This is a genomic window from Pseudoxanthomonas sp. (assembly GCF_002863005.1).
Taxonomy (GTDB): domain Bacteria; phylum Pseudomonadota; class Gammaproteobacteria; order Xanthomonadales; family Xanthomonadaceae; genus Pseudoxanthomonas_A.
On sequence record NZ_PKDG01000043.1, the window covers coordinates 56178 to 101317 of the forward strand.

The following is a 45140-nucleotide window of genomic DNA, read 5'->3' on the forward strand; positions in this document are numbered from 1 at the left end:
GCTGGGCATCCTGCTGATCGGCTTCGCGGTGATGGACGGCTTCGACCTGGGCATCGCGACGCTGCTGCCCGCCGTCGCGCGGACCGATGAGGAACGCCGCATCGTGCTGAACGTCGTCGGCCCGGTATGGGAAGGCAACCAGGTCTGGCTGATCCTCGGCGGCGGTGCGATCTTCGCCGCATTCCCGCCGCTGTATGCCGTGAGTTTCTCCGGGTTCTACATCGCGATGTTCCTGATCCTGTTCGCGCTGATCCTGCGGCCGGTCGGGTTCAAGTTCCGCAGCAAGGTGCCCGATCCGCGCTGGCGCGCCGCGTGGGACTGGGCGCTGTTCACCAGCGGGCTGGTGCCGGCGCTGGTGTTCGGCGTGGCGATGGGCAACGTGCTGCTGGGGGTGCCGTTCCATTTCGACGACACGCTGCGCATCTTCTACGAAGGCGGACTGTTCGGCCTGCTGACGCCGTTCGCGCTGCTGTGCGGCCTGGTCAGCGTGGCGATGCTGGTGATGCACGGCGCCGGCATGCTGGCGATGAAGACCTCCGGCGCCATCGCCGAGCGTGCGCGGCGCTACGGCAGCCTCGCGGCGCTGGCGACGGCGGCGCTGTTCGTGATCGGCGGCCTCTGGGTTGCGCGCATCGATGGGTACGCGCTGCAGGTCGCGGTGGATATCGCCGGCCCGTCGAACCCGCTCGCCAAGATCGCCTTGGCGCAGCCCGGTGCATGGATGGACAACTATGCGCGCTGGCCGGTCGCCTGGCTGTTGCCGCTGCTGGGTGTGGCGGGCGCGCTGTCGAGCGCCGTGTTGCTGCGCACCGGGCGCGCGGGGCTGGCGTTCCTCGCGTCGTCGATCAGCATCGTCGGCATCATCCTGACCGAAGGCGTGGCGACGTTCCCGTTCCTGCTGCCGTCGTCCACGCAGGCCAGCTCCAGCCTGACCCTGTGGGATGCGTCGTCCAGCCACATGACGCTGTTCATCATGCTGCTGGCGACGGCGGTCTTCCTTCCCCTCGTCCTGCTCTACACCGCCTGGGTCTTCCGCGTGCTGCGCGGCAAGGTCGACCAGGACGGCATGGGGCGCAACCCGAACGCGTACTGAGGAGGTTTCCGCATGTGGTACTTCAGCTGGATCCTGGGCGCCGGACTGGCGGCGAGCTTCGCCATCCTCAACGGCATGTGGTACGAGATGCGCGAACAGGACCGCGACGACCCCGCGGCTCGTCCGCCCGTGTAGTGTCCTGCCGCCCAAGCGGGCGCGACGCGCGCGGGAAGGATGCGCTCACGCGTCTTCCCGGATCGCCTCCTGTGCGCCCGTCGCTTCGCTTTCCTGGCGGTCCCAGTACGCCTTCACGTCCAGGATCGTTGGCAGGCAGGCCACGAAAGCGTCCACCATCGCCGGATCGAAATGCGTTCCCCGGCTTTCGATGATCTTGGCGACCACCACGTCCACCGGCCAGGCCTCCTTGTAGGGACGACGACTGGCGAGGGCATCGAACACATCGGCGATCGCCACGATGCGCGCCGACTCCGGGATGCGGTCGCCCGCCAGTCCGTGGGGATAGCCCGTCCCGTCCCAGCGTTCGTGGTGGCCCAGGGCGACCTCTGCCGCCAGTTCGAACAGCGGCGCCTTGCTGCGGCTGAGGATTTCAAAACCGATCAGCGTGTGGCGCTGCATGACGTCCCATTCGCGCGGATTGAGTTTCCCGGGCTTCTTCAGGATCGCGTCCGGAATGCCGATCTTGCCGGTGTCGTGCATGGGCGCGGCCTGTTCCAGCAGCCGGGCCCTGTCGGTCTCCCATCCCAGGGCTTCGGCGAGTACGCGCGCGTAGGCGGCCATGCGCCAGATGTGGGCGCCCGTATCCGAGTCGTTGTAGTGCCCGGCCACGCTCAGCATCTGGATGGCGTCCTCGTAGCTCTTGCTCAATGCGGAGGTCCGCACCAGCGAGAGATGCGTGTTGACGCGCGCGCGCAGGATGAACGGCGAAACGGGCTTGGTGATGTAGTCCACGCCGCCGCATGCGAAGCCGGTCCGCTCGTCCACCTCCCGGTCCAGCGCGGTGACGAAGATGATGGGGATGTGCTCGGTCGCCGGGCGCGCCTTCAGCGCCCACGCGACTTCGTAGCCGTCCATCCCCGGCATCTCCACGTCCAGCAACACCAGGCTGGGGGCGTGCTTTTCGGCTGCACGCATCGCCTGGTCGCCGTCGCGGGCGAATACCAGCCGGTAGTCGTTCCCGAGGATCTGGCGGAACAGCGCCAGGTTGTTCGGCTCGTCGTCCACGCAGAGGATCGGTCCGTTCGGCATGCCTTCAGTCCTCGCTCGGGATCGGGGGTGGATCGGAGGCATCCGCCATCCGTCGCGCCAGCAGCGCCTTCGCTTCCGTCTCCGCGGCGCGGTAGTCGAACTCCTCGACATGCACGGCGAGGCGGCGGCGGGCGTCTTCCGGAACCGTTTCGGGAACCGCGTCCAGCGCGCGCTCGATGGTGTCGGCGTCGTCGCTGTCCAGGGCCGCCAGCAGCGCTTCGAGCGCGATGACGGGATCGGTGGCCACGGCGATTGGCGCGGTGGCGGGCGAGGGGTGGCCGGCCTGCACGTAGTGGGCGACGTCATCCAGCGTTTCCCGAAGCATGAGCCGCAGATCGGGCAGCAGGTCGCCCACATCGGCGCCCTGGCGCAGCTGCTCCTCGATGTCGCTGCTGAGGGCGACCAGGCTGGGCATCGCCAGCGACGCGGCCGCGCCGCGCATCCGGTGTACGTCGGCACACGCCAGCATCGTGTCGTGCCGCGACAGGGTGGCTTCAAGCGTCTCGACGAAGGTGCCGTAGCGGCGCGCGAACTGGATCAGATAGCGCCGGTAGGGGCCCTCTTCGCGCCAATACACCAGGCCGCGCTGCACGTCGAGCAGTTGCGGATCGATGTTCTCGGGTACGGCGACGGGCCCCGCGGAGTCGGCCGGCGCATTTCCGGGTAAGGGCGAGGCGGTTTCGCGCGGTGCCGGCGTGGGTGCGCACTGCGTGATGGCGGCGATCAGGTCCGGGACTTCGAAGGGCTTGGCGACGAAGGCATTCATGCCGACGGCCAGCGCCGCGTCCTGCTGCGGTTTGAAAGCGCCTGCGGTGAGCGCGATCACCGGCAGGTCCGCCAGCAGGGGCAGCGCACGGATGCGTCGCGTGGCTTCGTACCCGTCCATCACCGGCATCTGCACGTCCATCAGCACCGCATCGAAGCGGTCGGGAGCGGCGCGCAGGAGATCCAGGGCGTCGCGGCCGTCACAGGCCTGGGTCACGCGTGCGCCTTCGCCTTCCAGGATGCGTTGCGCGACTTCGCGGTTGATCTCGCTGTCGTCCACCACCAGCAGGCAATAGCCCGCGAGCCGCCGGCCGGAGGGCGGTGCGGCACGATGACCACGCAGGCCGGGATCGCGCTGGGCCAGCACCTCGTTGATGGCGTTGTAGAGCATGGAGGCCGTCACCGGCTTGGTCAGCACGGCGTCGACCGTGTCGCGGTGCGGCTCATGATCGACCAGCCGGCGCTCGAACGCCGTCACCATGATGATGATGGGCTGCTGCGTGGTCTGCAGGCGGCCACGGATGTCCGCGGCAGCGCTCAGGCCGTCTCCGCCGGGCATCTGCCAGTCCATCAGCACGACGTCGCAGGGCGCCGCGTCGGGCGAGGTGACGCGCGTGATGGCCTGCGTGCCGGATTCCGCCTCCTCGGCCGTCCAGCCGAATCCGCGGATGACCCTGCTCAGGTGCTCGCGCGCCATGTCGTGATCGTCCACCACCAGCACGTGCCAGGGGCCGCGATACGGCATGGCGTCCCCGGGCGCATCCGCCAGCGGGAACGCCAGGTCGAAATGGAAGCGACTTCCCTCGCCGGGCGTGCTGTCCACGTGCAGGGTGCCGCCCATCAGTGCGACCAGCCGCTTGCAGATGCTCAGTCCGAGGCCGGTACCCCCGAAGCGGCGCGTGGTCGACGAATCGACCTGCGAGAAGGGGGAGAAGATCATCGCCTGCTTCTCGGGTGGAATCCCGATACCCGTGTCGCTCACCACGAATCGCAGGCGCACGGTCCCCGGATCGCTACCGGGAAGCGCATGCACCCCCAGCGACACCTCGCCGTGGTCGGTGAACTTGATGGCGTTGCTGACCAGGTTGACCAGCACCTGGCCCAGGCGCAGCGCGTCCCCGCGCAGGTGGCGCGCGCCCTCCGGTACGGGCGATACCAGCATCTCCACGGTCTGCGCATCGACGGCCGAGCCCATCAGCGTGGCCACGTTGTCCAGCACTTCCGCCAGGTCGAACGGCGCTTCCTCCACGTCGATGCGGCCGGCCTCGATCTTCGAGAAATCCAGCACGTCGTTGATGATGCTGAGCAGGGAGCGCGCGGCGAGGTTGATCTTCCGGATCATGTCCTGCGCGACGGTCGGCAGATCCACCCGGTCCAGCAGGTACAGCATGCCCAGGATGGCGTTCATCGGCGTGCGGATTTCATGGCTCATGTTGGCCAGGAAATCGCTCTTGGAACGGTTGGCCTGTTCGGCGGCACCGATGGCCTCGTGCAGCTCCGCGTCGCGCCGCTTCTGCTCGGTCAGATCCGAGGCCATCACCAGGAAGCCCGATGCCTGGCCTTGACCGTCGCGCAGGGCGCTGACATTCAGGGCCACCTGCAAGTGCGTGCCGTCGCGGCGCACGTAGGTCCACTCGGCGATGTCGCTGTCTTCGGCGGTGGAAAGGCCGGCAATCTGGGCGAACGTCGCGCCGACATGGACGCCGTGGCGAGCCGAGAGCGCCAGCGAGCGTGACCACAACTCGGCGTCATCGTGAAGGATATCGATGCTGGTGTCGCCGCCGGTCACGTCGGCGGCGATGTGTCCGAGCATCCGTTCGGCCGCCGGGTTGAACAGGGTGATGCGGCCCTGCGGATCGGTGGCGACGATGGCGTAGCCGGCATGTTCCAGGATCGCGCCGAGCCGCGAGGAGTAGGTGCGGATCTGCTCGGTGCGTTCGAGCACCTGCTGCTCGAGCGTGGCATTGAGGCGCATGATGCCTTCCTCGTGGCGCTTGCGCTCGGTGATGTCGATGATGAACGCGAGTGCGAACCGTCCCTCGGTAGTGTGGATGGGATTCAGGCCGATCTCGATCGGCACGCGCGTGCCGTCGCGCCGCAGGCCGTGCAGATCGCGGCCCGCTCCCATCGGACGCGCCTGCGGTTCACCGAAGTACTGCGCGATGTAACCTGCGTGGTGGCCGCGCACGTCCTCGGGCAGCAGGCGCTCCATCGGCTGGCCCAGCAGCTCCTCGCGGGCATAGCCGAACAGTTCCTCGGCCTTGGCGTTGGCAAACTGGACGCGACCTGCCTGGTCGACCATCAGGATCGCGCTGGGTGAGGCTTCCACGACGCGCCGGAACTGCTCCTCCGCGCGCACGTGGCGTGACATGTCGCGCAGGAAAAGCGAAGCGCCCTGCGCATTGCCGGCGGCATCCCTGAGGACAGACAGGCTTGCCAGCACATCGGTGATCGCACCGTCCCTGCGGCGCAACCGCAGTGCGGCGCCTTCCAGGGCGGTGGAAAGGCCATCGAACGCGGGCTTCCCGCTCTCGTCGATCAGGACGTCCGACATCGCGCGACCGAGCGCCTCGGCGGCGGTGTAACCGAGCGTCTGTGCGGCCGCGTCGTTCCACAGCGTGATGCGACCCGCACCGTCGCAGGCGATGATCGCCTCGGTGGAGCCGGACACCAGCGCGGCCCATTGGGCGTGGTCACGGTCGACCGCCTGGCGCCGCTCGCGCGCCGTGGCGACCAGGTACCACACCGTCACGCTCAACAGGCCCAGTCCCGCGATGGCCGCCGCGACGAGCCAGGGCGAGGGCAGGCCGAGTCCCCGCACGAAGGCGGGTTTCGCGGCGAAATGCACGATCCAGTCGCGCCCATGGATGTGCAGGCCACGCTCCGCGCGCAGGGTCGCGTCGTGCAGCGATGCGAAGTCGCTGCTGGCGTAGAAGGGGCGGCTACCGCCGTCCTCGCCGGCATCCGAGAGCGCCAGCGCGTACGCGCCCTCCGCCTGCTCGATCCGTTGCAGGACGGCGTCGATGGTCAGGGGCGCGAAGGCCCACCCCTGGGTCGCCGCCCAGCGCGTCTCGGGCGAGTCCAGGGGAAGTCCGGGGGTGTAGATGGGCAGCAACAACAGGAAGCCATGCCGGGCGCGTCCGACTTCCTGCACCAGCGTGATCGGACGCGACAGCGTGGCCCGGCCACTGCGCGCGGCGGCGAGCGCCGCGTCGCGACGCGCCGGATCGGAGGCGATGTCCAGGCCGATCGCTTCTTCGTTGTGCGCGGTCGGCTCCAGGTAGCGGATGACGAAGCGCTCGCCCGCGTTCGGTGCCAGCCCATGCACAGTGAAGTCGGGTACGCCGTCTTCCCGCGCCACCTGGATGAACCCCGCCTCGTCCTGCGCGGAGACCCGCTGGATATAGCCGTAACCGCGGATGCCGGGGAATTCCTTCGCATAGTCACGCGATGCGCTGTAGGCACGGAACCGGCCGAGATCCAGCTGTGGACCCGCCGCGATGATCGCGCCGCGCGCGCCGCGCAGGCCATGTTCGAACGCGGCGAGATGCCCCCGCAGGGCCGATGCCGCGACATCCGCAACCTGTCCGAACCGCTGGGCCTGGCGACGCTCGTTGGCACGGTGCTGCAGCACGCCCGCCATGATCGCAAGCGCCAGGACCGCCAGGCACAGGGCACACGCCACCCAACGGCGGGCATGCGACCGTCGTGGAACAGCTCCCTGTGTTCCTTGCTCCCCCATGCAGTCCTCCGCATGTCTCCCGGACATGGGCCCTCCTGCGGGAGGGCCGCGGCAAGCACGACCGCCCCACTCTAGGCTACTGTGAGTCGAGGCTCAAGGCGGCGTGTCCTCCCGGGAGCGCGCGCATGCAGCGGGGGCGGCGTGCGGCTCAGGCGCTCAGCGCTTCCTCCACGCGACGTCGGCTGCGTGTGCCACCGTTGCCTGCGGACGCATCGTCGGTGGTCTTGAATGTGGCGACGCTGAGGCCCAGGTCGCGCGCCTGTTGCTCCATCGCGCGCGCCGCTGCCGAGGCCTCCTCGACCAGCGCTGCATTCTGCTGCGTGGTCTCGTCGATCTGGATGATCGAGCCGTTGACCTGGTCGATGCCGGCCGCCTGCTCCTGCGAGGCCGCGGCGATCTCGGCCATGATCCCGCTGACGCGCTGGACCGCGGCCACCACGTTGACCATCGAGTCGCCCGCCTCACCGACCAGCGCGGAACCGTCCCGGATGCTGTCCACCGACGCTTCGATCAATTGCTTGATCTCCTTCGCGGCCATGGCGGAGCGCTGCGCGAGCGTCCGCACTTCGCTGGCGACCACGGCGAAGCCGCGACCCTGTTCGCCCGCCCGGGCCGCCTCGACCGCGGCGTTGAGCGCCAGGATGTTGGTCTGGAAGGCGATGCCGTCGATGACCGAAATGATTTCCGAGATGCGTCGCGAGGACTGTTCGATCTGCGCCATCGTTTCGACGGCCCGGCCGACGATCTGGCCCCCGTCGGCCGCGACGCCCGAGGCGGACAGGGCGTGCGCGTTCGCCTGCCTCGCCGAGTCGGCGTTCTGGCGCACGGTGGACGTCAGCTCCTCCATCGAGGCCGCCGTCTCTTCCAGGTTGGCCGCCTGCATCTCGGTGCGGCGTGCCAGGTCCGAGTTGCCCGCGGCAATCTCGCTCGCGGCGGTATTGATGGAGTGGGTGGCATCCTGGATGCCGGACACGATGCGCTTGAGCTGGTCCACGGTGGCATTCGCGTCGTCGCGCATCGTCGCGAAGACGCCGTGGAACTCGCCCCGCATGGTATGCGTCAGGTCGCCTTCGGCCACCGCCTTCAGGAGCGCGGACAACGCGGCAAGATTGCCCTCGGTGGTGTCCATCAGCCGGTTGAGGCTGGCCACCATGTCATGGAAGTCGTACTGGTATGCGTGGGCCGGGCCCCGTTGCGAGAAATCACCCGCGGCCGCGGCGGCCGCCAGGCGCTTGATGTCCGCGTTGATCGCCTGAAGGTTGCGCTTGGCTTCGTCCATCGCCGCGGTGAGCACGGCCTTCTCGCCGGGCAGTACGTCCATGTCGACCGACAGGTCGCCGATCGCGTAGCGCTGGATCACTTCCACGAGCCGCATCTTGACGTGGATGTGCGATGCCACCAGTTCGTTGGTGCCGCGCACCATCTCGCCGAAGCCGCCGGGAAACGCGCTGTCGTCGCATCGGAAGCTGATGGTGCCCTCTTCATGCTTCGCCGCCATCTCGCGCTGCGACGCGACCACGCGATGGACGGTCGACTGCATGTCGCGCATGCTCATGAGAAGCTGGCCCACCTCGTCGCGATAGCGCGATGGGATGGGCGTGTCGAGATCGCCCGACGAGATCCGGCTGGCCACCTTGGCGGCATGGCGGATGCCGCGGGTGATCGCGCGCACCGTGTACCAGGACGCGCCCACGACGAGCGCCAGGATCAGCGCCACCATGGCCGCCCCGACGTACGTCTTCGCGCGCGCCGCGCGCAGGTGCGCAGACGACTGGGACTCCAGTTCGGCGAGCGCGGCGTCTTCGATGGCGGCGAGTCTTGCTGCAAGCGCAGCGAGCGTCGCCGGATCCGCCTGGGCATCGTCGCCGGCGTAGGCGTCCTTGACCGCGCTGTGGGCGGAGCGCAGGGCAGGCGTCGCAGTGCCCGTCAACGACAGGGCCTTGTCCATCTCCCGCACGTAGCCGCCCAGTTCCTGATGGAAGATGTCGAGCAGGACTTCCCGATGCGCATCGGCCACGCCGGGACCACGGCGATGGATGTCGCCCAGTACGTCGGCCAGTGCGCTGGCGGCCCGCGGGAGCGACTGGCTCGTGCCCAGCATCAGGTGGTAACTCTCGGGGTGCGGTGTGTAGACCAACAGGCTCTCGTCACCGAGCGTCTCGACCGCCTGCAGGGCTTGTTCGACATGTTCGGCGATCGACGGGTCATCGTGGGCGAGGTCGCGCAGGGTGCGCCACTCCTGGGCCAGCTTCTCGATGCTGGCGTGACTGTCATTCAGATGGGGCTGGGCGGCGGCGGATGCGACCGCTTTTTCGTACAGGGCGGTGATGTCGGCCTGTACGTCGGTCGTCCGTGCATCGCCACCACGACGCAGGTTGAGTGCACTGACCACGCCCAGCAGTTCCTCCAGCGCGGGCATGCTCGCGAGCTCGGTGCGATTCACCGCCAGCTGCTCTCGCAGCTGCGCGAGGTACGACACCGAAGGCACGAGGATGCCGACGGTGGAAAGGCAGCAGATCAGGGTCAGCTTGAAAGCGGTCGTGCGGTTGTTCCATGCAGCAAGGAAGGCATTCATTCTCGTGTCCGTCTCTTCGGTCGTCTGGTCTTCTTCGCAGGCATTAGCGGCGTGCCGGTGAGAACCTGAGGCGGCCCTGCTCAGACTTTCGGAGGGGGTGGTGCAAGGACGAGGGGCGAAGGCGCGCGGCCGGAAACGCCATCGTCCGGCGCAATCCCTTGAAAAAGAAGGGAAAGCGCCGGTTTTCCGTGGCGTCCGGCGTCCGCGCAGGAGCCAAGTAATCGTGATTACCATGTTGAAGTCCTGCCCCGCCGCGGGGTTCAACCGCCTCGCGCTGCGCCGCTATTCCCATTGGCAGAGGAAGAAGGCGGGGAGCGGGCAGGGTGCTGAAGACGATCGAGACACAGTCGCTGAAAGCCGGCATGTACGTGGTGAAGCTGCATGGGCCGTGGCTGCAGCATCCGTTCTGGCGCACCCGCTTCGTGGTGGACCAGGATGACGTGGAGGCGTTGCTCGCCAGCACGATAGGCCAGGTGGACATCGACACCGATCGCGGTGGCGATGTCGAGGCGGCGAGCGACGGCGGCATGCGTCGCACGACTCCGTGCGCGGACGAAGCCGTGCTGGCGTTCGCCGCCGAGCCACCGCCGCAGGAAGGTGCTGCCCAGGCACGTGCCGGGATGGGCGAAGAACTGGCACGCGCGCGCCTGATCTGCGATGACGGACGCGCGCTGGTGGAGGCGATGTTCGGCGAACTGAGGATGGGGCGCGCGATCGAGTTGGACGGCGCGCGCGACCTTGCCGCACGCATCGACGCGTCGGTCTCCCGCAATCCGCTGGCCTTGGTCAGCCTGGCGCGGCTGAAGACGGCAGACAACTACACCTATCTGCACAGTGTCGCGGTAGCGGGCCTGATGTCGGCGGTCGCGCGCGACCTGGCCCTGCCCGACCACCAGCGCGAGCGTGCGGCCATTGCGGGGTTGCTCCATGACACGGGCAAGGCCCATGTACCGCTCGCCATCCTCAACAAGCCTGGCAAGCTGCTGGACGAGGAGATGACGCTCATGCGCGACCATCCCGCCACTGGCGAGCGGCTGCTGCGGGATGCGGGGCTGGAGGACGCCGACGTGCTGCACGTGGTGCGCCACCACCATGAACGCATGGACGGCAAGGGTTATCCGGACGGGCTTGCGACCGAAGAGCTGCCCGTGCTCACCCGCGTCAGCGCGGTGTGCGATGTCTATGACGCCATCACCTCGAACCGGCCCTACAAGGCCGGATGGGACCCTGCCGAGTCGCTGCGCCGGATGGCGTCGTGGCAGGGACACTTCGATCCCCTGGTGCTGAAGAGCCTGGTCCGCGTGCTGGGCATCTATCCGGTCGGGTCGCTCGTGCGGCTTGCGTCCGACCTGCTGGCGGTTGTCGTTGCACCGGGAGAGCACCCCCTGGCGCCTCCCCGTGTCCGGGTCTTCTTTTCCGCGCGATCGCGGTCGCATGTCTTCAGGCGCGACCTGGACCTGGGCACGTCGAACGACCGCATCATCGGTATCGAGTCGGCGCAGGCATGGGGATTCCGCGACCTGGAGAAACTGTGGATGCCCTGACGATGCGCCTGCGCGGATCATGAGCGGGCGCGTGTGCCATGCCGGCATGAAAGAAAAAGCCCCGGCGTCCGCCGGGGCTTTCGCTGTCGCGATCCGTCGCGTCCGGCCTCAGAAGTCCTGCGAGAACCGGACGCCGATCGTGCGCGGTTGCGAGACGACCGTGTAGACCTGTCCGTTCGGATACTCCGGCACCACGCCCGCTGCGCCGCACACCGATTCCGCGCACTGGGTGAAGCGGTTGAGTTCGCCGCGCTCGTCGAACAGGTTGTTCACGTACACGTCGACCTTCCAGTTGCTGCGGCGGAAGCCGGCCGACACATCCACCGTGGTGTAGGCGTCCAGGTCGCCGAGGATCTCGCGCTGGGCGATGCGCAGGTCGGAAGTGCGTTCGCCGACATGCACCACCGCACCCTGCAGGAACGCCTCGCCGCCGGCGACGTCGAACGTGTAGCGCGCGGTCAGGTTGCCCTTGAACTTCGGCGTGACCGGCAGCTGCGTGCCCGTCGGCGCTTCCGGGTCGGCGCAGTCGGTGACCGGATTGCCGTCGTCGTCGGTGAAGCCGCAGTAGTTCTCGGTCAGTTCGGCGTCGTAGAACGCCGCACCCGCCGTCAGTTGCAGGTTGTAGGTGGCCGCGAACGCCAGCGATGCTTCCGCACCGTTGATCTTCGCCTGGTTGGCGTTCTTGATCTCGGTCAGGCCGTTGGCGCCGAGGATCGAGAACTGGAAGTCCTCCCAGTCCTGGCGGAACACCGAGCCGTTGAACGAGAGCCTGTTGTCGGCCCACGTGGTCTTCCAGCCGAACTCGTAGTTGGTCAGGTAGTCCGACAGGTAGGGCGGCAGCGTGCCGCGCCGGTTGATGCCGCCGGGGCGGAAGCCTTCCGACCAGGTGCCGTAGATCATCTTTGTGTCGTCGATGCGCCAGGTCAGGTTGGCGCGGCCGATGTGGCCGTTCTCCTTCACCCGCTTGTCGAAGAAGCTGCATGGCGCCCCATTGAAGGTCGGCGCACCGTCCGGGCAGGCCACTTCGCCGTAGCTCGATACCCAGCCCCAGTCGGCGAAACCGAAGAAGCCCTTCAGGCTGTTGTCGACCTCGAACCAGCGCGCGCCCGCGGTGGCGGTCAGGTTGTCGGTGATGTCGAAGCTCACTTCGCCGAACACGGCCTTGTCCTTGTCCTGGCGCAGCTGCTTGGTCAGCCAGATCGTGTCCGGCCAGCCCGTGACCGACTGCACCGGCGACAGGCCATCGATCTTGTAGCGCTGCTCGATGTCGTGTTCCTGGTCCTGCATGAATACGCCGGCGACGAAGCGGAGGCGGTTCTCGGTCGGCGAGGCGATGCGCAGTTCGTGGCTGGTCTTCTTGTAGCCGTCCACGCCCTGGATGTACTGCGACGGGTTGACCAGCGAGCCGGGCGCGCAGGTGAACGTATCCGGGTCGAAGTCGGAACACGTATAGGCGCCGTACGCCGCCAGCGTGTCGTACCAGAACGCGTAGTCGTTGTAGTCCTGCTCCACGTCGACATCGCGGTTGAGGCGCGCGAAGGCATAGGTCAGGTCGAAGTTGCCCACCTTGCCTTCCACCGTCAGGGCCGCCTGCCACCAGCGATCGTCCGAGCTTTCCGGGTAGAAATGCGTCAGTGCGAGGTCGCCGACCTGCGGGTCGACGGCGAACGCGCCCTTGGCCTTTTGCTGCTGTCCCATGATGGTCGGCGTGATGGACCAACTGTCGTTGAGGTCCACCTTCAGCGCCAGGCGTGCGCCGGTGGTGTCGACTTCGTTGTAGTCCTTCTTCACCCGGTCCGCGTTGTCGATGGTGCCGTTGCCGCCGGAATCCGCATCCCACGACGGGAACGTGCGGGTGCCATACACGTTGTCGATGTAGCCGGCATCGTGCTTGTTCCACGCCACCAGGCGGATCGCCGCGCGCTCGCTCATCGGCAGGTTGACGAAGCCTTCGGCGATGTGGCCGATGCCGCCGTTGCTGACGCTGTTCACTTCCAGTCCATAGCCCGCGGCGAAACCGGTCGGGTCGGGCTTGTTGGTGATGATGCGCAGCGTGCCGGCCTGCGAGCTGGCGCCGTACAGCGTGCCCTGCGGGCCGGCCAGCGACTCGACGCGGTCGATGTCGTAAATGTGGATGTCCAGCGGGCCCTGGATGGTGGTGACCGGTTGTTCGTCCAGGTACACGCCCACGCTGGGCAGCGACCCGGAGTGGTTGCCGTCGCCGCCGCTGGCCACGCCGCGCATGTAGATCTGCGCGAAGCCCGGTCCCGCCGACTGGTACGACACGCTGGGCAGGTACTTCACGTAGTCATCGAAATCGGTGACGTTGAGGTTCTTCAGTTGTTCCGTTCCCAGCACCTGGATGCTGATCGGCACTTCCTGCAGGTTCTCCACGCGCTTCTGCGCGGTCACCGTGACGGTATCCAGCGTCGCCGCGGCGCGCTCACCCTCGGCGGGCGGCGTGGCGGGCGCGTCCTGGGCCATCGCCGTGGCGCCGAACGCGAGGTAGATCGCGGCGGTCAACGGGAACCTCGCCAGGGTCGACGGATCGCGCCGCCCGGGTTTTCTTCTGTTGCGCGTACTCATCCAGCTCACCTCTCTCCAGTGATGACGGTCAATCGGGGGTGTTGCAGGCCTCCGTGAAGTCCGGAACCGCCGGGTAGGCACCCAACACGGGCCCCAAGGCGTTCTTCAGCGGTTCCAGCCACGGTTCGTAGTGCCGCCAGTGATCCACGCCATCGCGGTAGATCGGCTGGCGGACCTGTTCGGAACTGGCGGTGCGTACCGGCCGCGCGTTCTCGAAGAAGCGCAGGCAGCCGTCTTCGAACGGCAACCCGCAGTAGTCCAGCAGGCGGCGCACCTCGGCCTCGGTGTCGTCCACCAGCTGTTCGTAGATCACCCGGTGCACGCGGCCGGGCAGGACGGTGTCGTAGTGCGCCATCAGGGCCACGTAGTCGCGGTAGTAGCGGCCGATGTCCTCCAGCGCATAGCTGAAGCCCTGGCCGCGCGCGAAATGCTGCTTGTAGCCGGAGAAGCAGCAGGCCAGCGGATGCCGGCGTGCGTCGATGATCTTCGCGTTCGGCAGCATCAGGTGGATCAGGCCGGTATGGGCGAAGTTGTTCGGCATCTTGTCGATGAAGAACGGACGGCTCGATTTCCGGTGGATGCGGGTCGCGTCGAGGTAGCGCTGGCCCAGCGCCCGCAATGCGTCGCCGTCGAGCGTCGCCAGCAGGTCGTGGTACGTGTCCGCACCGCCTGCCCGCGCCTGCTCGCGCAGGTCGCGGGTGATGGAGGTGATGTCGGGCAGTTCCATCGTGCCTTCCACGGCCGAATGGCTGGACAGGATCTGTTCGAGCAGCGTCGAGCCCGCACGCGGCATGCCGACGATGAAGATCGGGTCGGGCGCGGTGCAGCCCTGGCCTGCCCGCGCGGCGAAAAAGGCGGTCGTGTGCGACGCTTTCAGCCGCGCGACCCGTGCCTGCGTGTCGTCGGCGTCGTAGTCCAGCTGCGTGCGGCGAAGCGCGTTGCCGTCGCGGTAGTGGACGAACGATGCGGCATGCTCGCCGGCATCCTCCAGGGCCTTGCCCAATGCGAAGTCCAGGTGCAGCCGGTCGTCGTCGCCCAGGTCGGTGCGCGCGTGCTGCGCACGCATCGCGGCCAGGTCTTCGTCGCTGAAGCGGAAGGTCTTCAGGTTGGCCAGGCTCCACCACACCTCGCCGGCACCCGGTTCCAGCGCCAACGCCTGTCGATACGCCTCGATCGCGCGTGCCGTGTGGCCGGCCGTCTTCAGCGCGTGGCCGTAGCTCATCCAGATCCTGGCCTGGTCCGGGTAGGACGCCAGCACGCGCTCGTACAGCGCAAGCGCGGGTTCGTAGTCGCCCACGCGGCACAGGACCACCGCCTTGAGGTTGAGGTGCGCGGGGTTGTCGGGGTCGTGCGCCAGCAGCGCATCGATGGCCTGCAGCGCCTCCTGCGGACGGTTGGCACGATGCAGCACCAGCGCATGGTTCTGCCGCGCGGCATGGAAGTCGGGCGCGAGCTCCAGGCATCGCGCGAGCAAAGCTTCGGCATCGTCGATGCGCCCGACGCGCGCGGCGACTTCGGCCAGCATGCGGATCGCGGCGACGTCGGTGGGCGTGCGCTTCAGGCGTGCACGCAACAGCGCCTCGGCCTCGGGAATGCGGTTGTCGGCGAGCGCGGCGGCGGCCTGCATCAGGTCGGGGTCGCGCGTGGAGTGGCGCGTGTGCTGCAGGTAGGCCCCGGCCGCACCCTCGGTGTCGCCCATCGCGGCAAGGTGGTCGCCAAGCTCGCGCCAGGCCTGCGGCAAGTCGGGCTTCAACGCCAGCGCGCGTCGCAGTGCGGGAACGGCTTCGCCACCGCGTCCGGCACAGCCCAGCGCCAGGCCGTGTTCGAGATGCGCCAGCGGCCACTGCGGGTGTTCGCGGACCAGCGGTTCCAGCACGTCGAACGCGTGGCTCCACTGGCCTCGCACCCGGTGCGAGGCGGCGAGCACCAGCAACGCCATCGGGTGGCGCCCGACCACGCGGATGATCTCGTCGGCCTGCTGGGCGGCCATCGCGGGGTCGGTGGCCAGCAGGCGGCGCGCGTGGTCCAGCGCGGTCTGCAGCGTGCCGCTCGGGCTGGCGACCGCGTTCATGCACCGTCTCCGTGCAGCAGGACGGTGAAGCGTGCGCAGTCGGCCATCGGTCGAGCCAATCGGGTATCCCGGTGTGGTGGCGTATCCCTCGCCTCCAATCTATAGGCGAACCGGGGGCGCTGGATAGAGCGGGAAGCCGCCGTGATGCACGCTTTTTCGCTTCGCAAAAAGTAATCCGACTTTCACCCTTCCCGTCCGCACCGTGCGGGTGCGAGCGGCTCGGAGGGAGGTACATGATGGTGCGGCAAGGGGCTGTGCCGGACCCCCGTACACCGCTTAGGCTTGGCGCATGCCCGGCGGTTGCATGGTCGGGCGCCACCTCCCGACGGGAACGCCATGCCGGACACCGCCCCTCCCTTGTCGCTCGACCGTGCCCGGGCGCTGCCCGCCCGCTACTACGCCGGCGAGGCGATGCTGGCGATGGAGCAGGCCGCCGTCTTCCGGCGCAGCTGGCAACTGGTCGCCCACCAGGGGCAGCTCGCCGAGCCGGGCGACCACGTGGTGGAGCGGATCGGCGATGTACCGGTGCTGGTGGTGCGCGGCCAGGATGGCGTGCTGCGCGCTTTCCCCAATGTGTGCCGGCATCGCGCCGGCCCGCTGGCGCTGTGCAACGGCAAGGGCGCACGCGCGCTGCACTGCAAGTACCACGGCTGGACGTACACGCTGGAAGGCCAGCTGCGCAGCGCGCCCGAAATGCAGGGCGCCGCGGATTTCGACGTCAAGGACATCCGCCTGCCGCCGCTGCGCGTGCACGCCTGGCAGGGGCTGGTGTTCGTCGCCCTGCACGAGGATGTGCCGCCGTTCGAAGAGGTCTACGCCGGCATCGCCGGGCGCATCGCACCGATCGACCTGGCTGCGATGCAGTTCCATCGCCGCGACAGCTACGACATCGCGTGCAACTGGAAGGTCTACGTGGACAACTTTCTCGAGGGCTACCACCTGCCGCACGTGCATCCCGGGCTGTCGAAGGTGCTCGACTACCGCGCCTACGACACCGAACTGTTCCCCTGGCATTCGCTGCAGCATTCTCCGCTGCGCAACAGCGGCGACATCTACGGCGATGGCGACGCGTTCTACTACTTCGTCTACCCGAACGTGATGCTCAACATCATGCCGGGGCGACTGCAGACCAATCGCATCCTGCCACTCGGGCCGGACCGCTGCCGCGTGGAGTTCGATTACTACTACGCGCAGGACGATGCCGCGCTGGCGCGCATCGCCAACGACCAGGCCTTCAGCGACGAAGTGCAGGACGAGGACATCCGCATCTGCGAAGCGGTACAGCAGGGCCTGGCGTCGGGCTTCTACGAGGCGGGCCGGTTGTGCCCCAAGCGCGAGAGCGGCGTGTGGCATTTCCACAATCTGTTGAGGGCGGCGTATGGCGATGCGTGACCGGTTCCTGCCCGCACTCCTGCTCTCGCTTGCCTTCATCGCCTCGCCCGCTGGCGCGCAGGACCTGCTGATCCAGGCCGGCCGCGTGCTCGACGTTGAAACAGGCCGGATGCTCGAGGGGCGCGACATCCTGGTGCGCGACGGACGCATCGTGTCGATCGCGCCGCCCACGAAAGGCGTGGATCCCCGCGTTCGCGTCCTCGACTGGTCCGCGCTGACCGTCGTGCCCGGCCTGATGGACATGCACACGCACCTGGCCGACGAAGGGCCCTACGGCGATCCCGCGACACCGCTGAGGAGCAATGCCGCGCGCGATGCCTTCATCGGCGCGCGCAATGCGCGGGCGACCCTGCAGGCCGGCTTCACCACGGTGCGGGATGTCGGGGTCTATCGCGGTTTCGCCGACGTGCAGTTGCGCGATGCGATCAACGCCGGCCTCGTGCCCGGGCCGCGCATGTTCGTTGCCGGCACCTACGTCACGGTCACCGGGGGCGGCGGCGAGATCACCGGATTGCCTGCGGGGACGGAGCTGCCGGCGATCTTCCGCCGCGGCGTCGCGGACAGCGAAGCGGAGGTGCGCCAACGGGTGAACGAGATCCTCGACGCGGGCGCCGACTTCATCAAGTTGATCGCCACGGGCGCCGTGCTTGCCGACGGCACCGAGCCGGGGCAATCCGAGTACACCGAGGCCGAGATCCGTGCAGCGGTGGAAGAGGCCGGGCGTCGCGGCAGTTTCGTCGCGGCCCACGCGCACGGTGCGGAAGGCATCAAGCGCGCCGTACGTGCCGGCGTGCGTTCGATCGAGCATGGCTCGCTGATGGACGACGAGGCCATCGCACTGATGAAGCAGCACGGCACCTTCCTGGTCGCCGACATCTACAACGGCGACTACATCGATACGGTGGGCCGGCGCGATGGCTGGTCCGCGGAAATCCTACGCAAGAACCTGGACACGACCGAGGCGCAGCGCGAGGGCTTCCGCAAGGCTGTCGCCGCGGGCGTCAACATCGCCTACGGCACGGACAGCGGCGTGTATCCGCATGGCGACAATGCGCGCCAGTTCGCCTACATGGTCCGCTACGGCATGACCCCGCTGCAGGCCATCCGCGCGGCGACGCTGGAGTCGGCGCGGCTGCTGCGCAAGGAAAAGGAACTGGGCTCGATCACGCCGGGCAAGCTCGCCGATCTCGTCGCCCTGGCCTGCGATCCGCTGGCCGACATCGCCTGCCTGCAGCAGGTGCGCGGCGTGGTGAAGGGTGGCGTGCCAGTGGCGCGGGACTGACCGCCCATGCAGTCACACGACCGCAGGAAGATCGGCTTCTGGACTTGCACCGCGCTGGTGGTGGGCAACACCATCGGCATGGGCATCTTCGTGCTGCCCGCCTCGCTGGCACCGTTCGGCTACAACGCGCTGCTGGGCTGGGGCATCACGGTGCTGGGTTGCCTCGCGCTGGCGCGCGTGTTCGCAAGGCTGGCGCGCCTGCTGCCGGGCGCGGACGGTCCTTATGGTTACGTGCGGCACACGCTGGGCGACCTGCCGGCGTATGCGGTGCTGTGGTCGTACTGGGTATCGAACTGGATCACCCTCGCGGCCCTGGCCACGGGCGTGGCGGGCTATGCCGCCGCGATCTTCCCGCCGCTGGCGCGGGTGCAGCCGGCCGTGGTGTGCCTGGGCGTGCTGTGGCTGTTCGTGGGCATCAACCTGTTGGGCGTGCGCAGTGGCGGGCGCGTGCAGGTAGTGACCACGGTGATGAAGCTGGTGCCGATGCTGGCCGTCGCGGTGCTCGGCGCATGGACCTTGCTCGAATCCCCCGCGTCGTTCGGCGCGCATCCGCCAGCCAAACCGATCAGCCTCGGCGATGCGATGGCGGCGTCGACGCTGGCGTTGTTCGCGATGCTGGGCATCGAATCGGCGACGATCCCCGCCGCGAAGGTCGAGGACCCCGGGCGCACCATCCCGCGCGCGACGATGACCGGCACCGGCATCACCGCGGCGATCTATCTCGTGGTGTCCGCCGTGCCGTTGCTGCTGCTGCCGCATGCCGAACTCGCGCAGTCGAGCGCACCGTTCGCGCTGGTGATGGAGCGTTTCGCCGGGGAAGGGACCGGGCGGTGGATCGCGTTGTTCGTCGTCGTCAGCGGCCTGGGCGCCTTGAACGGCTGGACGCTGTTGAGTGGCGAAATGATGCGCACGATGGCCGACAACGGCACGATGCCGAAGGTGTTCGCGCGGACCAATCGCTTCGGCGCGCCGATCGGCGCCCTGGTGCTGACGGCCCTGCTCGCCAGCGCGATGGTGCTGATGAACTACAGCGAATCCGCGGTGGCGGGCTTCACCTTCCTCAGTACCGTGGTGACGGCGGCCAACCTGCCGCTGTACCTGGGGTGCTCGCTTGCATTGGGCGTGCTCTGGTGGCGTGGCCAGCGCGATGCGGGACGCGACCTGCTGGTCGCTGCCGTCATCGGCACGGCGTACACGGTGTTCGCCTTCATCGGCATGGGCGCACAGCCCTTCTGGCTGGCGCTGGCCCTGATGGTCGCCGGACTGCCGCTGTACTTCTTCCTGCGCCGTCGCCACGGCAACGCGGTGCCGCATGCGTGATCCGCGCTACGACATCCTGTTCGAGCCGGTGCGCATCGGCCCGGTGACGACCAGGAACCGTTTCTTCCAGGTGCCGCACTGCAACGGCATGGGCCATGCCATGCCGCTGGCGCACGCGGCCATGCGCGAAGTGAAGGCCGAGGGCGGCTGGGGCGTGATCTCGACGGAAGAGTGCGAGATCCATCCCAGCAGCGATCTCACGCCTTACGTCGAAGCACGCCTGTGGGACGACCGCGACATTCTCGCGCTCGCGCTGATGTGCGACAAGGTGCATGCGCACGGCGCGCTGGCCGCGCTGGAGCTGTCGCACAACGGACCGACCGCCTCCAACCTGTACTCGCGCGAAGTGCTGCTGGCGCCGTCGCACCAGCCCTCCAAGTACGGCTATCCCTCGCAGGCCCGCGCGATGGACCTGCACGACATCGCCGAGTACCGTCGCTGGCACCGCGAGGCGGCGGTGCGCGGCATGAAGGCGGGCATGGACATCATCTATGTCTACGCCGCGCACGACCTGTCGCTGCCGATGCATTTCCTGCAGCGTCGCCGCAACCAGCGCACCGATGCCTATGGCGGCTCGCTGGAGAACCGCATCCGCCTGCTGCGCGAAGTTTTGCAGGACACGCGCGAGGCGGTCGGACATCGCTGCGCCGTCGCGCTGCGCTTCGCTACCGAGGAGCTGCTGGGGCCGGGCGGTGTGGAACTGGCCGAGGCGCAGGACATCGTCGGAATGCTGGCCGAGCTTCCCGACCTGTGGGACGTCAACGTGGCGGCCTGGTACAACGATTCGGTGCCCTCGCGCTTCGCCCGCGAAGGCGCGCAGGAACCCTTCATCGATTTCGTCCGCAAGGCAACGACCAAGCCGGTGGTCGGCGTGGGCCGTTTCACGTCGCCCGACACGATGGTCTCGCAGATACGGCGGGGCGTGATCGACCTGATCGGCGCCGCGCGGCCCTCGATCGCCGACCCGTACCTGCCGCGCAAGATCGAAGAAGGCCGCGTCGAAGACATCCGCGAATGCATCGGCTGCAACATCTGCGTCTCCGGCGACATGACGATCTCGCCGATCCGCTGTACGCAGAACCCCAGCATGGGCGAGGAATGGCGCAAGGGCTGGCATCCGGAGCGGATCGCGCCGAAGGCGAGCGATGCGCGCGTGCTGGTGGTCGGCGGCGGGCCGGCCGGCCTGGAAGCCGCGCGCGCGCTGGGCCAGCGCGGCTACGAGGTGCACCTGGCCGACGCGCGACGCGAACTGGGCGGGCGGGTCACGCGCGAGGCGCGCCTTCCGGGGCTTGCCGAATGGGCGCGTGTGCGCGACTGGCGGCTCGGGCAGATCGGCAAGATGGCGAACGTCAGCACCTACCTCGACTCCACGCTGACGGACCAGGATGTACTCGACTTCGGTGCGGACCACGTCGTCATCGCCACGGGGTGCCACTGGCGGCGGGACGGATTCGGGCGCAGCCACGGGCTGGGCATCGCCGACTTCGCCGACAACGCGCGAGTCTTTACCCCGGACGACCTGATGGACGGGCGCTGGCCCGAAGGCCGGGTGGTGGTGTACGACGACGACTACTTCTACACCGCCAGTGTCGTCGCCGAGGCGCTGCGCCTGCGCGGTTGCGAGGTCACCTACCTCACCCCGGACGACACCATCGCCTCGTGGAGCGCGAACACGCTGGACTACCGCCATATCCAGTGGCGCATGGCCGAACTGGGCATCGTGCAGTGCGTATCGCACCTGGTCACCGGCTATGCGGGAACCACGCTCGCGCTGGAGCACGCATGGAGCGGCGCGGCCTCTTCGCTCGACTGCGACGCGGTCGTGGTGGTCACGGCCCGCCTGCCGGACGATGCGCTCTACCAAGCGTTGAAGGGACGCGAGCCGGAATGGGCGGATGCTGGCATCCGCAGCGTGGCCTGCATCGGCGATGCGCTGGCGCCGGGGCTGATCGCGCACGCGGTGTACGCCGGCCATCGATATGCGCAGGAACTGGACGCGCCGCGCGACGGCGAGGTGCCGTTCAAGCGGCACTTCCATCACGACACGCCAATGGCGTGATGCTCAGGCGAGCGCGCGGTAGCGGAAGTCGCTGAACTCCACCGCGCCCGGGCCGGCGCTGTACAACGCGACGCGCAGGCTGAGGAAGCCGCCGAACACGTTGTGGTGCAGGCCGGACACTTCCATCCGCGTGTCCAGCCGTGTCCAGGTGCGACCGTCGTCGTGCGAGTGGTGCCAGGTCACCACGTGGTGGTCGTAGGTCAGGCGGAGGCGCACGCGCCGCGTCGGCATCGCTTGCCGCGCCCACGTCTGCTCCTCCGCATACTGGAACACGCGCAGCCCGTCCGCCGCGAAGCCCAGGCCGACGAAGGCCTTCTGGTTGTAGAACAGCAGGAGGCCGCCTTCGCCGCCATCGACCAGGGTCAGCGTGACCTCGGCCTGGTAGGCACGGTCGCCGACGATGCAGGCGAGGGGGCTGCCATCCGCAGGCGACCGGCCTGCGCCGGCGAGGCGGAGGGATTTCCTGCCGTACCGCACGCGTCGCATCTCATCCGGTCGCGGCGCATGGAAGGCCCACTGCGTGCCGAGGCGATCGCTCGAGAAATCGTCCGACAGCGCGACGCCGGCGATCCCCGCCTTGCCGCCGCGCGGCACCGGCAACGGGGCCGACAGATCACCGCCGTGCGCACGGAACCAGCCATCGTCCGTCCATTCGATCGGCTCCAGCAGCGTCTGCCGGCCGAGCGTGCGATAGCCGTTCTCGTAGCCGTGGTAGACCATCCAGCTGTCGCCGCCCGGTCCATCGACCAGCGTCGCGTGGCCGCGCGACCACCAGGGCTCCGCAGCGCCCAGCGTGCGCACCAGCGGATTGTGCGGGCAGTGTTCCCACGGTCCGTGGATCGAACGCGAACGCGCGGCGATCACCATGTGGCCGGTGACCGGGCCGGCGGTGCCGCCGACGGCGGTGACCAGGTAGAACCAGTCGCCACGTCGCGTCAACTTGGGGCCTTCGGGCGCGAAGTTTTCGGTGATCCAGTCTTCCGGATATCGCCAGGGCTGGTAGGCGGTTTCGAGCGCGCCGTCGGTCGCCAGGCCGTCGTCGGTGAGGCGCACCTTGCGGATGCCGTTGACGAACAGGTAACGCCGCCCGTCTTCGCCGACCGCGTGGCCCGGATCGATGCAGCCATCGATGCGCAGGTCCACCGGTTCGCTCCACGGTCCGCGGATGTCGTCGGCCCAGATCGTGTGGATCTTCCACGCCTCGTCCTTCGCCAGCGCCGGCAGGTAGATGAAGTAGCGGCCGTCGTGCTTGCAGAGATCGACGGCCCACACCGTACCCACGTGCGTGCGCAAGGCAGGGCCGAGCGGCGTCCAGGTGACGAGGTCGGTCGAGTGCCAGATCACCAGGCCGGGATACGCGTCGAACGACGAGAACGTCATGTAGTAGTCGTCGCCGTCCTTGAGGATCGTGGGGTCGGGACGATCGCCGGCGACGATGGGATTGAGATAGGTGCCGTTGCCGAGGTCGGCCTTGCGCTGGCCTTCGACGCCGGTGGCGTGCGCAGGCGGCGCCGGTGCGCACGGCGTGGCTGCCGCCACGCGCGACGACAGCGGCCAGGTGGCCAGGCCGGCGAGTCCGGCCTTGAACAGTGCGCGACGCGAGGTGCCTGGCATGCGGACTCCGTGATCGCGCGGTCAGCGACGCACGGCGTACAGGCCGAACGTATTGCCGATGAAGCCACCCGCCGTCTCCGCGCTCAGCAGGCTGGCGTCCAGGCCGGTGGCGACGCTCTTCCAGTCGCCCGCGGCCAGCGAGTACGACGCTTCCAGGCGCGGGCCGTCGACGCGGAAGCGCAGCGACACGGGGCCGTGTCCCTCGTCCAGCGGAATGCGTGCCAGGCGATCGCCTTCCTTCCTGCCCTCGCGGCCGCTGCGCCGGTACAGCGACACCGCCAGTCCGCGCGCATCGCGTTCGACGCCGAGCACGTAGTGGCCGTACTCGTTCTGCAGCAGCACGAGTCCCGCCAGTTCACCGGTCGCGGGCTCGAACGAAGCGAGCGTGGTATCCAGCGTGGCCGCGTGGTGCTGCACGCGGTGGGCGATGTACGACGGCTGGCCCGGCACCGTGCCGAAGGCGCCCAGCGGCATCGTGCCCGGCGTGATCGTCAGGCCGTGCGCGCCGGTGGTGTACCAGCGGCTCTGCGGCGGATGCAGGGTCATCCACGACAGCGGCAGCGCGGGCGCGTCGAAGCGCTCGGTCCACGTCATCGGCCCGCTCGTGGGTAACGGTTGCGCATTGCGTGGCAGGTCCGGGCGCTTCGCGACCATCGGCACGCGTTCGCCGCGGGGCAGGACCACCGGCCAGCCGTCCTTCCACGTCACCGGCAGCAGGAAGGTTTCGCGGCCGAGGTTGTACTGGTTGCCGCGGTACGGACGGGTGGCGAGGAACACCGCCCACCACGTGCCGTCCTTGAGCTTCACGAACTGCGCGTGGCCGGTGGACGTCACCGGATCGGCGCGCTTCGGGTCGAGGTCGCGCTGGGTCAACGCGGGATTCGACGGCGAGGGTTGATACGGGCCGGTGAGCGCGCGGCTGCGCCATACCATCTGCGCGTGCTGCTCACCGGTGCCGCCCTCGGCCGCGGTCAGGTAGTACCAGCCGTCGTGCTTGAAGACGTGGGGGCCTTCGATGTGCTCGGGATTCGCCGCGGGATCGGCGCCGCCGTCCACCAGCAGGAGGCGCTTGCCGACCCGTTCGCGCCTGCCGAAGTCGAAACGCTGCAGCCAGATGGCGCGATGGCCGTCGTAGCGGAGCTTTCCATCGGGGACATCGTTGTGGACCACCCACGCGCTGCCGTCGTCGTCGAAGAACAGCGACGGATCGATGCCGGTGACGCCGAGCCAGATCGGGTCCGACCACGGGCCCGCAGGACTCCTGGCCGTCACCACGAAGTTGCCGCGATCGCAGTAGAAGCAGGTGTTGGCGATGTAGAACATGCCGTCGTGGTGGGCGAGGGTGGCGGCGAACAGGCCGCGGGTCAGTTCTTCCTTCTCGCCGTAGTTGATCTGCCCGGGGCGATGGATCGCGTTGCCCACCTGGTTCCACGACACCAGGTCGGTGCTATGGAAGACCGGCAGGCCGGGGAAATAGCCGAACGTGGAATTCACCAGGTAGAAATCGTCGCCGACGCGGATCGCGGACGGGTCGGGGTAGAAGCCCGCGACGACCGGATTGCGGTACTCGTCCGCGCCTAACGGCGGACCGCCATCGTCGCCGTGGTAGCGCACTTCGCTGAAGACCGCATCGCCCGCCCATGCCGGACCGATCATCAACGATGCCGCCAGGATCCATGCGCAGTGCTTCAGCATCCGGTCTTCCTCTAGTAGGGGGCGGTCGCGGTCCGCCGTGCCCAGAGCGCATGCAAGCCACGCGCGGACAGGTCTTCGGGATGGCGCTGCACGCCGACGCCCAGCGTCGTCAGGGCGTGCGCGTAGGAGGCCAGCAAGCGGTCGTTGCCGATCAGATGCACCTGCGCCGGGCGTGGCGCATGCGAGAGCAAGCCCGAGGCGCGCAACTCGTGGCCGATCAGCAGGCCGGAGAGATACGAAGGCAGCGCCGGTTCGGCGAATTGCTGGAACAGGCCCGTCGTGCGCACGCCGAACAGGTGGTGCAGCAAGCCACCGGCGTCGGCGCTGCGCTTCAGCCCGGCATCGAATGCGTAACCATCGAAGCGCGCGTCGCCGGCCGGCATCAACCGGCCGAGGATGCTGTGCTGGCGCAGCAGCGCGAAGAGTTCGCCGGTCATCGCGGTGGCGATGCGATGCACCTGGCCGTCGCGCACCGTGACCCATTTGCTGTGGGTGCCGGGCAGGCAGACGACGTGCGTTCCGCCGGGCAGGGCATCGAGCAATGCGGCGAGCTGCGTCTCTTCGCCACGCATGACGTCGGGCACGCTGTCCGAGTCGCTGTCGCGCAGGCCCGGCACCAGCCACAGCGCGCGGCCATCGAAGCCCGGCGGATGGAAACGCTGCATGCCGAGCGCCAGCGCATGGTTGCCGGCCGGGCAGGACAGGTACGGCATCTCGTGCCAGCCGCCGCGTCCGCCCACCATGCCGCACAGCAGGATGTCGGTGTCGTCCCAGCCGGCGATTTCCTGCGCGAGCACGTCGCCGAAACGGCCCGCGCACGCCAGCACGCCCTGGTCGCTGCGGCGGCGCTCGCGTACCTGGCCGTCGTCGGCCATCCGGTACAGGCGCAGGCTGCTGGTGCCCCAGTCGACGGCGATCATGGCAGACGCACCCGGTCCACGCCGCGCGCCAGCACGCGCCCGGTGCGATGCGCGAACACGCCGCCCGACAACGGCGAAGCGGCGAGCGCGGCGGCGTCGAGTCCGACGCGTGCGCTGGTCACGTACAGCGTGTCCTCGCGCAGCACGCAACACGAAGGCTGCGGCGCCGGGACGCGCACGATCCGGTCGATGCGGCCATCCGGGAGGTAGCGCAGCACGCGTCCTGCGCCCCACTGCGCGTTCCACAACGCGCCTTCGGCGTCGATGATGGAACCGTCGGGTTCCGCGCCGGGCAGGTCGAGGTCGACGAACACCGCGATGTCGGACACGGCCGCGGTCGCGGCGTCGTAACGGCAATGCAGGATCCGCGGCGTCACCGAATCGCAGAAATACATCCGCGTGCCGGTGGCGTCGAAGCAGATCGAATTCGGGATGGCGGCGTGCGGCAAGGCCAGTTCACGCAATCCGTGCGTCGCGGTGTACTGGTAGAAGCGGCCCGCTGGACGCAGATCGGCGTATTCGCTCTTGGTGCCGAACACGAAGCCGCCTTCACGATCCACGCGGCCGTCGTTGATGCGGGTCATCGGGTCGCCGGCCTCGACATCGGCCAGTTTCTCCAGGGCGAGGTCGCGCGAGGACAGCTGCGCTTCCACATCGCTCGCATGGAGTCCCTTCGCCAGGCCCAGCAGCAGGCGCCCGTCCTCACCGAGCGCGAGGCAACCGAGCGGTGCGGGCAGCGACCAGGTGTGGGTGTGGCCGGTGTCGGGATCATGCCGCCACAGTTCGGCGGCAAGGATGTCGGTCCAGTACAGCACGCGCCGGCGGTCGCACCACAGGATGCCTTCGCCCAGCGCGCAGCGGCTGTCGACGGCCAGGGTCGCCAGCGCCGTCGTCACGGCATCACCACTCGGCCACGCTGCCATCGGCATGCCGCCACAACGGGTTGCGCCAGCGCGGCGGCTGCCGGTGGGCTTCCACCAAGCGGTCCTCGTCGATCTCCACGCCCAGGCCAGGCTTGGGCAGCGCGGCGATGCTGCCGGTGTCGTCGCAGCGGAAATCCTCTTTGTTGAGCACGTAGTCCAGCAGGTCCGCGCCGGTGTTGTAGTGGATGCCGATGCTCTGCTCCTGCAGCATGGCGTTGTGCGACACGAAGTCCACCTGCAGGCACGCGGCGAGCGCGACCGGGCCCAACGGGCAGTGCGGCGCCAGCGCCACGTCGTGCGCCTCGGCCATCGCTGCGATCTTCACGCACTCGGTGATGCCGCCGGCGTGCGACAGGTCGGGCTGCAGGATCGCCAGGCCGCCGGCCGCGAGCACGGGCTTGAACTCGGCGCGCGAGTACATGCGTTCGCCGGCGGCGAGCGGGATCGAGGTCGCATCGGACAACGGGCGGTAGTACTCCCACTGTTCGGGCAGCACGGGCTCTTCGACGAACAGCGGCTTGAACGGCGCCAGTTCGCGCAGCAGCACGCGCGCCATCGGCGCGCTGACGCGGCCGTGGAAGTCGATGCCGAAGTCGACGCGGTCGCCCATCGCTTCGCGGATCGCGGCGACCTTGGCGACCGCGGCATCGATCGCGCGCGGGCTGTCGATCAGCTTCAGTTCCTCGGTGCCGTTGAACTTGAACGTGTCGAAGCCCTGCGCCTGGTAGCGCTGCATCTGCGCGACGATGTCGGCGGGGCGGTCGCCGCCGACCCAGCGATAGGTCTTCATGCGGTCGCGCACGCGTCCGCCGAGCAGCTGGTAGACGGGCACGCCGAGCGCCTTGCCCTTGATGTCCCATAGGGCCTGGTCGATGCCGGCGATCGCGCTCATCAGGATGGCGCCGCCGCGATAGAAGCCGCCGCGATACAGCACCTGCCACAGATCATTGATGCGCGCGGGGTCCTGGCCGACGAGATAGTCGGCCAGTTCGTGCACGGCCGCTTCCACGGTGCTGGCGCGCCCTTCGATGACCGGCTCGCCCCAGCCGGTCACGCCCTCGTCGGTCTCCACCTTGAGGAAGAGCCAGCGCGGTGCGGCGTGGAAGGTGCTGACGCGGACGATCTTCATGCGGCGTGGTCCAGGTAGGCCTGGCGGAAGCGCCGCGCGTGCTCGCGCGTGCGCTCGACCGGCTGGCCGGGCTTGTAAAGTTCGCCGCCGATGCCGGCGCCCTGACAGCCGGCTGAGAGGTAGCCGGAGAGGGTGTCGGGCGTGACGCCACCGACGGCGAATAGGGGAACCGGCGGCAGCACGCCGCGCAGGGCGCGCACCATCGCCGGTCCGTAAACGGATGCGGGGAACAGCTTGAGCATCTGCGCGCCGGCATCGAGCGCGTCGAAGGCTTCGCTCGCCGTGGCGACACCGGCGGCGACCTGCAGGCCGCGCTCGACCGCGTGGCGGATCACCGGCGGGCGCGTGTTCGGCGTGACCATCAGGCGTCCGCCGGCAGCGCGCAATGCATCCGCATCCGCCGTCGTCAGCACGGTGCCCGCACCGATCCATGCGCGTTCGCCGAACGCCTCCGCGGCGATGCGCACGCTGCGCGCCCAATCCGGCGAATTGGTCGGGATCTCGATCGCGTCGTAGCCTTCCTCCACCAGTGCGCCCACATGCGCGGGCACGTCGGCCGGCGTGATGCCGCGCAGGATCGCGATCAGCGGCAGGGCGAAGGGGAGGGCGGGCGCGTCCATGCGGATCAGTCGTGGTAGACCTGCGAGCGGCCGCCATCGATGGTGATGTCGGTGGCGTTGATGAAGCGCGCTTCGTCGCTGGCGAGGAACAGCGCGGTGTAGGCGACTTCTTCCGGCATGCCGATACGGTGCGGCGGCAGCAGCGCCGTCTGCTTCTCGCGCGTTCCGGGCTCGCGCTCGAACCACGCTTCGATGCGCGGCACGAGGATAAGGCCGGGCGAAATCGAGTTCACCCGGATCCCGCGCGCGGCGTACTCGATGCCGAGCGCGCGGGTCAGGCCGATCAGCCCGTGCTTCGCGACCGGATACGGGAAGCAGCCCGCGATGATCTTGTGGCCATGCACCGACGCGATGTTGACGATGCTGCCCGCGCCCTGTGCCTGCATCGCCGGCAGCACGGCACGGCAAAGATGCCAGGCGCCCTTGAGGTTGAGCGACAGGCAGCGCTCCCAATCCTCGTCGGACAGGGTGAGCGGATCGGAGAACACATCCGCCCCGGCATTGTTGACCAGCACATCGATGCGACCATGCGCCGCGAGCACCGCCTGCACGGCCGCGTCCATCGCGCCGGCATCGGTGATGTCGGCGATGCGGTGCTGCACGCCGTCATCGGCGATGGGCGCGGCCTGCTTGTCGAGGCCGACCACGGAGGCGCCCTCGCGTGCGAACAGCTGCGCCGTGGCCGCGCCGATGCCGCTGGCGGCACCGGTGACCAGCGCGACCTTCCCGGACAGGCGGCCGCTCATGGGAGACGGATTCCGTCCGGCGTGGACGCGACGATGGCGCCGGCACGCGACGTGCCGTCGGATTGCGATGTCGCCATGGGGCCCTCCTCCCGGCGGTGATCGGATGCGGGGCTGTCCCGTGGCGGACCTGTGCCGGCCGTCCCCGGGGCCCCTCGCGGACGGTCAGGCATGGCCGCCGACCCGCGCTTGAAGCGTGGCATAGCCTCGCGTGGGCATCTATGTACGACAAATGAAATTTTTGTCATAGGCTATTCCGCACGCGAATAGCTCGTGCCCTGGAGGCGACCATGGTCCACCCCACCACCGGCTGGTTCGGCGCCACGCGCCTGAAGACCCGCCATCTTTCCCTGCTGCTGCACCTGTACGAACAGCGCTCGGTCCTGCGTGCCGCCGAGGCCGCCAACATGACCCAGCCCGCCGCGTCCAAGCTGCTGGCGGAGATGGAGAGCCTGCTCGGCGTACCCCTGTTCGAGCGCCATGCGCGTGGCGTGGAGCCGACCTGGTACGGCCAGGTGCTGATCCGCCGGGCACGCTCGGCCCTGTCCGAGATCGGCCGTGCCCACGACGAGATCGCCGCCTTGCGCAGCGGACGCATGGGGCAGGCCGCGATCGGCACCGTGGTGAATCCCGGTACCACCCTGGTGCCGCAGGCCATCGCGGCGGTGAAGCGCGATTTCCCCGACATCCTCATCCGGGTCGAGATGGACTACAGCCGGCCGCTCGTGGCCAAGCTGCTGGATGGCCAGCTCGACATCGTGGTCGGTCGCATCATGGGCCCCGAAGGCGCGGGCGAGCTGGATTTCGAGCCGCTGGCCGACGAGCCGCACGCCGTCATCGTGCGTGCGGGCCATCCGCTGACCCGGCGTCCGCGCATCACCCACGCCGACCTGGCCGACTACGGCTGGATCATGCCGCCGGCCGCCAGCGTGCTGCGGTCGCGCCTGGATGCGGTCTTCCTCGAACACGGCCAGCCTCCGCCGCAGAACATCGTGGAAACCGCCTCGCTGCCGGTGATCATCCATCTGCTCCGGCACAGCGACCTGTTGACGGCGCTGCCGGCCGAGTCGGTGGGCCCGTACCTGCAGACCGGGCAGATGTGCGTGTTGCCGATCGAGCTGGGCGTGCGCATGGAGTTCTTCGGCATCATCCGCCGGCGTGATCAGCTGCTTTCCCCCGGCGCCGAGCGCGTGCTGGACGCCCTCCGGAGTACGGCGCGTCGCCTCTATACCGACCTGGAACCCTCCCCGACGGGCACGGCGCCGCCTTGAGGCGAGGGCGGCGGCGATTGAATCTGAAGACCTATTCGGGTTCGGTATAGCTGGCGATCAATATTTCATTGGTACGGCATGTCAGCGCCGCCTATGCTCCCGGCGCAGTCACAGGAAGGCGGTCCCACGGCCGCCAGGTGAGCGCCAGGCATCGGTCGCAAGGCCGACGTTGCCGCGGCGCCCCACGGGAAAGACCGAACCATCGACGACCGCGGCCGGGGGCCGCAGCCGCCATCGCTTCATCCGGCCACGGGGCGCGAAGACGCCCGGGCAGGACCACAACTCCATCGTTTGCCATGTGTCCTGGGAGGGAACATCCATGTCAACGCGTCAGCGCCGCATCGCGGCTGGACCCCGTGCGGGCCGTTCCGGCGGCCGCCACCTGCAACCCACCGTCCTCGCTCTCGGCATCGCGTTGCTGCTGTCGGCGCCTGCGTTCGCGCAGGAGGCCACGACCGAGGCGAAAGAGGGCGATACGCCCACCGAACTCGATGCGGTCGTCGTCACCGGCATCCGCGGTTCCGTGTATCGGGCGCAGGACATCAAGCGCGACGCCGACACGTTCGTTGATTCGGTCACCGCGCTCGATATCGGCGCCTTGCCCGACCGCAGCGTCACGGAAACGCTGTCGCGCATCCCCGGCGTGACCATCGATCGCTTCCTGACGGTGGGCGATCCGGAGCATTTCTCCGCCGAAGGCGGCGGCGTGCAGGTGCGCGGCCTGACCCAGGTCCGTTCCGAGTTGAACGGTCGCGACAGCTTCTCCGCGTCCGGCGGCCGCAGCCTCAGCTTCCAGGACGTGCCGGCCGAACTGATGGCCGGCGTGGACGTCTACAAGAACCAGAAGGCCGACATGATCGAAGGTGGCCTCGGCGGCACCGTCGACCTGCGCACCTTCATGCCGTTCGACATCGACGGCAGCCGGTTCGGCATGTCGTTCAGCGCCAACAGGGGCGATTTCGCCGACCAGCTGAAGCCCTCGGGCTCGGTGCTCTTCAGCAACCGCTGGGACACCGATGCAGGCGAGTTCGGCATCCTGGTCAACCTGGCCCATTCCGAGCTGGCCACCCGTACCGACGGCATGTTCGTGCGGCCGTTCTTCAATACCGCCAACTCCGACCTCAACAACGACGGCACCAACGAAAGCCTGTGGCTGCCGCGCGGCGCCGACTGGCGCACGCTGGAATACGAACGCGAACGCCAGGGCGCCTACGTCGCGCTGCAATGGCGGCCGAACGACAACCTGGAGCTGTTCGCCACCGCCTTCCAGAGCCGATACGACGAGCTGTGGTACGAAGACGCGATCTTCGTCTCCAACGATCCGCTGCAGGTGCGCGTGGATGCCAGCGAGCCGTACGAACTCGATGGCGACGTGTTCGTTTCGGGCCGCCTGCGGTCGAACGGCGACATCCCGATGGGCACGGACATCCGCGCCTCGCACCGCAAGTCCGACACCACCGACTACTCGTTCGGCCTGAAGTGGCTGTTCAGCGACCGCACCGAGTTCTCAACCGACGTGCAGTACATCAAGGCGAACACCGAAGCGCTGGATTCCACGGTGTCGCTCGGCCTCAACGTGCCCTACATCGACATCGACCTGGGCCATGGCGTGCCGCGCATCGGCGTCGACAACCAGTTCACCGCCAACCCCGCGAACTACTACTGGGGGTTCACGATGGACCACCAGGACGACAACACCGCCGACGAAATCGCCTGGCGCGCGGACCTGAAGCACAGCTTCGACAGCAACGTCTTCGATTCGGTGAAGTTCGGCGTGCGCGTCACCGACCGCGATGCGCACAGCATCGACACCGGCTACGACTGGCAGCCGGTGTTCCAGCCGTGGATGCAGTGGTGGGCGCTGCCGGGTGGCGTGCCGCTGCCGGGCCTGGACCTCAATGGCACGGTCAACTCCAGCCTGACCAACCTGATCACCTTCGACAACTTCTACCGTGGCGGTGCGTCGACGCCGGGCTCGTTCTACTCGCCCGTGCTGTCCACCGCGCTCGATTTCCCGAACAGCTACCTCGACATCCACGGCGCCGCGGTCCCGTACTACACCTGCTGCTACGGCCAGATCACCCCGCGCAACCTTGCCGATCCGCAGTGGGGCAACGTGCAGAACGAGCGCACCTACGCCGCCTACGCGATGCTGAACTTCGCGATGGACCAGGCGCGCATCGACGGCAACGTCGGCGTGCGCGTGGTGCGCACGGAGAACAGCGCCAAGGGTTATCTGGTGTACCCGAACAACGCGTTCGCGCCGTACCTGGGCACGGGCCAGTCGGAACCGATCTCCGCAGAGAATTCGTACACGGACGTGCTGCCCAGCGCGAACGTGAAGTGGGAGCCGGCCGAGAACTGGGTCGTCCGCTTCGCCGCATCGAAGGCCATCGCGCGACCGGCCTTCAGCGACATGCAGGCCTACCAGGTGCTCAGCGTGGCGGTCCGGGACGGCGTCAGTCCGCAGCCGGGCGACGAGCTTGGCCCGGAGGATCTGGAACTGACCGGCAGTTCCACCGACAACCCGTACCTGACGCCGATGAAGGCCAACCAGTTCGACCTGTCGCTGGAGTGGTACTTCGCGCCGGACAGCGGCGGCATGGCCTGGGTGAACTTCTTCTACAAGGACATCAAGGACTACTTCCGCCAGCAGACCGAACTGCTCGCCTATCCGGGCGTCGACGGCAACGAGTACGACTATCGCGTGTCCCGCCTGGTGAACGTCGGCAAGGCGAAGATCCAGGGCGCGGAGATCGGCTGGAACCAGTTCTTCGATTTCCTGCCCGCGCCATTCGACGGATTCGGCATGTCCGCCAACTACACCTACATCGACAGCTCCACGAGCATTCCGGCCGCCTCCAACGCGGTGCCCGTCGACACCGACGGTTCGCTGTTCGGCGACCTGCCGGCCGATGGCCTGTCGAAGAATTCGTACAACGTCGCGGCGTTCTACGAAAAGGGTCCGTGGCAGGTTCGCCTGGCCTACAACTGGCGCAGCGAATACCTGCTGTCGATCGGCCCGAACGGCTACAACGGCGGCGACGGCGGCATCCCGTGGAAGCTGCCGGTGTACAGCGACAGCTTCGGCCAGCTCGACGGATCGATCTTCTATCGCTTCTCCGACAACGTGCAGTTCGGTCTCGAGATGAACAACCTCAACAATGCCGAGCAGCGCACGCTGATGGACCAGAACGGCGCAGGCAAGCGCATCACGTCGTGGTACGTCAACGACCGCCGTTACGCCGCGACGCTCCGCTTCACGTTCTGATGCAGCACCCCGGGAACGGCCGGTATCGCCGGCCGTTCCTTCGATGGACCGGCGCCCGCCTGGTGCGGCGCCCGAGGTGTGCTTCCTGCCGGCGCACCGCTGTTCCCCGACAGGAGATTCCGTGCTCACGCTTCGCCTGACCCTCGCGCTGTCCGTTTTCCTGCTGGTGCCCGGCGCGGCGGCGAAGGACGACGTCACCGGCTACCGCTGGCGCAATGTCGCCATCGGTGGCGGCGGCTTCGTCAGCGGCCTGGTCTTCCATCCGCACGAGAAAGGCCTGCTGTACGCACGCACCGACATCGGCGGCGCGTACCGCTGGCAGCCGCGCGAACAGCGCTGGCAACCCCTGATGGACTGGATGGGCCACGACGACAGCGGTCGCTTCGGCGTGGAAAGCCTCGCCCTGGATCCGTCCGATCCCGATCGTCTCTATCTTGCCGTCGGCACCTATCTGCACGAGCGTGGACAGGACGGCGTGATCCTGCGTTCGAACGATCGCGGCGCCACGTTCCAGCGCGCTGCGCTGCCGTTCAAGCTCGGTGGCAACGAACAGGGGCGCGGCAACGGGGAGCGCCTCGCTGTGGATCCGAACGACGGCCGCGTACTGCTGTTCGGCACGCGCGCCAACGGTCTGTGGCGGAGCGACGATGCCGGCGCGACGTGGCGCGAGAGCGCCGGCTTTCCCGCGATCGCCAAGGCCCGGTCGGCCTGGGCAATGGGGTGGCGCGAGCTGCGCCCGGTGGGCATCGCGTTCGTCGTATTCGATCCGGTCGATGGCACGAACGGCGTGCCGTCGAAGACGATCTACGCCGGTGTCTCGACGAACGAAACCAGCCTGTATCGTTCGCGGGATGGTGGCGCGACGTGGCAGGCCGTGCCCGGCCAGCCGGTCGGATTGCGCCCCAGCCACATGGTGCGCGATGCGCGTGGCCGCTGGCTGCTGAGCTACGGCGACGAGCCCGGTCCGAACAACATGGCCGACGGTGCCGTCTGGCGCTTCGACCCCGCCGGCGATCGCTGGGAAGACATCACGCCGGTGCGTCGTTCGAAGGCCGACGCCGGCTTCGGCTGGGGCGCCGTGGCGGTGGATGCGACCAATCCCGACATCATCATCGCCAGTACGTTCCGTCGCTACCAGCCGCACGACGACATCTATCGCAGCCTCGATGGCGGCCGCACGTGGACGGCGCTGTTCCCGCGGTCCGGGTTCGACCATGCCTCCGCACCGTGGACGCAGGACGCCAAGCCGCACTGGATGGCCGACCTCGAGATCGATCCCTTCGATGCCAACCGCCTGCTGTTCGTCACCGGTTATGGCGTGTGGGCGTCCACCAATGCGAAGGCCTTCGATGCGGGCGCCGAGATGGCGTGGCGTTTCGAACAGGCGGGCTTCGAGGAAACGGTGCCGCTGGCGCTGGCCAGTCCGCCGCAAGGCGCGCACCTGGTGAGCGGCCTCGGCGACGTCGACGGCTTCGTCCACGACGATCTCGATGTCTCGCAGCAGCGCTTCGCCGGCGTGCGCTTCTCCAACACGGAGAGCCTGGCCTTCGCCGGGCGCGCCCCGCAGGTGATGGTGCGCACGGGCTACTTCCACAACCGACCGGAAGGCGCGGTGCGCGGCGCGTGGTCGAATGATGGCGGGCGTACCTGGACCGCTTTCGCGACCGAGCCGGCCGATGGCGAAGGTGCCGGGCAGATCACGCTCGCCGCCGACGGCAAGCGCGCGATCTGGCATCCGCGCAATGGCGAACACCATTGGATCACCGCCGACATGGGCGGGCGCTGGCAACCGGTGAAAGGCCTGCCGAAGACCGCGGTGGTGGAAGCCGATCGCGTCGATGAAGGGATCTACTACGGCTTCGATGCGATCAGCGGCAAGCTCTACGTCAGCGGCAACGGAGGCGTCGCCTTCGACGAAGTGCGCGCGCCGGTCGGCGAGATCGGTGACTGGTATCGCGCCGAGATCCGGCCACACCCGGAGAAGATGGGCGAAGCCTGGATCGCCGCATCGTGGCGCGGCCTGCTGCACCTCGCGCCCGGCAAGCTGGAGCGCGTGCCCGGCGTGGACAACGTCATGTCCGTGGGGCTGGGCAAGCCGGCGAAGGAGGGCGACGCGCCCGTGCTGTTCGTGTTCGGCGAAGTGCGTGGGCAGCGCGGCCTGTTCCGTTCGGACGATGGCGGGCGCGGCTGGCGCCGCATCGATGGTGACGCACTGCGATTCGGCGGCATCATCCGCCATGTGACAGGCGATCCCCGCCTGCATGGCCGCGTTTACTTCGGCACCGAAGGGCGCGGCATCTGGTACGGAGATCCGGAATGATTCGAGCTGTCCCGCTGTTGCTGGGCCTGTTGGCCATCCCTGTCGCGCAGGCGGTCGAGATGCCGCGCATCTTCGCCGACGGCATGGTCGTGCAGCGCGACCAGCCGGTGCGCGTCTGGGGCGAGGCCGCGCCAGGCGCGCGCGTGCACGTGACCTTCGCCGGCCGCGAGGCCACGGCGCAGGCTGCAGCCGATGGACGCTGGTCGCTGGCGCTGCCCGCCCAGACGGCGGGCGGTCCGCACGTGATGCGCATCGACGATGGCAAGCAACCGCGCGTGCTGCGCGACGTGCTGGTCGGTGACGTGTGGCTGGCCAGCGGGCAGTCGAACATGGAGTGGCCCATCGCGCAGTCGGCGAACCCCGACGTCGAAGCCGCACGCGCGACCGACCCGCGGATCCGCCATTTCAAGATTCCGAAGTCGTGGTCGGGCGAACCGCAGGCACAGCTCGAAGGCGGCGAATGGGTGGCGTCCTCGCCGCAGGCCGCGCCGAAGTTCTCCGCCGTCGCCCATTTCTTCGCCCGCGAACTGCGCAAGGTCACCGGCGTGCCGATCGGCATCATCGACAGTACCTGGGGTGGCAGCCGGATCGAGGCCTGGATGGATGCACCCTCGCAGGGTGTCGAGGCCTCTGCGTTGCGGGCGCAGGCAGAACGACTGCGTGACGCCGACACGCGCGCGCTGGAGCAGACGCATGCCCACCTGGCACGCTGGACCTCCTGGCCGGCGGACGACACCGGTTGGGAGAAGCGCGACCTCGATACCCGCGATTGGGTGCCGATCACGGTGCCTTCGCTGTGGGAGAAAACGGGCTGGAATGGACTGGATGGCGTGGCGTGGTACCGCACCACCTTCACGCTGAGCGCGGAGGAAGCCGCCGCCGGCGTGACGCTGGGCGTAGGGCGCATCGACGATTCCGACATCACCTGGGTCAACGGCGTGCAGGTCGGCGAAACGCGCATGCAGTACAACCAGCCGCGCCGCTATCGCGTGCCTGCCACGGCGCTGCGCGCGGGCGTGAACCAGGTGGCGGTACGCGTGTCGGACTTCGGCGGCGGCGGTGGCATCCACGGCGAGCCGGCGGAGGTCTTCGTGCAGCCAGCAAGCGGCAGTGCGCGTCCGTTGGCGGACTGGTCGTTCCGCCCGTCGCGCGTGACTGTGGCGCTGGTCGACGACAAGAACCAGCACCCCACGCTGCTCTACAACCGGATGATCCATCCGCTGCAGCCGTACGCCATCCGCGGCGTGATCTGGTACCAGGGCGAATCGAATGCGAACACGGTGCCGGAGGCGCTCAAGTACCGCACGCAGTTCCCGGCCCTGATCCAGCAGTGGCGCCGCCAGTGGCAGGCCCCCGACATGCCGTTCCTGTGGGTGCAGCTGGCGAACTTCTCTTCCGGCGTCGACCAGGGCGACCAGAGTCCGTGGGCGGTGCTGCGCGCATCGCAATCGGCCACGCTGTCGCTGCCCGCCACCGCACAGGTGGTGACCATCGACATCGGCAATCCGGCCGACATCCATCCGCTCAACAAGCAGGATGTCGGCAAGCGGCTTGCGCTGGCAGCGCGGCACGTCGCGTACGGCGAATCACTGGTCTACCACGGACCGGTGCATACGCAGGCGCAGTTCTCGAAGGGCGTCGCGACCCTCGCCTTCGACAATGGCGGCGATGCGCTCGCCGTGCGCGGAGGCGGCACGCGCGTGCATGGCTTCGCGCTGGCCGGTGCCGATCGCGTCTTCCATCCGGCCGAGGCCTCGCTCGTCGACGGTCGTGTCGTCGTGCGCAGCGACGCCGTGAAGGCGCCGGTGGCGCTGCGCTATGGCTGGTCCGACAACCCGGCCGACGCCGACCTGATCAACGCGGCGGGCTTGCCTGCCTCGCCTTTCCGTACCGATGCATGGTGACCCCGGAATGCCTTCGATGATGCCGCGCCGCCTATTGCTCCTGTCGCTCGTCGCGCTGCTTGGCCTGGCCGCCTGCCAGCCCGCCGGAAAAGGCGATGCGCCGGCCACGGCGAAGGGCGACGGCGCGGCCGATGCGTCCGGTGCCACGCCGATCCCGCAGATCGTCAGCAGGGACGGACGCCACGCACTGATGGTCGACGGCGCGCCGTTCCTGATCCTCGGCGCGCAGGTCAACAATTCCAGCAACTGGCCGCAGGCGCTGGACGACGTCTGGCCCGCCATCGACGTGGTCAAGCCGAACACGGTGATGGTTCCGGTGGCCTGGGAGCAGGTCGAAGCGAAGGAAGGCACGTTCGACTTCTCCTTCGTCGACGTGCTGCTCAAGCAGGCGCGCGAAAAGAACGTGCGCCTGGTGCTGCTGTGGTTCGCGACCTGGAAGAACAACGGCCCGAACTACGCACCGGCCTGGGTCAAGCTGGACAACACGCGCTTCCCACGCGTCATCACCGCCGACGGTCGCACGCTCAATTCCCTGTCGCCGCATGCGGAGACCACGCTGGATGCCGACCGCAAGGCCTTCGTCGCCCTGATGACGCACCTGAAGGCCGCCGACCCGCAGCGCACCGTCATCATGGTGCAGCCGCAGAACGAACCCGGCACCTACGGCAGCGTGCGCGATTTCTCGCCGTTGGCGCAGAAGGTGTTCGAAGGCCCGGTGCCCGACGCGTTGCTGGAGAAGCTCGGCAAGACGCCCGGCACGTGGCGCGAGGTATTCGGCGCCGACGCGGACGAGTACTTCCACGCCTGGCATATCGCGCACTACATCGACCAGGTCGCCGAGGCCGGCAAGGCGGTCTATCCGCTGCCGATGCTCGTCAACGCCGCGCTGCGCGGGCCGTTCAACCCGGGCCAGCCCGGGCAGTACGCCAGCGGTGGGCCCACCGACAACGTGCTGGACGTGTACAAGGCCGCCGCGCCGCACATCGACCTGCTGGCGCCGGACATCTACATGCCGGAATACACGCACTACACCACGGTGCTGGACCGCTACTCGCGCCCCGACAATCCGTTGTTCGTCGCCGAAACCGGCAACCGCGAGGAATACCCGCGCTACTTCTTCTCCGCACTGGGGGAACAGGCGATCGGCTGGTCGCCGTTCGGCATCGACTACTCGCGCTATTCCAACTGGCCGCTCGGTGCCAAGCACCTGGACGAGAAGGCGCTGGAATCGTTCGCGCTGAACTACGCCATCGTGCGCCCGGCGGCGCGCGTGATCGCGCAGGCGAGCTTCGAGGGCAAGGTGCGCGGCACCGCCGAGCAGCCCGGACAGGCCGTGCAGACGGTGAAGATCGATGACCGCTGGAACATGGTGGTCACCTATGGCGTGCCGCAGTTCTGGTTCCAGGGCGAGCCGCCAGGCAACCCCGAACCGATCGGCCGCGCGCTGGTGGTGCAGCTGGGCCCGGATGAGTTCCTCGTCGCTGGCGCGCATGCGCGCATCAACATCGATGCGGCAGACCCGGCCGTCGCCGCGCGGCAGATCTACGAGTACGTCGACGAAGGCACCTACGTCGACGGCAAGTGGGTCTTCCGACGTCGCTGGAATGGCGACCAGACCGATTACGGCCTCAATTTCTCCAGCGTCCCGCAGTTGCTGCGCGTGAAGCTGGCGACCTACTGATCGATCCGCGGACCGGCCCGCCGGTCCCAGAACCCGGGTGCCCACGCGCCCGAACGAGGAGCAAGCGATGGGTTACTTGAAGACGTTGACGGTGCCGCTGCTGGCCCTGGCCGCAGCGGGCGCCAACGCCGCGGGGCAGGACGCCGTCGAGAAAATCGACCATGGCGTGATCGTACGGCCGGTCGATACGACCGCCGCCGACGTGAAGGTCGAAGCAGTCGCGCCGGGCATCCTGCGCGTGATGGCCGATCCCGATGGCGATTTCGCGCGCACGCCCAGCCTGATGCGCGCAAAGACCGGCGCACCGCCGGCGGTGAAGGTGGGCGAATCCGGCGGGCAGGTGACGGTCAGCACGCAGGGCATCTCGGCGAAGGTCGATGCGCGTACGGGCCAGGTCAGCTTCTTCGACGCCGACGGCAAGCCGCTGTTGGCCGAGCGTGCGCGCACGTTCACGCCGGCCAAGGTCGAGGGCAAGGATTACTACGCCATCCGCCAGCGCTTCGAATCCTCCGACGATGAGGCCTTCTACGGCACCGGCCTGCACCAGCAGGGCTGGATGAACCTCAAGGGCCGCGATGTCGAACTGCTCCAGCACAATATCGACAAGGCGATTCCCTATCTCGTTTCCACGCGCCACTACGGCATCCTCTGGGACAGCAACGCGATCACCCGCTACGGCGATCCGCGCGGCCTGCAACCGCTGGGCGCGTCGCTGGACCTGTTCGATGCCCAAGGCAAGCCGGGTGCGCTGACGGCGCGCTACACCGTCAACGGCAAGCAGGTGGTCGAGCGTCGCGAAAGCGAAGTGAACTACCAGTACATCAAGGACCTGGCGAACTTCCCGGCCGCGGGCAAGAACCTGGCCGAGGGCGGCCGCAGCGACGTGGTGTGGGAAGGCGAGATCGCCGCGCGCAGCGATGGCCGACATACGTTCTCGCTGTACAACAGCGAGTACGCCAAGCTCTACGTCGACGGCAAGCTCGTGCTCGACCGCTGGCGCCAGAACTGGAACCCGTGGCACCACGAGTTCGCCTTGGACATGAAGGCCGGCCAGCGCCACAAGGTCAAGCTGGTGTGGGACCGTATCGAACCGGCTTACATCGCGCTGCTACATCGCGATCCGCTGCCCGCCGACGAGGCGAAGGACCTGTCGATCTGGTCCGAGGCCGCGCAGGCCATCGACTACTACGTGGTCGCCGGCGACGACGCCGACCAGGTGCTGGCCGGCTACCGCACGCTGACCGGCAAGGCCGTGCTGCTGCCGAAGTGGTCGTATGGCTTCTGGCAGAGCCGCGAGCGCTACAAGACCCAGGCCGAGCTGACCGGCGCGCTGGACGAGTATCGCAAGCGCAAGCTGCCGATCGACGCCATCGTGCTCGACTGGTCGTATTGGCCCGAGGATGCCTGGGGTTCGCACGACTTCGATACGAAGAACTTCCCGGATCCGGACGGCATGGTCGACCACGTCCACGACCAGCACGCGCAGATCATGATTTCGGTGTGGCCGAAGTTCTATCCGACCACGGCGAACTACAAGGAACTCGACGCGGCCGGCCACATGTACCACCGCAATGTCGAGGTGGGCGAGCTGGACTGGATCGGTAAGGGCTACCTCAACTCCTTCTACGACCCGTATTCGAAGGAAGCGCAGGACATCTTCTGGCGCCAGGTCAACGGCAAGCTCAACGCGAAGGGCTTTGATGCCTGGTGGCTGGACGCCAGCGAGCCGGACCTGCATAGCAACATCGACATCGGCGAGCGCAAGGCACGCACCACGCCGACGTCGCTGGGCCCGTCGACGGAGTTCTTCAATTCGTATCCGCTGGTGCATTCCGAAGGCGTGTATCGCGGTTCGCGCGAGCAGGATCCCGACAAGCGCGTCTTCATCCTGTCGCGCGCCTTCTTCGCGGGCCAGCAGCGCGCCGGTGCGGCGTTCTGGAGCGGTGACATCGTGCCGCGCTGGGATGACCTGCGCGAGCAGATCTCCGGCCTCGTCAATGCCTCGATGGCGGGCGCGCCCAACGTCAGTTTCGACATCGGCGGCTTCTCGCCGGAGAAGCGCTACGAGACGAAGGACCCCGCGCATCTGGCCGAATGGCGCGAACTGAGCCTGCGCTGGTTCCAGCACGGCGCGTTCGTTCCGATCTTCCGCCTGCACGGCCAGTTCCCGTACCGCGAGATCTGGGAAATCGCGCCGGAAGGTTCGCCGCACTACGACAGCTTCGTCCACTACCTGAAGCTGCGTTACACGCTGCTGCCCTACATCTACACGCTGGCCGGCGACACCTACCACCAGGACGGCACCCTGCTGCGCACCCTGGCGATGGATTTCCCGTCCGATCACAAGGTGCGCGACATCGCCGACCAGTACCTGTTCGGCCCCGCGTTCCTGGTCGCGCCGGTGACGACATTCAAGGCGACCACGCGCCCGGTTTACCTGCCCGCGGGCACGAGCTGGATCGACTTCGAGACGGGCAAGCGCTACGACGGCGGCCAGACGATCGAGGCGGCCGCACCGCTGCAGCGCATGCCGCTGTTCGTCCGTGCCGGCGCCATCGTGCCGCGCACGGTAGTGCAGCAGTACGTGGACGAGAAGCCCGATGCGCCGCTGACGATCGAGGTCTATACCGGCGCCGACGGTACGTTCTCGCTGTACGAGGACAACGGCCGCAGCTACGGCTACGAACGCGGCGAATCCAGCCGCATTCCGCTGGCGTGGAACGAGAAGAGCGGCGAGTTGCGCATCGGTGCGCGCGAAGGCCGCTATCCCGGCATGGTCGCGTCGCGCGAGGTGCGCGTGCGCTTCATCGACGGTCCGCGCGCCGATGCCGGCACGCTGGAACCGCGGGGCGACGTCACCGTCAGCTACGACGGCAAGGCGCTGGTGGTGAAGAAGCGCTGACGGGTCGATGGAGTTCAACCGACGCGACCTGCTGAAAGCGACGGCGGCCGGACTGGCCACCGTCGCGATCCCGAGCACCCACGGTGCCGAACCTGCCGGGACCGGCGACGCGCTGTCGGGCGCCGGCATGACGCTCTGGTATCGCCAGCCGGCGCGGGTCTGGGTGGAGGCGCTGCCGGTCGGCAACGGCCGGCTCGGCGCGATGGTCTTCGGCGGGGTGGCACATGAGCGCCTGCAGCTCAACGAGGACACGCTGTACGCAGGCGGGCCGTATTCGGCAGTGAATCCGAAAGCGCGCGAGGGGCTGCCGCAGGTGCGCGCGCTGATCTTCGCGCGTCGTTACGCGGAAGCTGCCGCGCTGGCCGACGACACGCTGATCTCGCGGCCGGTGAAACAGATGGCCTACCAGCCGCTGGGCAACCTGTGGCTGCAGTTCGACCGCCTGGACGGCGTGGCCGACTACCGGCGCGAGCTGGATCTCGATGCCGCCGTCGCGCGCACCACGTTCCGGGTCGGCAACGGCGTGCACCGGCGCGAGGTGTTCGTCTCGCCGGTCGACCAGTGCATCGTCGTGCGCTACACCGTCGAAGGCGGCGACGCGATGATCGGCCGGATCCGCACCGGCAACGAACATGCGACGACCACGCGGGTCGTCGACGGCGGCTGGCACGTCAGCGGTCGCAACGTCGGCAAGCACGGCATCGAAGGCCGCCTGCGCTTCGCCTTCCGCGTGCAGGTTGCGCACCGCGAGGGCCAGCTGAGGGTGGAGCAGGACCAGATCGCCTTCGATGGCGTACGCGAGCTGGAGCTGCGCATCGTCGCAGCCACCAGCCACGTCGCGCACGACGATGTCAGCGGCGATCCCGACGCGATCACCGCCACGCAGCTGGCACGGGTGAAGGGCAAGGCGTTCGATCGCGTGCTCGCCGAGCATCTCGCCGAGCACCGCCGGTTGTTCCATCGCGTGCGGCTGGACCTGGGCCGCACCGCCGCTGCGGATCTGCCGACCGACGAGCGCATCGCCGCGTTCGCGCAAGGCGACGATCCCGCGCTGGTGTCGCTGTATCACGCGTACGGACGCTACCTGCTGATCTGCAGCTCGCGGCCCGGAAGCCAGCCCGCCAACCTGCAGGGCATCTGGAACGACCTGATGGATCCACCGTGGGAGAGCAAGTACACGGTCAACATCAATACCGAGATGAACTACTGGCCGGCCGAACAGAATGGCCTGGGCGAGTGCGTCGAGCCGCTGCAGCGCATGCTGGAGGAACTGGCGCAGACCGGTGCCGTCGTCGCTCGCGACATGTACGGCGCCGGCGGCTGGATGCTCCACAACAACACCGACCTGTGGCGCGCCGCCACGCCGCCGGATGGCGCGCGCTGGGCGTTGTGGCCGACGGGTGGGGCATGGCTGCTGCAGGCGCTGTGGGATCGTTGGGACTACGGGCGCGATGCGGATTACCTGAAGCAGGTCTGGCCGCTGTTCAAGGGTGCCGCGCAGTTCTTCGTCGACACGCTGCAGGACGATCCGCAGACCGGCCACAAGGTCACCGTGCCGTCGCTGTCGCCGGAGAACGAGCATCCGTTCGGCGCGGCGATCTGCGCCGGCCCGACGATGGATGCGCAGATCCTGCGCGACCTGTTCGGCCAGTGCATCGAAGCGGCGCGCGTGCTCGGCGTGGACGCCGATTTCGCCGCGCGCCTGGCCGCGCTGAGCGCGCAGCTCCCGCCCAACCGGATCGGCAAGGCCGGGCAGCTGCAGGAGTGGCAGCAGGACTGGGACATGCAGGCGCCCGAGATCCACCACCGGCACATCTCGCATCTCTACGGCCTGCACCCGAGCGCGCAGATCAACCTGCGCGACACGCCCGAGCTGGCACGTGCCGCGCAACGCACGCTGGAAATCCGCGGCGACGACGCCACCGGCTGGGGCATCGCGTGGCGGCTGAACTTCTGGGCACGCCTGTGGGATGGCGAGCACAGCCTGAAGATCCTGCGCATGCTGCTGTCGCCGCAGCGCAGCTACCCGAACCTGTTCGACGCGCACCCGCCGTTCCAGATCGACGGCAACTTCGGTGGCGCCGCCGGCATCGTCGAGATGCTGGTGCAGAGCTGGGGCGGATCGATCTTCCTGCTGCCCGCGCTGCCGTCGTCATGGCGCGACGGCGAACTCGAAGGCGTGCGCGTGCGCAATGCGGCGCGCCTGGATCTTTCATGGAAAGCAGGGCGACTCGCACGCGCCACGCTGCATTCGGACAAGGGCGGCCGCTACCAGCTGGTCCATGCAGGCCGCACGCTCGATCTTGAACTCGCCGCGGGCACCTCTGCCACGGTACGACTGCGCGACGGCGCGCTGGTGGAAGCATGAAGAAGGGCATCCGATGAGTCTGGTTGCGGGCATCGATGCAGGCACGCAGAGCGTGAAGGTGGTGGTGTACGACGCCGCGGCTCGGGCGATCGTGGCCAGCGCCAGCGCGCCGCTCGACCTGATCAGTGGGGACGACGGCAGCCG

The 45140-nt window shown here is 68.4% G+C and carries 26 protein-coding genes (1 of these 26 only partly in view); 14 read left to right on the plus strand and 12 right to left on the minus strand.

Features of this window, described 5'->3' with window-relative positions:
• Both cydB and cydX read left to right on the plus strand, forming a co-directional pair.
• On the plus strand, positions 1 to 1093 hold the 3' portion of the coding sequence (gene cydB / locus CYU89_RS14905; RefSeq protein WP_296282193.1) for a cytochrome d ubiquinol oxidase subunit II. Its footprint begins 53 nt before the window's first position; 1093 of the gene's 1146 nt are visible here — the last part of the coding sequence; its start codon lies beyond the left edge, outside the window; its stop codon occupies positions 1091 to 1093.
• A 12-nt stretch (positions 1094 to 1105) separates the two neighbouring features.
• Positions 1106 to 1228 (plus strand): cytochrome bd-I oxidase subunit CydX, encoded by a 123-nt coding sequence (cydX, locus tag CYU89_RS14910; protein ID WP_296282194.1) that lies wholly within the window; start codon positions 1106 to 1108, stop codon positions 1226 to 1228.
• Positions 1229 to 1273: 45 nt separating this feature from the next.
• Here cydX and CYU89_RS14915 read toward each other — a convergent pair whose 3' ends face one another.
• From CYU89_RS14915 to CYU89_RS14925, 3 genes are all read right to left on the minus strand, one after another.
• A complete protein-coding gene (locus CYU89_RS14915; RefSeq protein ID WP_296282195.1) occupies positions 1274 to 2299 on the minus strand; it encodes an HD domain-containing phosphohydrolase in 1026 nt (341 codons plus the stop codon).
• A 4-nt stretch (positions 2300 to 2303) separates the two neighbouring features.
• Positions 2304 to 6749 carry a PAS domain S-box protein gene (locus tag CYU89_RS14920; protein ID WP_296282196.1) on the minus strand — a complete coding sequence of 1482 codons (4446 nt, stop codon included), beginning with the start codon at positions 6747 to 6749 and terminating at the stop codon, positions 2304 to 2306.
• 205 nt (positions 6750 to 6954) lie between these two features.
• On the minus strand, positions 6955 to 9381 hold the full coding sequence (locus CYU89_RS14925; protein ID WP_296282199.1) for a methyl-accepting chemotaxis protein: 2427 nt from the start codon (positions 9379 to 9381) through the stop codon (positions 6955 to 6957).
• 323 nt (positions 9382 to 9704) lie between these two features.
• On the opposite strand from CYU89_RS14925, the gene CYU89_RS14930 reads away from it, so the two are divergent.
• Positions 9705 to 10925 (plus strand): HD-GYP domain-containing protein, encoded by a 1221-nt coding sequence (locus CYU89_RS14930; protein WP_296282201.1) that lies wholly within the window; start codon positions 9705 to 9707, stop codon positions 10923 to 10925.
• A 108-nt stretch (positions 10926 to 11033) separates the two neighbouring features.
• On the opposite strand, the gene CYU89_RS14935 is transcribed toward CYU89_RS14930, so the two are convergent.
• Together CYU89_RS14935 and CYU89_RS14940 are read right to left on the minus strand one after the other, a co-directional pair.
• Positions 11034 to 13511 (minus strand): TonB-dependent receptor, encoded by a 2478-nt coding sequence (locus tag CYU89_RS14935; RefSeq protein WP_296282203.1) that lies wholly within the window; start codon positions 13509 to 13511, stop codon positions 11034 to 11036.
• A 28-nt stretch (positions 13512 to 13539) separates the two neighbouring features.
• Entirely contained in the window at positions 13540 to 15582 is a 2043-nt protein-coding gene (locus CYU89_RS14940; RefSeq protein ID WP_296282205.1) for a tetratricopeptide repeat-containing sulfotransferase family protein, read from the minus strand.
• A 336-nt stretch (positions 15583 to 15918) separates the two neighbouring features.
• On the opposite strand from CYU89_RS14940, the gene CYU89_RS14945 reads away from it, so the two are divergent.
• From CYU89_RS14945 to CYU89_RS14960, 4 genes are read left to right on the plus strand one after another with little or no spacing between them, the layout of a single operon-like run.
• Entirely contained in the window at positions 15919 to 16974 is a 1056-nt protein-coding gene (locus CYU89_RS14945; RefSeq protein WP_296282207.1) for an SRPBCC family protein, read from the plus strand.
• Positions 16967 to 18256, plus strand: a complete 1290-nt coding sequence (locus CYU89_RS14950) for an amidohydrolase family protein (protein ID WP_296282209.1) — start codon at positions 16967 to 16969, stop codon at positions 18254 to 18256. Before CYU89_RS14945 ends, CYU89_RS14950 begins: the two co-directional genes overlap by 8 nt.
• 6 nt (positions 18257 to 18262) lie before the next feature.
• Positions 18263 to 19576, plus strand: a complete 1314-nt coding sequence (locus tag CYU89_RS14955) for an amino acid permease (RefSeq protein WP_296282210.1) — start codon at positions 18263 to 18265, stop codon at positions 19574 to 19576.
• On the plus strand, positions 19569 to 21635 hold the full coding sequence (locus tag CYU89_RS14960) for an FAD-dependent oxidoreductase (RefSeq protein WP_296282211.1): 2067 nt from the start codon (positions 19569 to 19571) through the stop codon (positions 21633 to 21635). The genes CYU89_RS14955 and CYU89_RS14960 overlap by 8 nt, the downstream gene beginning before the upstream one ends.
• 3 nt (positions 21636 to 21638) lie before the next feature.
• On the opposite strand, the gene CYU89_RS14965 is transcribed toward CYU89_RS14960, so the two are convergent.
• Genes CYU89_RS14965 through CYU89_RS14995 form a run of 7 tightly spaced genes read right to left on the minus strand, consistent with a single transcriptional unit; the run spans position 21639 to position 29282 of the window.
• Positions 21639 to 23249, minus strand: coding sequence for a family 43 glycosylhydrolase (locus CYU89_RS14965; RefSeq protein ID WP_296282213.1), 1611 nt, complete (start codon positions 23247 to 23249; stop codon positions 21639 to 21641).
• A gap of 21 nt (positions 23250 to 23270) precedes the next feature.
• Positions 23271 to 24944, minus strand: coding sequence for a glycoside hydrolase family 43 protein (locus CYU89_RS14970; protein WP_296282215.1), 1674 nt, complete (start codon positions 24942 to 24944; stop codon positions 23271 to 23273).
• Positions 24945 to 24955: 11 nt separating this feature from the next.
• Entirely contained in the window at positions 24956 to 25864 is a 909-nt protein-coding gene (locus CYU89_RS14975; RefSeq protein ID WP_296282217.1) for a 2-dehydro-3-deoxygalactonokinase, read from the minus strand.
• The gene (locus tag CYU89_RS14980) at positions 25861 to 26787 is read right to left on the minus strand and encodes an SMP-30/gluconolactonase/LRE family protein (RefSeq protein WP_296282219.1); all 927 of its coding nucleotides are present in this window, start codon (positions 26785 to 26787) and stop codon (positions 25861 to 25863) included. Before CYU89_RS14980 ends, CYU89_RS14975 begins: the two co-directional genes overlap by 4 nt.
• Positions 26765 to 27916 (minus strand): galactonate dehydratase, encoded by a 1152-nt coding sequence (gene dgoD / locus CYU89_RS14985; protein WP_296282221.1) that lies wholly within the window; start codon positions 27914 to 27916, stop codon positions 26765 to 26767. Before dgoD ends, CYU89_RS14980 begins: the two co-directional genes overlap by 23 nt.
• Entirely contained in the window at positions 27913 to 28536 is a 624-nt protein-coding gene (locus tag CYU89_RS14990; protein ID WP_296282223.1) for a 2-dehydro-3-deoxy-6-phosphogalactonate aldolase, read from the minus strand. Before CYU89_RS14990 ends, dgoD begins: the two co-directional genes overlap by 4 nt.
• A gap of 5 nt (positions 28537 to 28541) precedes the next feature.
• A complete protein-coding gene (locus tag CYU89_RS14995; protein WP_296282224.1) occupies positions 28542 to 29282 on the minus strand; it encodes an SDR family oxidoreductase in 741 nt (246 codons plus the stop codon).
• Positions 29283 to 29569: 287 nt separating this feature from the next.
• Between CYU89_RS14995 and CYU89_RS15000 the strand changes: the two genes are divergently transcribed.
• From CYU89_RS15000 to CYU89_RS15030, 7 genes are all read left to right on the plus strand, one after another.
• Positions 29570 to 30550: a LysR substrate-binding domain-containing protein gene (locus CYU89_RS15000; RefSeq protein ID WP_296282225.1), complete on the plus strand. Its 981-nt coding sequence runs from the start codon at positions 29570 to 29572 to the stop codon at positions 30548 to 30550.
• A 319-nt stretch (positions 30551 to 30869) separates the two neighbouring features.
• Complete coding sequence (locus CYU89_RS15005) at positions 30870 to 33821, plus strand: TonB-dependent receptor (RefSeq protein WP_296282227.1); 2952 nt, start codon at positions 30870 to 30872, stop codon at positions 33819 to 33821.
• A gap of 121 nt (positions 33822 to 33942) precedes the next feature.
• Positions 33943 to 36141, plus strand: a complete 2199-nt coding sequence (locus tag CYU89_RS15010) for a sialidase family protein (protein ID WP_296282229.1) — start codon at positions 33943 to 33945, stop codon at positions 36139 to 36141.
• The gene (locus tag CYU89_RS15015) at positions 36138 to 38045 is read left to right on the plus strand and encodes a sialate O-acetylesterase (protein ID WP_296282230.1); all 1908 of its coding nucleotides are present in this window, start codon (positions 36138 to 36140) and stop codon (positions 38043 to 38045) included. The genes CYU89_RS15010 and CYU89_RS15015 overlap by 4 nt, the downstream gene beginning before the upstream one ends.
• Before the next feature lie 7 nt (positions 38046 to 38052).
• On the plus strand, positions 38053 to 39726 hold the full coding sequence (locus CYU89_RS15020; protein WP_296282231.1) for a DUF5597 domain-containing protein: 1674 nt from the start codon (positions 38053 to 38055) through the stop codon (positions 39724 to 39726).
• 67 nt (positions 39727 to 39793) lie between these two features.
• Positions 39794 to 42628 (plus strand): TIM-barrel domain-containing protein, encoded by a 2835-nt coding sequence (locus tag CYU89_RS15025; RefSeq protein ID WP_296282232.1) that lies wholly within the window; start codon positions 39794 to 39796, stop codon positions 42626 to 42628.
• Positions 42629 to 42635: 7 nt separating this feature from the next.
• Positions 42636 to 44996, plus strand: a complete 2361-nt coding sequence (locus CYU89_RS15030) for a glycoside hydrolase family 95 protein (RefSeq protein WP_296282233.1) — start codon at positions 42636 to 42638, stop codon at positions 44994 to 44996.
• The last annotated feature ends 144 nt before the right edge of the window (positions 44997 to 45140 follow it).

Excerpts from the sequence above, each read along its gene's own strand:
- cydX (WP_296282194.1), top strand. The coding sequence starts at position 1,106 with ATGTGGTACTTCAGCTGGATCCTGGGCGCCGGACTGGCGGCGAGCTTC.
- CYU89_RS14915 (WP_296282195.1), bottom strand. The coding sequence starts at position 2,299 with ATGCCGAACGGACCGATCCTCTGCGTGGACGACGAGCCGAACAACCTG.
- CYU89_RS14925 (WP_296282199.1), bottom strand. The coding sequence starts at position 9,381 with ATGAATGCCTTCCTTGCTGCATGGAACAACCGCACGACCGCTTTCAAG.
- CYU89_RS14935 (WP_296282203.1), bottom strand. The coding sequence starts at position 13,511 with ATGAGTACGCGCAACAGAAGAAAACCCGGGCGGCGCGATCCGTCGACC.
- CYU89_RS14940 (WP_296282205.1), bottom strand. The coding sequence starts at position 15,582 with ATGAACGCGGTCGCCAGCCCGAGCGGCACGCTGCAGACCGCGCTGGAC.
- CYU89_RS14945 (WP_296282207.1), top strand. The coding sequence starts at position 15,919 with ATGCCGGACACCGCCCCTCCCTTGTCGCTCGACCGTGCCCGGGCGCTG.
- CYU89_RS14950 (WP_296282209.1), top strand. The coding sequence starts at position 16,967 with ATGCGTGACCGGTTCCTGCCCGCACTCCTGCTCTCGCTTGCCTTCATC.
- CYU89_RS14955 (WP_296282210.1), top strand. The coding sequence starts at position 18,263 with ATGCAGTCACACGACCGCAGGAAGATCGGCTTCTGGACTTGCACCGCG.
- CYU89_RS14960 (WP_296282211.1), top strand. The coding sequence starts at position 19,569 with ATGCGTGATCCGCGCTACGACATCCTGTTCGAGCCGGTGCGCATCGGC.
- CYU89_RS14965 (WP_296282213.1), bottom strand. The coding sequence starts at position 23,249 with ATGCCAGGCACCTCGCGTCGCGCACTGTTCAAGGCCGGACTCGCCGGC.
- CYU89_RS14970 (WP_296282215.1), bottom strand. The coding sequence starts at position 24,944 with ATGCTGAAGCACTGCGCATGGATCCTGGCGGCATCGTTGATGATCGGT.
- CYU89_RS14975 (WP_296282217.1), bottom strand. The coding sequence starts at position 25,864 with ATGATCGCCGTCGACTGGGGCACCAGCAGCCTGCGCCTGTACCGGATG.
- CYU89_RS14980 (WP_296282219.1), bottom strand. The coding sequence starts at position 26,787 with ATGGCAGCGTGGCCGAGTGGTGATGCCGTGACGACGGCGCTGGCGACC.
- dgoD (WP_296282221.1), bottom strand. The coding sequence starts at position 27,916 with ATGAAGATCGTCCGCGTCAGCACCTTCCACGCCGCACCGCGCTGGCTC.
- CYU89_RS14990 (WP_296282223.1), bottom strand. The coding sequence starts at position 28,536 with ATGGACGCGCCCGCCCTCCCCTTCGCCCTGCCGCTGATCGCGATCCTG.
- CYU89_RS14995 (WP_296282224.1), bottom strand. The coding sequence starts at position 29,282 with ATGAGCGGCCGCCTGTCCGGGAAGGTCGCGCTGGTCACCGGTGCCGCC.
- CYU89_RS15000 (WP_296282225.1), top strand. The coding sequence starts at position 29,570 with ATGGTCCACCCCACCACCGGCTGGTTCGGCGCCACGCGCCTGAAGACC.
- CYU89_RS15005 (WP_296282227.1), top strand. The coding sequence starts at position 30,870 with ATGTCAACGCGTCAGCGCCGCATCGCGGCTGGACCCCGTGCGGGCCGT.
- CYU89_RS15015 (WP_296282230.1), top strand. The coding sequence starts at position 36,138 with ATGATTCGAGCTGTCCCGCTGTTGCTGGGCCTGTTGGCCATCCCTGTC.
- CYU89_RS15020 (WP_296282231.1), top strand. The coding sequence starts at position 38,053 with ATGCCTTCGATGATGCCGCGCCGCCTATTGCTCCTGTCGCTCGTCGCG.
- CYU89_RS15025 (WP_296282232.1), top strand. The coding sequence starts at position 39,794 with ATGGGTTACTTGAAGACGTTGACGGTGCCGCTGCTGGCCCTGGCCGCA.
- CYU89_RS15030 (WP_296282233.1), top strand. The coding sequence starts at position 42,636 with ATGGAGTTCAACCGACGCGACCTGCTGAAAGCGACGGCGGCCGGACTG.